55 protein-coding genes, 5 tRNA genes, 1 other RNA gene and 3 pseudogenes (2 of these 64 cut by a window edge) are annotated in these 57,671 nt (G+C 31.2%); 43 read left to right on the top strand and 21 right to left on the bottom strand.

Going from position 1 to position 57,671, the window contains the following annotated elements:
* Nucleotides 1-939, bottom strand: partial view of a TonB-dependent receptor domain-containing protein gene (locus tag AC0L3M_RS08040; protein ID WP_473432442.1) — the 5' end (the start) only. Its footprint begins 1,728 nt before the window's first position; 939 of the gene's 2,667 nt are visible here — the first part of the coding sequence; it begins with the start codon at nt 937-939; the stop codon falls past the left edge of the window.
* Nucleotides 940-1,056: 117 nt separating this feature from the next.
* On the opposite strand from AC0L3M_RS08040, the gene AC0L3M_RS08035 reads away from it, so the two are divergent.
* Nucleotides 1,057-2,079, top strand: a complete 1,023-nt coding sequence (locus AC0L3M_RS08035) for a LacI family DNA-binding transcriptional regulator (protein WP_473432441.1) — start codon at nt 1,057-1,059, stop codon at nt 2,077-2,079.
* Between the two features lie 36 nt (nt 2,080-2,115).
* Here the strand turns inward: AC0L3M_RS08035 and ssrA are convergent.
* Nucleotides 2,116-2,510: a transfer-messenger RNA gene (gene ssrA, locus AC0L3M_RS08030) on the bottom strand.
* A gap of 135 nt (nt 2,511-2,645) precedes the next feature.
* Here ssrA and AC0L3M_RS08025 point away from each other — a divergent pair.
* The 3 genes from AC0L3M_RS08025 (at nt 2,646) to AC0L3M_RS08015 (ending at nt 6,603) form a co-directional block, all read left to right on the top strand.
* Nucleotides 2,646-2,855, top strand: coding sequence for a hypervirulence associated TUDOR domain-containing protein (locus tag AC0L3M_RS08025; RefSeq protein WP_473432440.1), 210 nt, complete (start codon nt 2,646-2,648; stop codon nt 2,853-2,855).
* Nucleotides 2,856-2,915: 60 nt separating this feature from the next.
* Nucleotides 2,916-4,121: an NAD(P)-dependent oxidoreductase gene (locus tag AC0L3M_RS08020; RefSeq protein WP_473432439.1), complete on the top strand. Its 1,206-nt coding sequence runs from the start codon at nt 2,916-2,918 to the stop codon at nt 4,119-4,121.
* Between the two features lie 64 nt (nt 4,122-4,185).
* Nucleotides 4,186-6,603 (top strand): peptidase associated/transthyretin-like domain-containing protein, encoded by a 2,418-nt coding sequence (locus AC0L3M_RS08015; protein ID WP_473432438.1) that lies wholly within the window; start codon nt 4,186-4,188, stop codon nt 6,601-6,603.
* Between the two features lie 37 nt (nt 6,604-6,640).
* On the opposite strand, the gene AC0L3M_RS08010 is transcribed toward AC0L3M_RS08015, so the two are convergent.
* Genes AC0L3M_RS08010 through AC0L3M_RS07980 form a run of 7 tightly spaced genes read right to left on the bottom strand, consistent with a single transcriptional unit; the run spans nt 6,641 to nt 10,235 of the window.
* Entirely contained in the window at nt 6,641-7,315 is a 675-nt protein-coding gene (locus AC0L3M_RS08010) for a DUF1361 domain-containing protein (protein ID WP_473432437.1), read from the bottom strand.
* Nucleotides 7,302-7,685, bottom strand: a complete 384-nt coding sequence (locus AC0L3M_RS08005; protein WP_473432436.1) for a ribosomal maturation YjgA family protein — start codon at nt 7,683-7,685, stop codon at nt 7,302-7,304. The genes AC0L3M_RS08010 and AC0L3M_RS08005 overlap by 14 nt, the downstream gene beginning before the upstream one ends.
* Nucleotides 7,685-8,314: a SanA/YdcF family protein gene (locus AC0L3M_RS08000; protein ID WP_473432435.1), complete on the bottom strand. Its 630-nt coding sequence runs from the start codon at nt 8,312-8,314 to the stop codon at nt 7,685-7,687. Before AC0L3M_RS08000 ends, AC0L3M_RS08005 begins: the two co-directional genes overlap by 1 nt.
* Nucleotide 8,315: 1 nt before the next feature.
* The gene (locus tag AC0L3M_RS07995) at nt 8,316-8,789 is read right to left on the bottom strand and encodes a Coq4 family protein (RefSeq protein ID WP_292949833.1); all 474 of its coding nucleotides are present in this window, start codon (nt 8,787-8,789) and stop codon (nt 8,316-8,318) included.
* Nucleotides 8,790-8,835: 46 nt separating this feature from the next.
* A complete protein-coding gene (locus AC0L3M_RS07990) occupies nt 8,836-9,129 on the bottom strand; it encodes a winged helix-turn-helix domain-containing protein (protein ID WP_473432434.1) in 294 nt (97 codons plus the stop codon).
* Between the two features lie 33 nt (nt 9,130-9,162).
* The gene (locus AC0L3M_RS07985; RefSeq protein WP_473432433.1) at nt 9,163-9,630 is read right to left on the bottom strand and encodes a hypothetical protein; all 468 of its coding nucleotides are present in this window, start codon (nt 9,628-9,630) and stop codon (nt 9,163-9,165) included.
* Complete coding sequence (locus AC0L3M_RS07980) at nt 9,627-10,235, bottom strand: hypothetical protein (protein WP_473432432.1); 609 nt, start codon at nt 10,233-10,235, stop codon at nt 9,627-9,629. Before AC0L3M_RS07980 ends, AC0L3M_RS07985 begins: the two co-directional genes overlap by 4 nt.
* Before the next feature lie 145 nt (nt 10,236-10,380).
* Here AC0L3M_RS07980 and AC0L3M_RS07975 point away from each other — a divergent pair, with 145 nt between their 5' ends.
* Nucleotides 10,381-10,755, top strand: coding sequence for a hypothetical protein (locus tag AC0L3M_RS07975; RefSeq protein ID WP_473432431.1), 375 nt, complete (start codon nt 10,381-10,383; stop codon nt 10,753-10,755).
* Between the two features lie 6 nt (nt 10,756-10,761).
* On the top strand, nt 10,762-11,109 hold the full coding sequence (locus tag AC0L3M_RS07970) for a DUF1801 domain-containing protein (protein WP_292949824.1): 348 nt from the start codon (nt 10,762-10,764) through the stop codon (nt 11,107-11,109).
* Nucleotide 11,110: 1 nt separating this feature from the next.
* Here the strand turns inward: AC0L3M_RS07970 and AC0L3M_RS07965 are convergent, their stop codons facing one another.
* The 5 genes and pseudogenes from AC0L3M_RS07965 to AC0L3M_RS07945 all read right to left on the bottom strand — a co-directional run bounded on the left by AC0L3M_RS07965 (nt 11,111) and on the right by AC0L3M_RS07945 (nt 16,426).
* Nucleotides 11,111-11,971: a hypothetical protein gene (locus AC0L3M_RS07965; protein ID WP_473432430.1), complete on the bottom strand. Its 861-nt coding sequence runs from the start codon at nt 11,969-11,971 to the stop codon at nt 11,111-11,113.
* A 22-nt stretch (nt 11,972-11,993) separates the two neighbouring features.
* Nucleotides 11,994-12,810, bottom strand: a pseudogene (gene kdsA, locus AC0L3M_RS07960) (3-deoxy-8-phosphooctulonate synthase).
* Nucleotides 12,811-12,840: 30 nt separating this feature from the next.
* Nucleotides 12,841-14,034 carry an FtsX-like permease family protein gene (locus tag AC0L3M_RS07955; RefSeq protein WP_473432429.1) on the bottom strand — a complete coding sequence of 398 codons (1,194 nt, stop codon included), beginning with the start codon at nt 14,032-14,034 and terminating at the stop codon, nt 12,841-12,843.
* Entirely contained in the window at nt 14,031-14,663 is a 633-nt protein-coding gene (locus AC0L3M_RS07950) for an ATP-binding cassette domain-containing protein (protein WP_473432428.1), read from the bottom strand. Before AC0L3M_RS07950 ends, AC0L3M_RS07955 begins: the two co-directional genes overlap by 4 nt.
* 5 nt (nt 14,664-14,668) lie before the next feature.
* Nucleotides 14,669-16,426, bottom strand: coding sequence for a hypothetical protein (locus tag AC0L3M_RS07945; protein WP_473432427.1), 1,758 nt, complete (start codon nt 16,424-16,426; stop codon nt 14,669-14,671).
* A 239-nt stretch (nt 16,427-16,665) separates the two neighbouring features.
* Between AC0L3M_RS07945 and typA the strand changes: the two genes are divergently transcribed.
* The 4 genes from typA (at nt 16,666) to AC0L3M_RS07925 (ending at nt 22,132) form a co-directional block, all read left to right on the top strand.
* On the top strand, nt 16,666-18,465 hold the full coding sequence (typA, locus tag AC0L3M_RS07940; RefSeq protein WP_292949814.1) for a translational GTPase TypA: 1,800 nt from the start codon (nt 16,666-16,668) through the stop codon (nt 18,463-18,465).
* A 384-nt stretch (nt 18,466-18,849) separates the two neighbouring features.
* On the top strand, nt 18,850-19,725 hold the full coding sequence (locus AC0L3M_RS07935; RefSeq protein WP_473432426.1) for a GNAT family N-acetyltransferase: 876 nt from the start codon (nt 18,850-18,852) through the stop codon (nt 19,723-19,725).
* Nucleotides 19,722-20,753 carry a DegT/DnrJ/EryC1/StrS family aminotransferase gene (locus AC0L3M_RS07930; RefSeq protein ID WP_473432425.1) on the top strand — a complete coding sequence of 344 codons (1,032 nt, stop codon included), beginning with the start codon at nt 19,722-19,724 and terminating at the stop codon, nt 20,751-20,753. Before AC0L3M_RS07935 ends, AC0L3M_RS07930 begins: the two co-directional genes overlap by 4 nt.
* A gap of 71 nt (nt 20,754-20,824) precedes the next feature.
* Nucleotides 20,825-22,132 carry an O-antigen translocase gene (locus AC0L3M_RS07925; RefSeq protein WP_341588136.1) on the top strand — a complete coding sequence of 436 codons (1,308 nt, stop codon included), beginning with the start codon at nt 20,825-20,827 and terminating at the stop codon, nt 22,130-22,132.
* Here AC0L3M_RS07925 and AC0L3M_RS07920 read toward each other — a convergent pair whose 3' ends face one another.
* Nucleotides 22,133-23,275, bottom strand: a complete 1,143-nt coding sequence (locus AC0L3M_RS07920; RefSeq protein ID WP_473432424.1) for a glycosyltransferase — start codon at nt 23,273-23,275, stop codon at nt 22,133-22,135. It lies immediately after the preceding gene.
* Nucleotides 23,276-23,312: 37 nt separating this feature from the next.
* Here AC0L3M_RS07920 and AC0L3M_RS07915 point away from each other — a divergent pair, with 37 nt between their 5' ends.
* A complete protein-coding gene (locus AC0L3M_RS07915) occupies nt 23,313-24,152 on the top strand; it encodes a glycosyltransferase family A protein (protein WP_473432423.1) in 840 nt (279 codons plus the stop codon).
* Nucleotide 24,153: 1 nt separating this feature from the next.
* On the top strand, nt 24,154-24,576 hold the full coding sequence (locus AC0L3M_RS07910; RefSeq protein ID WP_145002616.1) for a sugar 3,4-ketoisomerase: 423 nt from the start codon (nt 24,154-24,156) through the stop codon (nt 24,574-24,576).
* Here AC0L3M_RS07910 and AC0L3M_RS07905 read toward each other — a convergent pair.
* Nucleotides 24,562-25,497, bottom strand: coding sequence for a glycosyltransferase family 2 protein (locus AC0L3M_RS07905; protein WP_473432422.1), 936 nt, complete (start codon nt 25,495-25,497; stop codon nt 24,562-24,564). The two genes, AC0L3M_RS07910 and AC0L3M_RS07905, sit on opposite strands and share 15 nt — an antisense overlap.
* A 157-nt stretch (nt 25,498-25,654) precedes the next feature.
* On the opposite strand from AC0L3M_RS07905, the gene AC0L3M_RS07900 reads away from it, so the two are divergent.
* Nucleotides 25,655-26,569: a hypothetical protein gene (locus AC0L3M_RS07900; RefSeq protein ID WP_473432421.1), complete on the top strand. Its 915-nt coding sequence runs from the start codon at nt 25,655-25,657 to the stop codon at nt 26,567-26,569.
* On the opposite strand, the gene AC0L3M_RS07895 is transcribed toward AC0L3M_RS07900, so the two are convergent.
* A complete protein-coding gene (locus AC0L3M_RS07895; RefSeq protein ID WP_473432420.1) occupies nt 26,559-27,248 on the bottom strand; it encodes a cell division ATP-binding protein FtsE in 690 nt (229 codons plus the stop codon). The genes AC0L3M_RS07900 and AC0L3M_RS07895 overlap by 11 nt on opposite strands.
* 390 nt (nt 27,249-27,638) lie before the next feature.
* Here AC0L3M_RS07895 and AC0L3M_RS07890 point away from each other — a divergent pair.
* From AC0L3M_RS07890 to AC0L3M_RS07875, 4 genes and pseudogenes are all read left to right on the top strand, one after another.
* Nucleotides 27,639-30,658: pseudogene (locus AC0L3M_RS07890) on the top strand (tetratricopeptide repeat protein).
* A gap of 40 nt (nt 30,659-30,698) precedes the next feature.
* Nucleotides 30,699-32,429: a TonB-dependent receptor gene (locus tag AC0L3M_RS07885; RefSeq protein WP_473432419.1), complete on the top strand. Its 1,731-nt coding sequence runs from the start codon at nt 30,699-30,701 to the stop codon at nt 32,427-32,429.
* Nucleotides 32,430-32,532: 103 nt separating this feature from the next.
* Complete coding sequence (locus AC0L3M_RS07880; RefSeq protein ID WP_473432418.1) at nt 32,533-34,155, top strand: amidohydrolase; 1,623 nt, start codon at nt 32,533-32,535, stop codon at nt 34,153-34,155.
* 33 nt (nt 34,156-34,188) lie between these two features.
* Entirely contained in the window at nt 34,189-34,716 is a 528-nt protein-coding gene (locus tag AC0L3M_RS07875; protein ID WP_473432417.1) for a DUF2059 domain-containing protein, read from the top strand.
* On the opposite strand, the gene AC0L3M_RS07870 is transcribed toward AC0L3M_RS07875, so the two are convergent.
* Nucleotides 34,713-35,411 carry a class I SAM-dependent methyltransferase gene (locus AC0L3M_RS07870; protein ID WP_473432416.1) on the bottom strand — a complete coding sequence of 233 codons (699 nt, stop codon included), beginning with the start codon at nt 35,409-35,411 and terminating at the stop codon, nt 34,713-34,715. The genes AC0L3M_RS07875 and AC0L3M_RS07870 overlap by 4 nt on opposite strands.
* A gap of 21 nt (nt 35,412-35,432) precedes the next feature.
* Between AC0L3M_RS07870 and AC0L3M_RS07865 the strand changes: the two genes are divergently transcribed.
* Together AC0L3M_RS07865 and AC0L3M_RS07860 are read left to right on the top strand one after the other, a co-directional pair.
* Entirely contained in the window at nt 35,433-35,927 is a 495-nt protein-coding gene (locus AC0L3M_RS07865) for a YkgJ family cysteine cluster protein (RefSeq protein WP_191100435.1), read from the top strand.
* A gap of 308 nt (nt 35,928-36,235) precedes the next feature.
* A complete protein-coding gene (locus AC0L3M_RS07860; protein ID WP_473432415.1) occupies nt 36,236-37,216 on the top strand; it encodes a hypothetical protein in 981 nt (326 codons plus the stop codon).
* 3 nt (nt 37,217-37,219) lie between these two features.
* Here the strand turns inward: AC0L3M_RS07860 and AC0L3M_RS07855 are convergent, their stop codons facing one another.
* Nucleotides 37,220-38,491, bottom strand: a complete 1,272-nt coding sequence (locus AC0L3M_RS07855) for an exo-beta-N-acetylmuramidase NamZ family protein (RefSeq protein WP_473432414.1) — start codon at nt 38,489-38,491, stop codon at nt 37,220-37,222.
* Nucleotides 38,492-38,499: 8 nt separating this feature from the next.
* On the opposite strand from AC0L3M_RS07855, the gene AC0L3M_RS07850 reads away from it, so the two are divergent.
* The 3 genes from AC0L3M_RS07850 (at nt 38,500) to AC0L3M_RS07840 (ending at nt 41,792) form a co-directional block, all read left to right on the top strand.
* Nucleotides 38,500-39,735, top strand: coding sequence for an ABC transporter permease (locus tag AC0L3M_RS07850; RefSeq protein WP_473432413.1), 1,236 nt, complete (start codon nt 38,500-38,502; stop codon nt 39,733-39,735).
* A 276-nt stretch (nt 39,736-40,011) separates the two neighbouring features.
* Nucleotides 40,012-40,992: a PLP-dependent cysteine synthase family protein gene (locus tag AC0L3M_RS07845; RefSeq protein ID WP_145002575.1), complete on the top strand. Its 981-nt coding sequence runs from the start codon at nt 40,012-40,014 to the stop codon at nt 40,990-40,992.
* A 371-nt stretch (nt 40,993-41,363) separates the two neighbouring features.
* The gene (locus AC0L3M_RS07840; RefSeq protein ID WP_028283634.1) at nt 41,364-41,792 is read left to right on the top strand and encodes an FKBP-type peptidyl-prolyl cis-trans isomerase; all 429 of its coding nucleotides are present in this window, start codon (nt 41,364-41,366) and stop codon (nt 41,790-41,792) included.
* A 95-nt stretch (nt 41,793-41,887) separates the two neighbouring features.
* On the opposite strand, the gene AC0L3M_RS07835 is transcribed toward AC0L3M_RS07840, so the two are convergent.
* Nucleotides 41,888-43,072, bottom strand: a complete 1,185-nt coding sequence (locus AC0L3M_RS07835) for an MFS transporter (RefSeq protein WP_473432412.1) — start codon at nt 43,070-43,072, stop codon at nt 41,888-41,890.
* Between the two features lie 194 nt (nt 43,073-43,266).
* Entirely contained in the window at nt 43,267-43,983 is a 717-nt protein-coding gene (locus AC0L3M_RS07830) for a DUF6090 family protein (protein WP_473432411.1), read from the bottom strand.
* A 155-nt stretch (nt 43,984-44,138) separates the two neighbouring features.
* Between AC0L3M_RS07830 and AC0L3M_RS07825 the strand changes: the two genes are divergently transcribed.
* The 21 genes and pseudogenes from AC0L3M_RS07825 to rplJ all read left to right on the top strand — a co-directional run.
* A complete protein-coding gene (locus tag AC0L3M_RS07825; protein WP_473432410.1) occupies nt 44,139-45,413 on the top strand; it encodes a DUF2851 family protein in 1,275 nt (424 codons plus the stop codon).
* 12 nt (nt 45,414-45,425) lie between these two features.
* Nucleotides 45,426-45,653 (top strand): PspC domain-containing protein, encoded by a 228-nt coding sequence (locus AC0L3M_RS07820; protein ID WP_292949775.1) that lies wholly within the window; start codon nt 45,426-45,428, stop codon nt 45,651-45,653.
* 3 nt (nt 45,654-45,656) lie between these two features.
* Nucleotides 45,657-46,681, top strand: a pseudogene (locus tag AC0L3M_RS07815) (potassium channel family protein).
* Between the two features lie 92 nt (nt 46,682-46,773).
* Nucleotides 46,774-48,390, top strand: coding sequence for an alanine/glycine:cation symporter family protein (locus tag AC0L3M_RS07810; protein WP_292949773.1), 1,617 nt, complete (start codon nt 46,774-46,776; stop codon nt 48,388-48,390).
* Nucleotides 48,391-48,408: 18 nt separating this feature from the next.
* On the top strand, nt 48,409-49,296 hold the full coding sequence (locus tag AC0L3M_RS07805) for a ComEA family DNA-binding protein (RefSeq protein WP_473432409.1): 888 nt from the start codon (nt 48,409-48,411) through the stop codon (nt 49,294-49,296).
* A gap of 24 nt (nt 49,297-49,320) precedes the next feature.
* Nucleotides 49,321-50,490 carry an acyl-CoA dehydrogenase family protein gene (locus AC0L3M_RS07800; protein ID WP_292949769.1) on the top strand — a complete coding sequence of 390 codons (1,170 nt, stop codon included), beginning with the start codon at nt 49,321-49,323 and terminating at the stop codon, nt 50,488-50,490.
* 103 nt (nt 50,491-50,593) lie between these two features.
* Complete coding sequence (locus AC0L3M_RS07795) at nt 50,594-52,021, top strand: carboxypeptidase-like regulatory domain-containing protein (protein ID WP_473432408.1); 1,428 nt, start codon at nt 50,594-50,596, stop codon at nt 52,019-52,021.
* A gap of 82 nt (nt 52,022-52,103) precedes the next feature.
* Nucleotides 52,104-52,298, top strand: a complete 195-nt coding sequence (gene rpsU / locus AC0L3M_RS07790) for a 30S ribosomal protein S21 (protein ID WP_145002548.1) — start codon at nt 52,104-52,106, stop codon at nt 52,296-52,298.
* 201 nt (nt 52,299-52,499) lie between these two features.
* Nucleotides 52,500-53,297 (top strand): tyrosine-type recombinase/integrase, encoded by a 798-nt coding sequence (locus tag AC0L3M_RS07785; protein WP_473432407.1) that lies wholly within the window; start codon nt 52,500-52,502, stop codon nt 53,295-53,297.
* 25 nt (nt 53,298-53,322) lie between these two features.
* Nucleotides 53,323-53,637 carry a ribosome hibernation-promoting factor, HPF/YfiA family gene (hpf, locus tag AC0L3M_RS07780; RefSeq protein WP_292949763.1) on the top strand — a complete coding sequence of 105 codons (315 nt, stop codon included), beginning with the start codon at nt 53,323-53,325 and terminating at the stop codon, nt 53,635-53,637.
* Nucleotides 53,638-53,725: 88 nt separating this feature from the next.
* A tRNA-Thr gene (locus AC0L3M_RS07775) sits at nt 53,726-53,799 on the top strand.
* 76 nt (nt 53,800-53,875) lie between these two features.
* A tRNA-Tyr gene (locus AC0L3M_RS07770) sits at nt 53,876-53,957 on the top strand.
* 46 nt (nt 53,958-54,003) lie between these two features.
* A tRNA-Gly gene (locus AC0L3M_RS07765) sits at nt 54,004-54,076 on the top strand.
* Nucleotides 54,077-54,087: 11 nt separating this feature from the next.
* Nucleotides 54,088-54,159, top strand: a tRNA-Thr gene (locus AC0L3M_RS07760).
* Between the two features lie 67 nt (nt 54,160-54,226).
* Nucleotides 54,227-55,414, top strand: a complete 1,188-nt coding sequence (gene tuf / locus AC0L3M_RS07755; RefSeq protein ID WP_028283621.1) for an elongation factor Tu — start codon at nt 54,227-54,229, stop codon at nt 55,412-55,414.
* A 61-nt stretch (nt 55,415-55,475) separates the two neighbouring features.
* A tRNA-Trp gene (locus AC0L3M_RS07750) sits at nt 55,476-55,548 on the top strand.
* Nucleotides 55,549-55,628: 80 nt separating this feature from the next.
* Nucleotides 55,629-55,823: a preprotein translocase subunit SecE gene (secE, locus tag AC0L3M_RS07745; protein WP_028283620.1), complete on the top strand. Its 195-nt coding sequence runs from the start codon at nt 55,629-55,631 to the stop codon at nt 55,821-55,823.
* A gap of 68 nt (nt 55,824-55,891) precedes the next feature.
* Nucleotides 55,892-56,383, top strand: a complete 492-nt coding sequence (gene nusG / locus AC0L3M_RS07740) for a transcription termination/antitermination protein NusG (RefSeq protein ID WP_473432490.1) — start codon at nt 55,892-55,894, stop codon at nt 56,381-56,383.
* 71 nt (nt 56,384-56,454) lie between these two features.
* Nucleotides 56,455-56,895, top strand: a complete 441-nt coding sequence (rplK, locus tag AC0L3M_RS07735) for a 50S ribosomal protein L11 (protein ID WP_028283618.1) — start codon at nt 56,455-56,457, stop codon at nt 56,893-56,895.
* Nucleotides 56,896-56,912: 17 nt separating this feature from the next.
* Nucleotides 56,913-57,602: a 50S ribosomal protein L1 gene (rplA, locus tag AC0L3M_RS07730; protein WP_145002539.1), complete on the top strand. Its 690-nt coding sequence runs from the start codon at nt 56,913-56,915 to the stop codon at nt 57,600-57,602.
* A gap of 20 nt (nt 57,603-57,622) precedes the next feature.
* On the top strand, nt 57,623-57,671 hold the 5' end (the start) of the coding sequence (gene rplJ / locus AC0L3M_RS07725; RefSeq protein ID WP_473432406.1) for a 50S ribosomal protein L10. 473 nt of this gene lie beyond the right edge of the window; the window shows 49 of its 522 coding nt (coding positions 1-49); its start codon is at nt 57,623-57,625; its stop codon lies beyond the right edge, outside the window.

Below are 57,671 nucleotides of genomic sequence, written 5' to 3'. Positions count from 1 at the left end.
CACTGTAAAGGATCCGTTTTCAAATTTTTGTTTGATATTACCTCTGAACTGCACTCCTTTTGTAGTTAAACCAGTTTCAATTGGACCATCATCTTTTCTAACAAAACCTGTAAAAGCGTAGTAAGTGTTAGAATCTTCGCTGCCTAATTGTCCACCAGTATAAAAGTCTGTTTTTAATCTACCGTCATTTCCCCATTCTACATTAATTAAATTTTCGTCATTAGAATCTCCAGTTTTACTTGTATAGTTAATTATACCAGCAACCGATCCAGCACCATAAAGTACAGCAGATCCACCTCTAACAAATTCGACACCTTTAAAACCAACATCAGGTCTAGCGTAAACATCATGTGCAGATGAGTTTAATCCAAACGTGCTCATAAGTGGCATACCATCGTATTGTAAAGGGTTAAAGACATATTGTCCACCAGAAGGTAAACCTCTAACAAAAAGGTTGGTTGCAGTTTCTCCACCACCACCTTCAGCAGTAATACCAGGTACATCTCTTAAAATATCTGCTTGACTGTTAGCCGATAGTCTAGTAATTTCTTTAATGCCTTTACTACTAATGGATAAAGGCGCTTGTTTTTGTGATCTAAAAGTAGAAGAAGCGGTAAGAACAATTTCATCTAAATTATTACCTTCTTGTAAGATAATATTAAGTGTCAATGGAGTACCGTTTAAATCTACTTTTTTAATCAAAGTAGTGTAGCCAATGTAAGATACTTGTAACTCCTTAGACCCTGTAAGTTCAGGTACCGTAAAACTAAAATTTCCGTCAAAATCTGTAGATGCTCCAACTTTTGAGTTAATAATTAAAATGTTAGCGTTTGGAATTGGTAATCCAGCTTTGTCTTTTACAGTTCCGGATATTTCTGTTTGTGCAAACATTGAAAAACAACAAAATAATAATAATAGTGTGGTGGTTAGTTTTTTCATTTTATTAAGAATTAGTTAATGTTAGGCTAATATAATTACGAATTAAGCATTGTTGTGTACTAAAAAGTACGATATTTGTATGCAAACGTTTGCGAAAACGTTTGAAATTTTATTTTTATGAAAAAAGAAGTTACCACTTTAAAAAAATTAGCTCAGACTTTAGAATTATCGATATCAACAGTTTCTAGAGCATTAAATGATCATCCAGACATTAGCTTGCAAACTAAAGAGAAGGTAAAGGCATTAGCGTTAAAATTAAATTATGTCCCTAACATTTTTGCCAAAGGTTTTAGAAATCATAGGTCTAATATTATTGGTGTTATCGTACCCAATATAACACATTACTTTACTACGACCATTGTTAGAGGTATTCTGGAAGAGGCCGAAAGTAAAGGGTTTAGGGTAATTATATCAGAATCTAATAATGATGTAGAAAAGCAAAAAGAGATGTTTAATACCATGATGCAATTTGGTGTGGATGGCATATTAGCCTCACTAACCAAACGTACAAGAGAAGTTGATCACATATTAGCAACGTTAAATACAATTCCAATTGTTTTATTTGATAAGGTTTCAAATAAAATTCCATGCACCCAAATTACAATTAACGATGAGGAAGCAGCCTATAATATAGTTGAACATTTAATTAATATTGGAAAAAAGCGAATAGCTATAATTAAGGAAGGTGAATATTCTTATAATTCGGAAAAACGGTATTCGGGTTATTTAAAAGCTTTGAAGGATAATAACCTTGAGCTAGATCCCAAAATGGTTATTAGTGTTGAGGATATATCAATGAAAGAGGGAAAAAGAATGACCAATATATTATTGAGTTCAAAAGTACGACCTGATGCTATTTTCGCGATTACAGATGGTGCAGCAATAGGCGTAATACAAACACTAAATAAGTTTAATGTAAAAATACCTGAAGAAATTGCAGTTGTTGGATTTAGTAATTCTGTTAACTCTATTATAATAGAACCCAAATTAACCACAGTAGATCAACCTGGAGAAAAAATAGGACGTACAGCAGTACAATATCTTATAAATGAAATTAATGTACCTGAAGATAATATTACTAGTAAGTTAGTTGAAATTAAAAGTAATATAGTAATTAGGGATTCTTCTTTTAGGTCATAAAAAAAACGCCCTGAAATCTATGCTTCAGAGCGTTTAAAGTGGAGTCGGAGAGAATCGAACTCTCGTCCAAACAAGTAACCAAAAGGCTTTCTACACGTTTATTCTTTTCTTAGGTTTTCGATTAAAAGCTGGTTAAAGACAACCCACTTTTAACTTATCTTTTTTAGTTTCAACAAAGCATCAAAGCGCTACTAAGTCTATATTGACATTTTCGATGCCTCAAATGGAACGCTGTCAATCAAAGCTTTCCGGAGACATAAAGCTCGTACACCTTGTGTACCGAGGCTTAATCCTACTATAATTCGGATTAGGCAGCTAAAGCGTAGTTATTCTCGCCGATTAAAAAGTTGATCAAGTGTTTAACGAGTACAAAATCATTACTCGACGTGCTTACAATTTAATTAATCTCGCTGTCAAAACCAGTCGACCCCATTTTAATAAATTGTGTTATTTATTGGATTGCAAAATTACTAAAAATTATAATGCAAAGGTTGTACCATTTAAGATTTATAATAAACTTAAGATAATATTAAGTCATATTTTTTAAATTGAAATAAAAAGTAGAGATGATAAAAACAGGAACAGAAGTACAATGGGATTGGGGAGATGGAACTGCTAAAGGAAAAGTAGAAGAAACCTACACTAAAAAAATAACAAAAACTATTAAAGGTACCAAAGTGACCAGAGATGGGACTTCTGGTAACAAAGCGCTTTTTATAAAGCAAACGGATGGTGACTACGTTTTAAAAAGCGAAAACGAAGTAAAGCGTGTATAGTAAATTTGATTTGCTAAACCCTAATATTAAAGGTAATTTAGCAAGAATAAATTTAGATATATGAAATTTGCAATTATAAAAGAACGTAAAAATCCACCAGATAGACGTGTCGTGTTTTCTCCTAATGACTTAAAAGATTTAAAAACTTCCTTTCCACAAGCAGAAGTAATGATTGAGGCATCGGACATTCGTGTGTTTAATGATGCCGAATATGAAAAAAATGGCTTTCAGATTTTTGATGACGTTTCAGATGCAGATGTTATGTTTGGTGTAAAAGAAGTGCCAATAGAAGCGCTTATTCCTAATAAAAAATATTTTTTCTTCAGTCATACAATAAAAAAACAGCCCTATAATAGAGCGCTTTTAAAAGCTATCCTTGATAAGAATATTGAAATGTATGATCACGAAACAATTGTTAGACAAAATGGCGCAAGACTAATTGGTTTTGGACGTTATGCTGGTTTGGTAGGTGCTTACAATGGTTTTAGAGCCTTAGGACTTCGTGATAATTTATTTACACTACCTAAAGTAGAGCACTTAAAAGATTTAGATGAAGTAAAAAGCGAACTGGATAAAATTAAATTACCCAACATAAAAATTGTGCTTTCTGGTGCTGGTAAAGTAGCTAAAGGCGCACAAGAAATTTTAGATCATCTTAAAATTAAGCAAGTCAGTGATGCTTTATACTTAACCTCTAATTTTACTGAGCCTGTTTATTGCTTAATTGATGTTATGGAATATAGTAAGCGTAAGGATGGTAAAGTTGGTAATAAAGGACAGTTTTATAAAGATCCTTCAGGTTACGAAAGTAATTTTATGCCTTATGCTAAACAAACAGACTTTTTTATAGCAGGTCACTTTTATGGTGATGGAGCTCCTTATTTATTTACAAGAGAAGATGCAAGGCATCCAGATTTTAAAATTAACTTAATAGCCGATATTTCTTGCGATATTGATGGACCTGTAGCATCAACAATCCGTCCATCTACTATTGCTGACCCTTTTTATGGTTATAATGCTAAAACTGAAAAAGAAGTAGCTTATAATGATAAAGATGCAATAACTGTAATGGCAGTAGATAATTTACCTTGCGAATTACCAAAAGATGCAAGTGAAGGTTTTGGAGAGATGTTTTTAAAACATGTTATTCCTGCGTTTTTTAATAATGATGCAGATGGTGTTTTAAAAAGAGCTAAAATTACCGAAAATGGTAAATTGACTAAAAGATTTAGTTATTTACAAAACTACGTAGACGGTAAAGAGTAATATCAAGTTAGGACTTTTTGGCCTTAATCTGTTATATTAATATAACCATTACAAAACTTAAAAGATGAAAAAACTAAAGTTTATAGTATCATTATTTGTTGTTTTATTAATTTTTTCTTGCGAAAAAGACAATAATATTCCGTTAAATCAACAACAAGTAGATGGTCAAGCTGGCAATCCTTTTTTAGAAAATTTTGGAGCATCTATGGATGCAAGATTTATAGGAAGGGTTATAAATGAAGAAGGTGACCCAATTATTGGAGCTAGTATTAACGTCGGTAATATGATGACTGTAACAGATGCAAACGGAGTGTTTTCTGTGGAGTCTGCAACGGTTTATGAAAAATTCGCCTATATAAAAGCGTCTAAAGTTGGTTTTATTAATGGTTCTAGATCCTTAGTACCTACAAGTGGTGTCAACCAAGTAGACATTATGTTATTGGATGCCGATCCAAATGCTACAATTGGAGCAGGTCAACCTTTTAATATTGGCTTGCCAAACGGAACTTCTGTTAATTTTTCAGGTGATTTTGAAACTGAAAATGGTTTTGAGTATTTAGGAAATGTTCAGGTTGTTTTAAGACATTTAAATCCGGATAATGAGGTTATGGCTTTGCAAATGCCAGGAGCTTTAATAGCAGAAAATACGAGTGGTAATTTACAAGCTTTAGAAACTTATGGTATGATAGCTGTTAAGTTAATCGGAGAAAATGGTGAGGTTTTAAATATAGCAGAAGGTACCACTGCAGAATTATCTGTTCCTGTGCCAACTAATGCTACTAATCCTCCGGAAACAATACCATTATGGTATTTTGACGAAACATATGGATATTGGAAGGAAGAGGGTACAGCTGTTTTACAGGGCAATAAATACGTTGGAGAGGTATCCCATTTTAGTTTTTGGAACTGTGACATTGCTTTTGATACCGTTCAACTATGTATTACTGTAGTGGATGATAATAACAATCCTTTGCCTAATACCATTGTACAATTGCAACGCGAATCGGTATCTTGGACATCTGCAACCACAGGGTACACTAATGCAAATGGTGAAGTTTGTGGTATTATTCCTGCTAACGAAACATTAACAGTAACCATTCCGGATTTTGGTTGTATTGATAATGATTATACTGAGAGTGTTGGACCGTTTGATATGGACACTAATCTGACCATAACAGTATCAGACAGTAATGCACAAACGACTAATGTAACTGGTGTTTTTAACGATTGTTCTGGCACTCCAGCTACAAATGGTTATGTCTTTTTAAATTATAATAATTCTGTTTCTATTATTCCAATAACCGACGGAATCTTAGATTTATCTATTGATTATTGTTTGACAGATACCGAGTATACCATGCAGTTTTTTGATATAACAAACAATCAATCTACAACTTTTGTAACAGGTAATTTTACAGTTCCTATAACAGATTTAGGTACGCAAATGTCTTGTACAACACTTTTGGATGCAGATGCAGATGGTGTGTTAGATTTTAATGAAGACCTAAATGCTAATGGCGATTATACTGATGATGATACAGATCAAGATGGTATACCTGACTATTTAGATGCTGATGATGATGGTGATGGTGTTGATACTATTGATGAGGATTATGATAGTGATGGAGATCCAATGAATGACGATAGTGATGGTGACACGATACCAGATTATTTAGATAATTTAGATGTCTTAATTTACGCAACAGAGGTTTCAGGGACAGGTTGTATCCCATCATTAATTTTCGATTTTGATAATATTGTTTCAGAGGTTTATTTTGAATTAATTAATAATACATATACTTTTTACTTAACTGAAGCTGATGCATTATCTGATGTTAATCCATTGGCTAGTCCTTTTATTGATGATGGTACCACTCAAATTATTTATGTAAAAGCGGTTAATACAATAACAAATCAATTTGATATTGCAGAAGTATACTTGTATCAGGAATATTTAGACACAGATGGTGATGGATTAACAGATTGCGAAGAGTTATCAGGTATTGATAGTGACCTTTCTATTTGTAATCCAAACGGTAATATAACAGATCCTAATGCAGCAGATAGTGATGGAGATGGTTTTGATGATTGTATTGAAGCTGGTAATGGTACTGATCCAAATGATGCCACTAGTGTACCAACTAGCCCAAGTATAATTGTAAATGATCAAACGGTAACAGAAGGAGATATTGTGGAATATGCTTTTACTTTATCTAGTCCAGCAATCGATGATATTATTATTAATTTTGAAATTGTTTCTGATATTGTAGATTTTGATGATTATGAAATTGAAGGTATTTATGGTAATAACAATATTAATTTTACCATTGAAGCAGGTAGCTCAAGTGGTGTATTTGCAATTGTAATTACAGATGATACAGAAGTTGAAGGGACTGAAGATTTTACTGTCATAGGAACATTATTAAGTGGATCTGCAAGTGCGATAGGAGAAGCGACGATTTCAATTATAGATAATGATTAAAATTAATTTCATATTTAATTAGTATAAAAAAAGCTTCCTAATGGGAAGCTTTTTTGTTTGTAAAGTAATTTGTTTTTATGGCGTAATAACAGACCCATAAAAACAATCCAAATACAATTGTAAATAGCCACGCTGTGTAATTTAAATTTGGGTTAAGTATTATAAATACTGTTGTTTCTAATATAGTCCATGGTTTATTTAATACTTCCCAAGAATTAAATCTTAAAAAGCGACCTAAGTAAACTCCAAAACCAACTAATATAAATAACAACGGAATACTGAATGCAACAATATGTTTTTCGACGTAAGTCTTAAAAATAATTTCCATGGTCCAAACAGATTTAAAAAACAAAATTAATCCGGTAATAGCAAACATGATGATAATTAACGTGTCTATCCAGAGTAAATGGTGACTACTATATTTTAAATGAAATAAGTCCGTAACTATATAAGGTGCGTTTGGTAAAAATAGTAACCATAGTATACTGTTAGTAATTAGAGTTGATGATTTTATGTGTTTAAGAGTTGCCAAATAACTACTTATTAAATAGGGTAGTCCTGCTAAAAATAAATTCCAAATTAAAAATAAATAGTAGTAATTATTAGTTAATTTAATTCTTATTAGTAATAAAGTTAAACTAAAAAAAGTTAGTAATATTATAGATAATATGGTTTGATATTCTGCCTGGATGATTTGTTTAATTGTTTTCATTAGTGATGTAATTTAGATCTATAAAATAGATAGTGATAATACCTAATGTATATGCGACTAAGTCTGCTACACTAAAGTGACTGCCAAGCATGATTGAGGCTATTTTGTTATGTTTTAAATGTAATGTTTCAAGTAGATTTGTAAGTTGGGCAAACTCAATACAAAAAGAAATGGCTAATGCCCAAATTGAAGCCTGAATACAATGTATTTTAAAAATGCTTTTTAGGCCACAATAGACTAATATAGAAGCCAGAAAATCGCCAACTGTAAATCGTATAAAACCATTTTTTAAGTAGTATGCAATTGCAATTTCTGTTAATAGTATAATTAGTGTTAGCGCTAAAAATTTAGTGTCAATTTTTATTGTCATTATAAGCTTATTTTTGGACCCAAAAACTTAGGTTGTGTATTAATAATAACATCTATAATTGCTTTGGTACGTGCTAAGTACTCTCTTGCTTTGGTGCGTAAACCGTATCGCCTTTTTACATCTTTAGCGTTAAAGGCAATAACGTTTAAATTATAGTGTTGTGCTAAATATATGGCACGTTGGTTATGAAATTTTTGTGAGATTATTGTAAAACTATCCAAACCAAATATTTTGTTGGCTCTAATAACAGAATCTAATGTTCTAAATCCAGCATAGTCTAATATTATCTTATCTTCAGGAATACCAAGATTGATAAGGTCTTGTTTAAATGTTGAAGGTTCGTCATAATAACTAGTACTGTTATCTCCACTAATTAAAATACGTTCAACTTTTTTATTTTTGTAAAGTAAATAAGCAGCGTCCAAGCGGTATTTGTAATATATGTTTATAGTGTTATTACTAGTGTATTTGCTGGTGCATAGTAATAAACCTACCTGGTTTTTAGGCATTGCGTTTACGTCATTATAAAGTTTGTCTTTAGCGGTATAATTAATATAAAAGTGCGCCATAAATATGGCGATTACCATTATAGTTATGGCAATAATTATAAGTTTGATATAGGTTTTCATTTTAATTATTTAGATTAATAAATATAGAGCTTCTTAAAGTGCTAACTGAGGTGTTTAGTAATCCTTTATAATTTAGATTGTAAAAGACATTTGCATTTTTGCCTATGCGATAGGATTTTATATAATACTTCCAATATTCTGGTAATATTATGGAGCCTATAGTAATCACGCCAAACAAGTATATGCTGCGTTTACCATTACCAAAGCAAAGGTATTGTAAGGCTATTTCGTCTTTCTCAGTGGTATTATAGCCAGTCATTACGTGGTAGGCGTCGTGACGTTCTACTTTTGGAATTAACTCAAACCCATTGTGTTGTAAAAACAGACCTAAATGATAACCAAAGGTGTCTTTTGGAAATTGTAGTAATTGTTGTTTTTTTATATGCCAAGGTTTGTTTTTTTTGAAGTATTTGGTGTAAATATGTTGTGTTATTTTAAATAACCATGCGATTAATTGTTTACGTTGTGTTTTCATATTTCAAAGTGCTTTGTTTTTCAAAGTAAATAGATAAAAAAATAGATTACTGTTTTTTGATTAATTTTTCAAGTGCATTAATGTGTTTTTTAAATTCGACTTGACCTAACTTAGTAACACTATAGCGTGTGTTTGGTTTTCGATCTATAAATTGTTTTTCTACAGTGATATAATCTGCTTTTTCTAATGCTTTAGTGTGACTTGCTAAATTACCATCTGTCGCATCTAATAACGCTTTTAGGGTTTTAAAATCTGCGTACTCATTTACCATTAAAACAGACATAATTCCTAGCCTAATCCTATGGTCAAATACTTTATTTATGTTGGTTATTATACTCATTTTATATTATGCGAAAATAGGAATCTTTGCTAATTAATCTGTTATCATAAACTTTTTAACTTTTGCTACCACATTGTTTTTAAAAGTGATTTGTAAACTATGAAATTGAACACCAAAGCCTGCACTAGATATTCCTAAATCATAAACCCACTGATTATCACTAGTACTATTAGAAGGATTTCCTAGAAGCGTAACAACTTCAGACTTGTTTTTTAGTTTTAAAATTTGATTATTAATTATGTCATCTCTCATTTTATATCTTGATGTTGTTTCTGTACGCCATTTTTGTTTATTAAATGTAGACTCTGGTATATACTCTATATAACTTATCAATAATAATATTAAACCATAATACGCTAAAGGAGTACTAATGATACTTATAACTATAGCTGTAATTTTGGCTTTTTTTAAATTTTTATTGTACTTTTTTACAGCCCAGAAAGTCGTGTAAAATATTACTATAGCTATGATTGTTAATATAATGGGAACTTCGATACTCATTTTTTATCGTATTTAAAATGCATATAAGTACCATAAATAATGTGCATAAAGCCAAAACCAATAACCCAAATCCAAAAGCCATAACCAGGATAAAGTGTTGCTGTAAGTCCCAAAATAATTTCGGTATAGCCCAAATATTTTATGTTTCCAATACTATATTTAGAGGCATTTATTAATGCCAAACCATAAAATATTAGCATTAAACCACCTGTTTGACCATAGCGACCTTGGCTAAGTATTATTAAAATATATAAACCACCAACGACTAACGGAATTAGAAAATTAAATATTAATCGTCTTGATGAGGTGTCCCAAATTTTTTCGCCATTTGCTTTTGCTTTTTTTGTAGTTAAATAAATACCAGTAACAATACTTAAAAAAGCAACCATAAATAGTATAAATAATATGGTTTTAAAAACCCATCCATCCAATAATAATGTACCATAACTATAAGTGGTTACGTAATAATAGGTCATTGCAGCTCCTACAAGTGCATAGATACCAGCTAAAATCCCAGATAAACCACTTAGCGAAATAAATCTAGAGGACTTATTCATAAGGTTTTTAATCTCGCTGATATCTTTTAAATAATCTTTGTCGCTCATAATTAAAGTACTTTGAATTACAAAGTAAGTCTAATTAATTAGAATATAAAAGTTAAAGGTTTATTAATTTTCATTTTAACATTTGCCCAAGACATGGTTTATTTTTGCTAAATTTATAATCTAACCAATTTAAACAAAATAAATCATGGCATTAACAGGATTACTATTAGACATTGCAAACATTTCAGGAGGCTTATTATTAGGATTAGCAACCTTAGACAAATGGGATGGCGAAGCTAATTTTTTTAATAAAATAGCAGGTGTTTTGGCACCTTTTCAAACCGTAATTGGTGGAGCACTAGTTGTATTACCAATTTTAATTATACTTGGAGGAGGGTTTGGTATTTTTAGTATTGTAAGTATTATTGGAGGTATATTATTGTTAACTCACGTATTTGGAAAAGTACCTGCTTTAGAAGAGACATTAAGAAAAATATCAGACAAGTTAATGCCTTTTAAAGCTATTATAGGTGTAGCATTATTAGCTATTGGTGTGCTTAGCTTACTACATATATTATAGAAAAAAGTGAATCCTGCAGCGCATTATATTTTAAAACAACCAGAACCCTATCGTTCTATATTATTGCATTTGCAGGTTATTATTGAGCATACAATACATAACTTTGAATTAAAGTACAAATGGAGCATTCCGTTTTATTATGTAAACGGAATGCCATTTTGTTATTTAAATGCCAGTCATAAAAAACAATTTGTTGATTTGGTTTTTGTTAAAGGCAATCAATTAACTGTTTTTAAGACACATCATGTTATTGAAAACAGGAAAAAAATGATATCATTAAGATATAAGTCTTTGGACAAAATAGATGATACCGTAATTAATGCTGTTTTGCAAGAAGCTTTAACGTTGCAATAGACTATAGTCTAAAGCGTCCACCAATTGAAAAAACACGTTGTAAAAACCAAAAATGTTGCGACGCACTCTCATTAGCATTACTTGTTGTTCTAATATCTGGCATATTAATAAAGCCACCTCTTAAATCTGTTTGAATAAAAAAGTATTTAAAAAAGGTAAGGTTTAAACCTACAGTTGCAGAAAATCCATATCCAGATAAATGAAACTCGTCATAAGTATCTTTACCTAATAATGTCGTATTAGATTTAGGGTATAACACTCCAGCACCAAGACCTTCAGTAATATTTAATTGAAATTTATCAGTGTTGTTAATTTTAAAGATAGAAGAAATATCATCAAATCTATTTAACTCTAAATACACGTAGTTTAACCCATTGGTATGTTCAAATTTTAAAAAATCTTCTGAAACGACATACTCACTTCCATCAAATTCTTGGTTAAATACGCTACCTTCTTCATCTGCAGGAAGGTTAACATAACCTGTAACATTCTGGCTACGATTTCTGTTCATTACATATTTCATATGATCTACACCAAGTGAAATATTGTATTTGTCAGAAATAAAATAACCAGCTTTAAAATTAGTTTGTGGTATGGTCATTCTAGTTGGATTAATATAATCTATATGCCAACCTTTAGGTTTATCTTCGGCAGTAGCGTTGTCAATAGTAAAGTCGTAACCATCACCTTTAAACCTAATGTCAGATTCAGAAAATGTTTCTCGGTTTCCACCCCAACTAATATAAAATTTTCCTTTATTGTTGGCAGTGTATTTTTGTAAGTCAGTATTATCCTGAGCAAATGTTAGTGTTGACAATAGGGTAAGACACACTAAGGCTATTTGCCTTAATAAATGTTTCATTTGTTATTATGTTTAAGGGATGTTATAGGCTATTAATAGTCTTTCTAATAGCAGTTAAGTTAGTTAATAACGCTTCCAAGTTATCTAGGTGTAACATGTTGGCACCATCACTTTTTGCATTTGCAGGATCAAAATGTGTTTCGATAAATAAACCATCAACATTATTTACAATTCCAGCACGAGCAATAGTTTCAATCATATCAGGTCTTCCACCAGTGACACCAGCACTTTGATTGGGTTGTTGTAAAGAGTGTGTTACATCCAATACAGTTGGTGCATATTGACGCATTGTAGGGATGCCTCTAAAGTCCACAATCATATCTTGGTAACCAAACATCGTCCCACGATCTGTAATCCAAGCTTTGTCGCTTCCTGCATCTTTTACTTTTTGTACAGCATGCTTCATTGCTTCAGGACTCATAAATTGTCCCTTTTTAAGGTTAACAACCTTACCTGTTTTTGCAGCAGCAACGACAAGATCTGTTTGACGTACCAAAAATGCAGGTATTTGTAAAACATCTACATATTGTGCAGCCTTTGCAGCATCACTAACTTCGTGAATATCTGTAACCGTTGGAATGTCAAATTTTTCAGACACTTTAGCTAAAATCTCTAAAGCTTTTTCGTCACCAATACCTGTAAAACTATCAATCCTACTTCTGTTAGCTTTTTTAAAACTACCTTTAAATACGTAAGGTATTTCTAACTTATTAGTAATAGTAACAACTTTTTCGGCAATTCTATAAGCCATCTCTTCGCCTTCAATAGCGCAAGGACCACAAAGTAAAAAAGTTGTTGCTAGCTGTATGTTTAATTTTAGGGATATCTTGAAGTGTCATAATCGTAATAATTTATCTTGCAAAGATAAGTTAATTTTCAGAAGATAGTAGACTTGTATTAGGTCTTAACATTTGTTTGATTTTACTATTAGTATGTTTACGATAATACATGGCTAAGCTAATAAAAATCAATACGCTTAATATTACAGAATAAATTATAGAAGTTATATTTGGTTGTACTTGTAAAACACTTAAATATGGCGAAAATATATACTTACAAATAATACTTAGGGTTAGTGCTATAATAATTGAAACAGCTAAAATTTTAAAAGCAATAGCATGATATACTTTTGCTATTTGTGCTTTAGAGTATCCTAAAAAATGAAGTTGTGTTATGGTTTGCTTATTTTTTAGAATAAGTAAATTAATGTTGGTAATAACAAGATAAATAGACAGGATGGTAATTAATAGGCCAATACCTAATACAATACTAAGTATTAGTTTTAAAACATAGCTAAGTTTAGAGTTTTGAATGTCGTTGGATAAGTAATTGTATTTTTTTGAAGCTAAAAATTCTAATAATTTAGGGTCAGATGGATTAATAACATCAAGTATAATACGTGATATTTTATTTGCCTTTAAAGGACTTAATTTTTTGTTGGTATAGTTTAAAAAGGATTCTGGAACTAAAATAGAATTTATTTTTTCTGAAGCATCTAAAATATACGCACGATAATTTTCTGTTTTATGTGTTCCGGATAACGTCAAGTCTATAGGGACTTGTCTAATTATTTTCTCGTTAACTTGTGGTAATCCAGAGCTAGTTGCGTATCCAAAATTATATAAATTAATATAGTTTTTAGGAATAATAATTGGCACTTCTTTATCTCCTGGTTGCCATTTCCAATCTTCATTGGTAATGTCAATAAACTCATCTGATACAGCCTCTAAAAACATTTCGGTTGATATTCCTGCATGATTAGGAAAAGTAACACTTGCCAAAACACGATAAGTACCATGTGTAAAACCACCTGTTTTATTAATAAAAGGTTGTGCGTTTAACTCAGTAATTTCATCAGATGTAAAAGCATTATCACGTCCTAAGTCCTTATATATTATTAAATTTTGGTTGCCTAATAAGTCGTTTTTAGAATTAAAGATGGATTGTGTGTCAACTAATAATTGAACTACAATTAATAAAATACCTAATCCTAAACTAGAGCTTATCGCAAAAAATAATAGCTGTGATTTATGAACCTGTTTTTTTAAAAGTTGATTAATCATAATAATATTGTTTTAGTGTAGTCAATATTATATGTGTCTCCTAAACTAGCAATTATTAGGGTTGCTTGGTTAGCAGCAACTTCTTTATTTACAAGCGTGATGGCATTTGTAATTTGAGCTTTATCAATATGGCTAAAGGGTTCGTCAAGTAGTAACAATTTAAAAGGTTGGCATAATGCTCTGATAATAGCAATACGTTGTTGTTGACCGTAAGACAGGGTTTCAGCTTTTTTATGTGCTAATTGGTCGACCTCTAATTGTGACATCATCTCCAAGATTTCAGTCTCAGTTTTATGATTTGTAAGGGTGTTTTTTAACTGAATATTTTCTAAAGCAGTCAGTTCTGGAAACAATTTTAATCCCTGAAAAACAATAGCGATTTGTTGCTTTCTAATAGTTGTCCAATCAGTATCTGTGAATGACGAAATAGAGGTGTCGTTAAATAAAATAGAGCCAGAGTATCTATTATTTAAACCGTACATAAAATTAAATAGCGAGCTTTTTCCGCTTCCTGACACAGCTTTAACTAAGTATTTAGAATTAGGTTGAAACTCAAAATTTTTACTCCAGACTTCTGACGAAGCTGGAGTAAAATAATCTGGTACTATGGATTGTATATTGACTTGCACTTAGTCTAGTTTGATTCTGTAGATTCGATAACGGTTTCTTCAATTTCTATTTCATCCTCATCCTCATCTTTATTACTGTTTTCATATATAGTACTCATAGTTTTTGCTACTTCGTCACCATATAAAATGGTCTGTATTAATGAGTTTTTGTTTCCTTTAGTATAAGTAAAAGATTCGCCTCCATCTGTGTCAATAAAATAATGGTTTTCTCCATAATATTTTGTATAAATCTCACTGCTTTTTTCTGAAATTTCATCCATAGCTGTATCGTTTCCATATCTATTATAACTACTATAAGGATTGTACATATTGCCTAAACTTTTTGTAAAGTCATTGCTAAGTTGTGCAATGTTTCCTTTTGTGTAAAGGTAAACGCTGTGTGATAATTTATCTTTATGTTTAAAGTCGCTTAAATTGTTGGCAAGTTTTCCGTTACTACTTATTTCATCAGCTTTACTTTGGTCGTTTGTAAAAAAGATGTAATCTTCTGTAATAACCATAAAAGTACTACCGTCTATTTTAAAATAATTGGAGTTTAAGGTTTCTATTTGTGCACCTTTCTTTTTTACAATATTAAAAAATTGGTCAAATTTATTTTTATCTTTTAGGGCTACCGTACCATACATGTTGGGTGTTTTTTTATCTACAACTGTATAGGTTTCTTCGTCAGTAAAATAATTGTAATCGTATAGCGTGTCTTTTACTGTTTTACCCTCAGTCATAGCAAACATTAGCGAGCCATCAAATATTTTAGAAAAAGATGTAACGTCCATACCTAGTTCTTTTTCTGTTTCACTGTTGGATTTTTTTATGTTTTTTCTTAACTCCTCTCTAGCTTGGATAGGTAAAGTTTTGTTGTCTTGTAGACTTAAAATATGCTCGTATAAGTTTTCAGGATCAATAGATAATTTTGCAAATAACAATGGGTTATCAGGTAATGCATTAAGCATAGACTTATCGTAGGACGTAGACATCCATTTTTTATAACCAATTAATGATTTAAAATCATCATTTAATTTTAAATTGGTTTTAGTGTATATGTGGTCTTGCTCAAAGCTACCATAATAAGATAGGTTGTTGTTTTCTAGATTAACATCTAAACCAGCAAAAGTATTTAATATTCCATCAAAAGCATCACCTAATGGTGTTGAGGTAATATGTAGTCCCATGTCTTGTTTAGTGTCAAAAAAGGCATCAAAATAGTTGGTTGCTAATATGCAATCTTCTCTTTTTAATGTGGTAAGGTCTTTTAATTCTGCAGCAGCATAATTATTTGCACCAATAATTAATGCAGTTTTACCATTCCATCCAATTGCAATTTCTTTATTTGCGTAAATAGTAAATTCTTGATCTTTACCAACATTAGTTTCTTTTTCTAAATTAGGAACTTCATCAATCATTGGTTGTATAAAGGCTTCAAAAGACGCTGCATCCTTAATAGGTAATATTAATCCACCAACACCAGATAGTCTTTTAAACGTACCAAAGCCTAAAATATATTCTTTTCTAAAGGTTTTATCTAAATTATCTTTTGATAGTAACTCTTGCACAAAACGCTTAATCTCTTTGGGTGCTTTATCTTCAATAAGCGTATTAATGTTTAATTGATTAAAGTCTAAATCTTTACTTTTTTCTGAAAGCGATTTTAAATTAACATACATAACACCAATAGCGTCTTTTGGTACAAAGTATGATTCTTCAATTTTTTTACTACAACTAGCAAATAATAATACGATAAGTAATATAGAGATGATTTTTTTCATGATGTGGTGATAATGGTTTTTAAGTCGTTGATTAATAAGAATACAAAACTAATGATATATTGTTTTTGAAGAAATTTATTGGTTTAAATTACAATTGTTTTCTTTAAATAGGCCTAACTATCTGTGTCTGTTAAGTTCAAAAAGTTACAATTTTTTAAAATGAATTTGTCAAATATAAATTAAAACGCTTTTTTATATAAAAAATGAGTACCTTTGCACGCTTAAAATAAGGCACAATTATGGCTAATATTAAAAACATTGCAATTATTGCACACGTTGACCACGGAAAAACGACGTTGGTTGATAAAATCATGTACCATTGTCAACTGTTTCGTGAAAACGAAAACACAGGAGACTTAATTTTAGATAATAACGATTTAGAACGTGAACGTGGAATTACGATTACATCTAAAAACGTATCAGTTATTTATAAGGATACTAAAATTAACATTATTGATACACCTGGTCACGCCGATTTTGGAGGAGAAGTAGAGCGTGTATTAAACATGGCAGATGGTGTTGTGTTATTAGTTGATGCTTTTGAAGGTCCTATGCCTCAAACGCGTTTTGTATTGCAAAAAGCGATTGACTTAGGGTTAAAGCCTTGTGTGGTTGTAAATAAAGTTGATAAAGAAAACTGTACTCCAGATGAAGTACATGAAAAAGTTTTTGATTTAATGTTCGAGTTAGGAGCAGAAGAGTGGCAATTGGATTTTCCAACAGTTTACGGTTCGGCTAAAAATAACTGGATGAGTGATGATTGGAGAAAAGAAACAACTAACGTTGAGCCTTTATTAGACATGGTTGTGGAGCATGTACCTACACCAGTTTTTCCAGAAGGAACGACACAAATGTTAATTACATCTTTAGATTTTTCTTCATTTACAGGTCGTATCGCGATTGGTAGATTACAAAGAGGAGAATTAAAAGAAGGTCAACAAATATCTTTAGTTAAAAGAGATGGTTCTACAACTAAAAGTAGAGTAAAAGAACTTTTTATATTTGAAGGTTTAGGACGTAAACGTGTTGATAGCGTACAAACAGGAGATATTTGTGCTGTTGTTGGTATTGAAGGTTTTGAAATTGGAGATACTATTGCAGATATCGAAAATCCAGAAGGTTTAAAATCAATTGCTATTGATGAGCCTACAATGAGTATGTTATTTACAATTAACGATTCGCCATTTTTTGGTAAAGACGGTAAATACGTAACATCTAGACACATTAAAGATCGTTTAGAAAAAGAATTAGAAAAAAACTTAGCACTTAGATTAGGTGAAACTGGTAGTGCAGATAAATTTATGGTTTTTGGACGTGGTGTATTACACTTATCAGTTTTAATTGAAACTATGCGTCGTGAAGGTTATGAATTACAAATTGGACAACCACAAGTTATCATTAAAGAAATTGATGGTGTTAAATGTGAGCCAGTTGAAGAGTTAACTATTGACCTTCCTGAAAGTGTATCAGGTAAAGCTGTAGAGTTTGTAACTTTACGTAAAGGTGAATTGTTAAGTATGGAAACAAAAGGAGATCGTATGATTTGCGAATTCTTAATTCCTTCTCGTGGTATTATTGGTTTACGTAACCAATTATTAACTGCAACTGCAGGTGAAGCTATTATGGCACACCGTTTTAAAGAATACCAACCATTAAGAGGTGCTATTCCTGGACGTATTTCAGGATCTTTAATCTCTATGGAAAATGGTAAAGCAATACCTTATTCTATCGATAAATTACAAGATAGAGGTAAGTTTTTTGTTGAGCCAGGAGAAGATATTTACGAAGGTCAAGTAATTGGTGAGAACTCTCGTCAAGATGATATGGCTGTAAACATTACTAAAGCTAAAAAGCAAAGTAACGTACGTAGTTCTGGAGCAGATGATAAAGCTAAGATTGTACCAGCTATCAAATTCTCGTTAGAAGAAGCTTTAGAATATATCCAAAAAGATGAGTATGTAGAGGTTACACCAAACCATATTCGTTTACGTAAGATCTATTTAACAGAAAACGATCGTAAGAGAAATAAGATTGCTTAATATTAGATTAGTTGTAAATACAACGGTCTAAATTATATAATATTAAAAGAGGTTTCTAGTTTATAAACCTCTTTTTTTGTTTACTACTAAACCTATCTTTATGCTTTAAGAAAGATCTAAAATTGGTTAATCAAAGTACTTGCAGTTTCATACTTTTAAATTTAGGTTTACTGCGGTACATACTGTGTCTACCCTTATATTTATTCAGCAATTGGCTATAACTTATTTTTATAGTAAATTCTTCAATAAAAATTAGTACTTTCATTGCTTAAATAAAAGTGCGCTATTTTTTCTTTAACCATATATTCCGCTAAACATAAAAAGCTTTGGAACAGTTTTATTACTGAATCCAACAATGCAACATTTTTATTAAATCGAAATTTTATGGAATACCATAAAGAACGATTTGATGATTTTTCAGTGCTTATTTTTAAAGGTGAAAAACTAATTGCGATTTTACCAGCAAATAAGGTTGGTGACACACTACATTCTCATCAAGGATTAACGTATGGTGGATTGGTAACACATAAGGCTCTAAAATTTAATGAAGTCTTAGAGGTCTTTAAATTGCTTTTACAGTTTTTAGAAGATCACAATATATTGTATTTAAATATTAAGAGTTTACCTTCAATTTATGCTTCAGGACCAGACAGTCAGTTAGCCTATTTAATGTTTTTACTAAAAGCTAGTGTAGTAAGGCGTGATGCATTATCTGTAATTGATTATAACTTTATGCCAGAATCTATTTCTAGTAACAGAAAAAGAGGGTTTAAAAAAGGGCAAGCCCATAATTTAGTAGTAAAGGAGGAAAGCAGTTTAGAAAATTTTTGGAATGCTATTTTAATTCCTAATCTAAAAGCACAACATAATGTCAAACCAGTGCATACCTTAGAAGAAATGACATTGCTGCAATCCCATTTTCCAAATAATATACGACAGTTTAATGTATATAAAGGCGATACCATTGTAGCTGGAACAACTATTTTTGAAACTAAAAATGTCGCACATGCGCAGTACATTTCGGCTAATAGTGATAAGCAAGAACTTGGTAGTTTAGATGTATTGTTTCAGTATTTAATACATACCGTTTTTAAGGATAAATTATTTTTTGATTTTGGTACATCAAATGTAAATAATGGACTAAATATTAACAAAGGACTATTGTATTGGAAAGAAAGTTTTGGAGCAAGAATGATTGTGCAAGACTTTTACAGCGTTAGCACAAAAAATCACGAATTATTAAATTCAGTGTTTATATGATCAAATTTTTAGACCTACCAAAAATAAACGCAAGATTTGAGACTCAATTTAAAAACCAATTTGATTCGTTTTTAAGTACAGGTCAATACATATTAGGCGATGGTGTTAATACCTTTGAAACTAACTATGCAGCCTTTTGCGGAACTAAACATTGTATTGGTGTTAGTAACGGTTTTGACGCCTTAGTATTAATTTTTAAAGGATATATGGAACTTGGTATATTAAATAAAGGAGACCAAGTTATTGTGCCAGCTAATACATTTATTGCTTCCATTTTGGCTTTGTTAGAAGTTGGGTTGGAACCAATATTGGTGGAGCCTAATCCAATGACCTTTAATATTGAAGCTAAAGACATACAAAAAAGTTTATCCCATAAAACTAAAGCTATTTTAGTAGTGCATTTATATGGTCTACTTAGTGATATGGAAGCTATAAATAGTTTAGCAAATCAAAAACATTTATTAGTTATTGAGGATGCAGCACAAGCACATGGAGCTTTACATAAAAGTTTAAATACAAAAGCAGGAAATTTAGGAGATGCTGCAGCGTTTAGTTTTTATCCAAGTAAAAACTTAGGGGCTTTAGGAGATGCAGGTGCAATTACCACCAATAATAGCCAATTAGCTGACATGATTTTTAAATTAAGAAATTATGGTACTAGTACTAAATATGAAAATGAAGTACTTGGTGTTAATAACAGAATGGACGAAATACAAGCTTTGTTTTTGGATATAAAGCTTAAAGCGTTAGAAAATGATAACAGCCATAGGCAATCAATAGCTAAACAATATATATCCAAAATCAACAATACTAAAATAAAACTGCCTTTTTATGATGGTACTAAAAATCATGTATTTCATTTATTTGTGATTTTAGTGGATAATAGACAACAGTTTTTAGACTATTTAAAAGTAAATAATATAGAAGCAGCAGTACATTATCCTATTCCGCCACATAAACAAGTTGCGCTTCAACGATTTAACCATTTAAAATTTCCAATAACAGAAAAATTCACGAAACTTGTGTAAGCTTACCTATTAGTCCAATAATGACTAGTTTAGAGGTAGATACAGTGATTGAAAAATTGAATAATTACTAATTGAAAAAAGTTCTAGACTACATAAATAATAATGTCCTAGTTAAGGTAGCTTCCCTTAATTCTGTATCTGTAATTGTAAAAATTATAGCTGGATTTTTAACATCCAAATTTATAGCATTATTTGTGGGTTCAGAGGGTATGGCATTGGTTGGTAACTTACGTAACTTTGTAGGTTCTGTGCAATCCTTATCCATTTTAGGACTTTACAAAGGTGTTGTAAAGTATATCGCTCAGTTTAAAGATGATGCTTTTCAATTAAGTAAAACAATTTCTACCGTATTTTACATGGGATTTTGTTCTACATTATTAATGTCTATTCTAGTTTATTTTAAAGCAGAATTTATTAATGATTTAATTTTTAAAGACTACAACAATTACGCGTACGTTATTAGGATATTTTCTATGGCACTTCCGTTTTACGCGTTAAATATGTTTGCTTTTTCCATAATGAATGGCTTTGCAAAATATAAATACTTGATTGTATTTAATATTTTTGGTCAAATTTTAGGTGCTGTTATTACCATTTTACTGATTTGGCAAGAAAAAATTGATGGTGCATTAATCGCAGTTGTGATAGCAGAGTCCATTATTTTTTTAATAACACTTGTAGGTATTGCAAACCGAAAAAACTTTATTCCATTAATTAAAGCCAGTAATTTTAGTTTAAACTTTGCTAAAAAGCTTGGGTCATACTCAGGAATGGCGTTGTTTTCTGCAATTATTTTACCCTTAGTTGCAATATTAATTAGAAGTTATATTATTGATAATATAGGTTTAGAACAAGCTGGTTTTTGGGAAGCAATGAATCGGATTTCTAAATATTACTTATTATTTGTAAGTACATTATTAACCATGTATATTTTACCTAGATTCTCTGAAATTGACAATATAAAGGATTTTAGAAAAGAGGTGTTTAGTTTTTATAAAACAATAATTCCAATATTTGCTTTAGGTTTAATCGTCGTCTATTTTTTAAGAGGTTTTATTGTTAGTTTAGTTTTTACTGAAGAATTTAGACCAGTTGAAGACTTGTTTTTATGGCAATTATTAGGCGATTTTATCAAAGTACTTTCAATTGTTATAGCTTACCAATTTTTAGCGAAACGTATGTTTTGGCATTATATAATTACCGAAGCTTTTTCAGTTACAACATTGTACTTTACTAGCAAGTATTTTATAGACGAGTTTGGTTTAGTTGGAGCTAATATGGCACATTTTGCAACTTATGTTATGTACTACGCTATTATCTTACTAATTTTCTATTCGTCATTATTTGGTGTAATTCCGGATAAATTAGAAGAGGATTAACTAGTTTTTATTCCAAGTATCTAAATAACGTTGTGCTATTGAAATGTAATCATGATGTTGCTTTACAAATGCGCTGGCATGACTTCCTATAATTTGTATTTGATTTGGGTTATTAATTAACCATTCAAGTTTTTCAACTAAATAATCAGCATTAGGTAAGGCGTTAATAGCGACGCTATTTTCTTTTAAGTTATAATATTGTATCCATTCTTTTTCTGCTCCTGTAAATAGCACTTTACCTTTATACATGGCTTCTAATGCATTGTATCCTTGGTCATATGAATAGACTTGATCTAATATTATATGTGCTTGATCGTAACTTTGTATGTACTTAGTATAGGGTAGGTCAGTAGTGCTAGATATGCTAACTTTTTCAGGATATTTATTAGCAATAATTTGCAACGCTTCAGAAAAATAATTGGCACCTTTTTTTAAACCTGATGTCGAGTTAATACCATGGAAAATATGAATTCTACCCTCTGTTTTTAATGGTTTAAACTCTAATAAATCTGTATTAATTGGATTTGGGATTAACCCTAAATATTTAGAATGGTGTATATAAGCTCTGTGGTAATCTATATCAGAACAGATTACACCATTAATGTTTTTGTTTATAAACTCATGTAAGTTTTTATAAGCATCTGTTGTGTATTTTAACGAAAAATTAAAAGTGTTTTTTAAAGCAGTATTGTTTAAATAAGGTGTTAAAACAGAATAGCCATTTGCTGGATTTAAAAAATAATTTATGGTTACATGATCTTCTCCACAAGCCAATAAATAGATAGACTTATTTTGCTTAAAAAGCTGTGAGTATAATTTTATAGACTGTTTTGGTGTTACGCCAAGTGCATCTTCATTTATTAATTGGACAACATCAAAATTTTTAAATTGTGGTAATAATTTATTAAACTGCTGGTAGTATTCATTTTGAATCAAATTAACACCAAAAAGTCTAATTAATCCAGAGTTTAATAGTCTTAAAAAGCGATTATTTTTGATTTTTGAAGTTAACAGATAATCAGATTCAAATTGTTTTAAGCCATCACCAGAACTAACTAAAGTCACCTGATGTCCTAAAGCAATCAAACCTTCTTTTAAAGAATTGTGTAGTCTGCTATATTCGCCAATTAATAATATCTTCATTTATATTTTATACATTTGTTTTCAAAGATAGAAGTTAATGGGCAATGCCAAAAAGAAAGATGTAAAATTAGAGTTGTTAGTAGCAACAATGTTTCAGACATCCATGGATTTTCTATCAAATATGTTTCCAAATAGTTCTTTTAAAAACTATAACATCCTGATAATTAATCAAACAGATCAATCTCACATTTTGGAGTCGACTGTGGATAATATTAGAGTGATAAATAGTTTTGAAAAAGGTTTGGCTAAAAGCCGAAACATGGCAATAAAAAATACGATTGGTCAGTTATGTTTAATTGTAGATGATGATGTTAAATTTAAGCCAGATTTTGATAAAATTATTTTAGAAGCATATAATAGTAACCCTAATGTAGCTATTATAACTTTTAAAATGGAAGATTTTGAAGGTAATTTATTTAAAAATTATCCTCAAGTTAAGTGTCATGATTTAGAGTCCATTAAAGAAGTTAACTCTGTAGTGATTACGTTTAATACTAAATTAGTAAAGCAAAACAGTCTACTTTTTAATGTCAATTTTGGATTAGGGTCCACTTTTGAAACCGCAGACGAATATATTTTTATGCGAGAGGCTTTAAAATTAAAAATGCAGACTATATTTGAGCCCAAGGTAATATTGTCGCATCCGTTTTTTAGTTCAGGCAAAGACTCTGGAAATGACAAATTAGTATATGCCAGAAGTGCCTTATATTACAAATATTCTGGTGTATTGGGATATTTAAAATTATGTAAATATTTATACATTGTACATAAGCAAGGTGCAATAAAAACAAATCAAATTATTAAAAAATTTAAAGTAGGTTTAAAAGGAATTTCAACTTATAAAAATCTAGTTAAATTAGGAATTGAAAAGTCTTAAAATGAAATTAAAATCAACGACTGTAAACGCAGTATCTATTATAGAAATACCTAAAATCACTGATGAAGAAGGACGTGGTAATTTGTCAGTTATAGAAAAAGATTGCGTTCCATTTGATATCAAACGCGTGTATTATTTATACGATGTACCTAGTGATGCTTATAGAGGAGGTCATGCTCATAAAGCTTTATTTCAGTTTTTAATACCCTTAAGTGGTAGTTTTGATGTGATTTTAAAAGATGGTAAAAACACTAAAACAGTCAGTTTAAATAAGCCTAATAAAGGGTTAATGATTGTACCAGGTATTTGGAGGGAACTTGAAAATTTTTCTTCAGGAGCAGTTTGCTTAGTCTTAGCTTCTGAGGTTTACAATGAAGAGGATTATGTTAGAGATTATAGCGAATTTGAATTACTTAAAAGCTGATAAGTAAATGTTATTTTTTATTAAAAAACTATGAAGCTTTTTTAATCCAATTAAAATAGAGGAAGGACAATTTACAAGGACTTTTTGTTTATAGTTTAAATTTTTAAAATCGATGTCTTGCTTTACTTTTTTAGCGTCAATAGGTTGGTCTAATAATTTATAACGAATGACTAATGCATATCTATTTATGTCTAAATACTTTTTTAATGATGCGTTGTTTTGTGCTTCATTTTTATAATTATTAATTAGTAAATATCTGTCCTCATTATAATCACGATTTGATAAACTAGATTGATCAAAGAAGTTATAGAGCATTGTTATTTTGGGATTAAAAGCGATTTTGCCAATTAAACCAAATTTAATCCACAAATCAATATCCTGTCCTGTTCTTAATTTAGTATTATATCCATTAACTTTTAAAAAGTCCTGTTTCTTAAAAGCAACGGAAGATGAAGTAGGAATAAAATTAATAATGTTAGCTTTAAAAAAGTCGTTAATTATCAAGCAACTATTGTCATATTCAAAATTAAATTTAGATTTAGTTATAAACCCATCATGACGCTTAATATTATAATTGGTACAAAATAGTACAGCTTCAGGACAAGTGTCTATGCATCTTTTTAGTTCTAATAGATGATTTTTATCCCAAATATCGTCAGCGTCCAATGTAGCAATAAAGCTTCCGTTTGAGGCTGCAATAGCAGTATTTCTTGCTATGGATGCGCCTTGATTTTCTTGTTGGATGACTGTTATTTTGTCATTATTTAGACTCTTAACTAGTGCTAAGCTTCTATCCGTACTGCCATCATCGACTATTACAATATCAAAATTTTGAAAACTTTGTTGTAAAACAGATGTAATAGTTTTTAAAACATATTTTTCCTTGTTATAAAGCGGTATAATTACAGAAAAAAAAGACATTATATTTATTTAATTTTGGTTATTTGGTTTGTTATGGACCTACAGTTTTAATATGCTGTTGCAGTTTTTCAAATCTAAGCATTAATATAGATTTATAAATAGACAAGTGGATAATTTTCAAAGTGATATATTTACAAATGATATTATTATTTAATTAATGAATTCCTTTTTTAAAAACGCATTACTTTTTGCCATTCCATTACTCTTAGTTTTCGTTGCTATAGAATGTTTTTATAGGTATGTTCCAAATAATTATTCATATAAAAACAAGCAAATACAAACGCAATATGGTAATATAGAAACACTTGTTTTTGGCGATTCTCATGCTTTTTATGGAATAGATCCCAAAGGTTTTGACAGACCAACCTTTAATATTTCTAATGTTAGCCAATCTATATATTTTGATAAGTTATTGTTTGAAAAACATGTGGATAGTTTTCCTAAACTAAAAAACATTATTTTAACTGTAGCTTATACAACGCTAAGTGAGGTAGATGATAAGTTAGACTTAAAATGGCGAAAGTATTTTTATAAAAACCAAATGGGATTAAACATTCCTTTGATCTCTAAATATGATTTAAAACAACATAGTCTTGCATTAGTACACAAACTATCCAAAACCATTAAATATGTCAGAGATTATTTTAAAGACGGTACTTTAGTAACTAGTGATACTCATGGATTTATTACAACTAATTTAGTTAAAAATAGCACTAAAGATTTAGATGGTTTTGCCAAACGGGTTACTATAAACCATGAAGATGGATTGTTAGATTTTACTGAAAACACCAAAAGGATCCAAGAAATTATCAAGCAATGTCAGTCTAGAGATATTAACGTGTATTTAGTAAGTTTACCAGTTAATTATAGATATGTAAATTTAGTAAATTCTAAAAAAGTAGCTAAAATTTACGATACAGCAAATGCTTTAGCATTAGGCAATAGTAATACAACGTATATCAACTTGTTTGAAGATAACCGATTTGATGATTCAGATTTTTTTGATGCTAATCACCTTAATGTTAAAGGTGCTAAAAAATGTACAGTAATTTTAAACCAAATTATACAGTAGTCTTACGCTGTACCACTTCAAAAATTCTGTTATCGTCACATTTTAATGTTTTACTTGGATATTTTAAAAGTAAAGCATAATCATGAGTAGCCATTAATATTGTGTTACCATTTTTATTAATGTCTTGTAATACTTCCATGACCTCAATACTAGTTTGTGGGTCAAGATTACCAGTAGGCTCATCTGCTAAAATTAATTCAGGATCATTTAACAACGCACGTGCAATTGCAATACGTTGTTGCTCTCCTCCAGACAATTCATGCGGAAATTTAAAACCTTTAGTTTTCATGTCAACTTTGTCCAAAACAGAAGCGACACGCTCATTCATTTTAGTTTTATCCTTCCAACCTGTTGCTTTTAGTACAAATAGTAAATTGTCATTAATGGTACGGTCAGTCAATAATTTAAAATCTTGGAAAACAATACCTAGTTTTCTTCGTAAAAACGGAATATTTTTTTCCTTTAAAGTCGGTAAGTCAAACTCAACAATATGTCCTTCACCTTGTGATAATTTTAAATCACCATATAAGGTTTTCATAAAACTACTTTTACCAGAACCTGTTTTACCAATTAGATAAACAAACTCTCCTTTTTTAACTTCTAAATTAACTTCAGAAAGGATTAGACTTTCACCCTGAAAAATAGAGGCGTTTTTTAATTCTAAGACAGTGTTTGACATAAAAAGGTTTATTTTTTTGAAGTAATAACGTCTTTGTAAGACCAAATATTATTGATGACAAAGTAAACAATTAATGGGAAAAATGGAAAACAAAATCTACTATTGTTTCCATAGGCAATTAATGATTAAAAAACAGACTTTATATTTGTGTTGAATTGGTCTTTGATAAAGAATAACTATTAACTAATAATCCTGCATGATTAGTTATTAAATGTTGTAATTTATTCTTAATAGACATTTATGGGATTGTTTTAAATAAGACTGTAAATATAGAATAATTAATTCTACCTTTTTTTGATAATATATAAGTCGGTTTATAATTATTAGTTAAATCTATCGTTAGAGATATAGATTAATTTATCTTTGATTTTGAATTTAAAAATAGTATCAATGTTAGTAAAAAAACAGCTTACATTTTTCATTACCATAGTCTTTTGTTTCCAGTTACTTGGACAAGAAACTGCAGTTTATACCAATAGTCTAGGCGATTATCAAAAAGCGTTACAGCTTTATAACAGTCAGCAATATTTAGCCTCTCAAAATTTGTTTAGTCAGATTAAAAAAGAGACCAATGACCAAAACGTAAAAAGTAATTGCGCGTTTTATATTGCAAATGCAGCCATAAGATTAAATCAGCAAAATGCAGACGTTTTAATGGAGCGTTTTGTAGAAGATTATCCAACTAGTACAAAAAAAATACAGCATTTTTAGATGTAGCAGAATATTATTTTGCTAATGGTAAATACGCCTATGCTCAAAAGTGGTATGCAAAAGTAGACGAGAATGGACTGTCCAAAGCAGATAAGGAATCTTATAACTTTAATAATGGTTATGCTTCATTTACAACTAAAAACTATAAAGATGCTAAAAAGTATTTAACACGTGTAGAGACCTCTCAAAAGTACGGTTCTCAGGCTAAATATTATTTAGGTTTTATGTCCTATGAAGGTGATGATTATGATGGAGCTAATAAGTATTTTGAACAAGTTGGTCAAGAAGAAAAATATAAAGAAAAACTAAGTTACTATCAGGCTGATTTAAACTTCAAATTAGGGAAATTTGATAAAGCAATAGAGCTAGCTAAATCTAAACTAGAGACTAGTGATAGAGACGAAGTTTCAGAATTAAATAAAATTATAGGTGAAAGTTATTTCAACTTAAAAAAATATGACGAAGCTATTCCATACCTAACCCAATATAAAGGTAAAAAAGGAAAATGGAGTAATACAGATTATTACCAATTAGGTTACGCTTACTACAAGCAAAAAGATTATGATAAAGCCATTTCAGAATTTAACAAAATTGTAAGTGCAGATAATAGTGTAGCTCAAAATGCTTACTATCATTTAGGAGAAAGCTATGTTAATGTAGGCAAAAAACAAGAAGCGTTAAATGCTTTTAGAAACGCCTCTCAAATGGATTACGATTTAAAAATCCAAGAAGACGCTTGGTTAAACTACGCTAAAATTAGTTACGAAATTGGTAACGCTTATCAATCGGTACCTCAAATACTAACAGGTTATTTAGATAAATATCCAGATACACAATACAAAGATGAGGTTGAGGTATTACTAATAGACTCGTACATTACCTCTAAAAACTACAAGGAAGCTTTAGAGTTATTGAAAAATAAAAATAGTTTTGAGAGTAAAGTTGCGTTACAAAAAGTAGCGTTTTACAGAGGGTTAGAATTGTATAACGAAAGTAAATTCCAAGAGGCAGAAACCCTTTTTGATAAATCTTTGAAAGAACAACAAAATCAAAAATTTACTGCAAGAGCAACATTTTGGAAAGCCGAAACAGATTATAACCTAACTAACTACGAAGATGCCTTAATTGGATTTAAACAATTTAAACAACAAGGTGAAGCTTCGTCAACAAAGGAATTTGAAAACTTAGATTACAATATAGCTTACACTTATTTTAAGCAAAAAAACTACGATCAATCAACAGTGTTTTTTAATCAATTTATTCAAAAAAATCAAACCGATAAAGTTAGGTTAAACGATGCCTATTTACGTTTGGCAGATGGATATTTTGTGTCTAGTAGATATAATGAAGCTATAGCTGCTTATGACAAAGCGATGCAAGTAGGTAAAATTGAAAATGACTATGCGTATTTTCAAAAAGCGATGAGCTACGGTTACATTGGTAAAGAAGGTGATCAAACAAATCAATTAGAACAATTTATTGCAAAATACCCAACATCAAAATTACGTGATGATGCTATGTATGCTTTAGGTAATAGCTACGTAAAAGCAGGTAAAGATGCTAAAGCAATTGCTATTTACAGTCAGATAAAAAAAGAATATAGTACAAGTCCATTTACAAGCAAGGCTCAATTACGTCAAGGTTTAGTCTATTATAACGCGAGTCAAAACCAACAAGCATTAACAACCTTTAAGGCTGTTGCCAAGGACTATCCAAGTACACCAGAAGCTAATCAAGCAGTAGCAACAGCAAGACTAATTTATATAGATTTAGGTAAAGTGGATGAGTATGCATCTTGGGTTAGAACTTTAGATTTTGTAGAGGTTACAGACGCAGATTTAGACAACGCAACGTATCAAGCAGCAGAAAAACAATATTTAGACGAAAACGTAAATGATGCCATAAAGCAATTTAATGGGTATTTAAATCAGTTTTCTAATGGATTACATGCCACTCAAGCTCATTTTTACTTAGCACAATTGTACTTTAAAAAAGATTTAAAATCTAATGCAGAGCCTCATTATGCTTATGTAGTCGGTAAATCTCAAAGCGAATTTTCAGAAGAAGCCTTATTGCGCTTATCTCAAATTCAGTTAGATAAAAAAGATTGGAATGCAGCAATACCAACCTTAAAACGTTTAGAGGCAGAAGCAAACTTTCCGCAAAACAGTTTATTTGCTCAGTCTAATTTAATGCAATCTAATTATCAATTAAATTACTATAATCAAGCGGTCGCTTACGCGGAAAAAGTGCTAGGTAATGGTAATTTAGATAACAAAATTAGAAGTGATGCGCATGTTATTATTGCACGTTCGGCAATTAAAACTAACGATGCTGCTAAAGCAAGAGCAGCTTATGCACAAGTCGAAACGTTTGCAACAGGTGAAACTGCAGCAGAAGCACTATACTATAATGCATATTTTAAAAATAAAGATGGTTTATACGCAGAGTCTAACCAAGTGACACAACGTTTAGCTAAAGATTATTCCGGTTATAAATATTATGGAGCTAAAGGTTTAGTCGTAATGGCTAAGAATTTTTATGCCTTAGGTGACGCGTTTCAAGCGACATACATTCTAGAAAGTGTTATCAAAAATTTCAGCAATTTTGAAGATGTAAAAACAGAAGCACAAACCGAATTGAATAAAATTAAAACAGAAGAAGCTAAAACAAACTCTTCAGTAATATCTGAAGACTAATAACAGCAATCTACACAATCGTAATTCATAAATATAAATTATGTTTAGTACAAAAAAGCAAATCATTTTAACGATAGCATCACTATTAATCACTGTCTTCGCTTTTGCACAAGAAAGAGAAGGTGATACCATTAAAACAGGAGTAATAGATGTTGTTAAACCTTATACGCCTAGTATTTCTGACGCTTTTAAAGTTAAAGAAACACCAACATTAGACGATACTGAGACTGCAACTAAAAAAGAAGTAAAGTATAACATTTTTTCATTTCCTGTAGCTTCTACTTTTACGCCTGCAAAAGGAAAAGCAGCAGTTGTAGATAAAGCAAAAAAAGTTAAGTTGTACGATAACTATGCAACTTTAGGTGTTGGTACGTATACCACAATAGTTGGAGAAGCGTATCTTAATCATGCCATAGGTCGAGATCAGATTTTTAGTGCATATGTAGGACATCACTCGTCACAAGGTGATATAGAAAACGTATTGACAGATAGTGGATTTTCAGATTCAAAGCTTAATTTAACATATACTAAAAAAGATCGTGATTATAGCTGGACTGCTTTAGGTGGTTTTCAATACCAAACGTATAATTGGTATGGTTTACAACAACCATTATTTAATCAAGCAACAGCAGATAGCTTAGATGTTGGTCATAGTTTTATTAATGGCTATGTTGGAGGAGATATTACTTTTGAAGATGCTATTGTATCTTCAGGAAGTGTTTTATATAGACGCTTCGGAGATAACTTTGGATCAGGAGAAAATAGATTTAAAGCTAATGCAATTGGTACAATTAATATTCAGGATAATGACATAGATATTGAAGTGTTTACAGATTACATTGGTGGTAGTTTTGATAAGGCTTATGCAGATCCTAATCAGATTAACTATGGTAACTTTCAGATTGGTTTAGCACCAACTTTTCAATTAAAACAAGACGACTTAACTGTAGACTTAGGTGTTAAAGCTGTGTATTTAAATGATACTGAAGCAAGTAAAAGTAAGTTTTTTATCTATCCAAATATAGCAGCAAGTTACAGGTTGGTGGATGAGGTTTTAATTGCTTTTGGAGGAGTAACAGGAGGATTAAATCAAAATTCGTATTATGATTTTGCTCAAGAAAATCCATTTGTCTCACCAAATCTTTTTATAGCACCAACAGATCAACAGTATAAGGCATTTGCAGGAATAAAAGGTAAGCTATCTAATACAATGAGTTACTCGGTTAGTGGAAATTATTATTCAGAAAAAAATAAAGCACTTTACACAAACAATGATATTACCACAACCTCAGAGCCATATACATTTGGCAACTCGTTTAGTTTAGTTTATGACGATGTGACTACTTTTAGTTTTGCTGGAGAATTAAATGTAGACATAAACCGTAACTTTACTTTAGGTATTAAAGGTGAGTATTTTTCGTATGATGTTACTAACCAAATGGAAGCTTGGAATTTACCAGATTTAACAGCATCTGTCTTTTTAGATTATCAAATAACCGATCAATGGTTTGCAGGAGCTAATTTGTTTTTTGTAGGTGAGCGTAAGGATCAATTTAATATTCCTAACTTGATTAGTCCAAACTCAGGTATTGTAACCTTAGATAGTTATTTTGATGCTAATGCACATGTTGGTTATCATATAAATGACCGTTTTTCAGTATTTGCTAAAGCTAATAATATTGTAGGAGAGGAGTATACTAAATGGCAAAACACACCTGTTCAAGGTATACAGTTTCTAGCAGGAGCAACGTATAAATTTGATTTTCAGTAAAATTAAATAATTCATTTATAGGTTTTAAACTACCTAATATTTTAAATTAAAAGCCTCTATTTGAGGCTTTTTTTTATGTTTATATTTACAAAAAATATTAAAAATGAGAATCACCAAAGTTTTATTATTATTCTTAATTATAGTATCCTGTGCTTCAGATAAAATTGAAGTCGATACTATCATTACCAACGGAACAGTTTATACTGTTGATGCAGATTTTAACAATGCTGAAGCTTTTGCCATTAAAGATGGTAAATTTGTAGCAGTTGGTACAACTAATGATATTAATAAAAAATATAAAGCTATAAATACAATTGATGCTAAAGGGCAAACCATTTTGCCTGGTTTTATCGATGCACATTGTCACTTTTACGGTTTAGGTTTAAACCAATTACAAGTAAATCTTAGAGATACTAAAAGTTTTGATGATGTTATGAAACGTGTTATCGATTTTCATAATAACCGACCATCCAATTTTATTATTGGTAGAGGTTGGGATCAAAACGATTGGGACGACAAAACTTACCCAAATAAAGCATTATTGGATAAATTATATCCAGATACACCTGTGGCTCTAACTAGAATAGACGGTCATGCTATGTTATGTAATCAAGCAGCTTTAGATTTAGCTAAAATAGATGTTAATACAACAATTGAAGGAGGCGAAATTTTAAAGAAAGATGGCCAACTTACAGGAGTATTAATTGATAATCCAATGGAATTGGTTGAGGCTATTTTTCCGGAACCTACAAAACAACAACAAATTGATGCTTTGCTTGAAGCACATAAAATATGTACAGATTTAGGTTTAACAACCGTGTCTGATGCTGGTTTGGACAAACAAGTCATTCAATTAATTGATAGTCTACAACAAGCAGGAACATTAGACATGCGCATGTATGCTATGATTAGCAATAAAAAAGAAAACTTAGAGTATTACCTATCAAAAGGAAAAATTAAGACAGACAGATTAAATGTGCAATCTGTAAAAGTGTATGCAGATGGAGCTTTAGGTTCTAGAGGAGCAGCTTTAAAACAAGAATATTCAGACCAACATGATCATTTTGGTGCATTAGTTATTGGTACTGATGCTTTTATTAATTTAGCTGAGAAAATAGCAAAAGCAGGATACCAAATGAATACACATGCTATTGGAGACTCAGCTAACAGATTTGTTTTACAGACTTATCAAAAAACCTTAAAAGATCTAACTAACAGACGTTGGAGAGTAGAGCATGCTCAAATTATCACAGATAATGATTTTGACTATTTTAAAAACGAAAACATCATACCTTCCATACAACCAACACATGCAACAAGTGATATGTATTGGGCAGAAGACCGTTTAGGAAAAGACCGTATTAAAGGTGCTTATGCCTATAAAACCTTACTAGAAAAAAGCGGAAGATTAGCCTTAGGGACAGACTTTCCGGTAGAGCAAGTAAGTCCGTTTTTAACCTTTTACGCAGCAGTATCTCGTCAAGATGTAAACCAATTTCCAGCAGGCGGTTTTAATAAAGACAATGGATTAACAAGGGAGGAGACCTTAAAAGGGATGACTATTTGGGCTGCTTATGCTAATTTTGAAGAAGAAGAAAAAGGAAGTATTGAAGCTGGTAAATTTGCGGATTTTATTATCTTAGATAATAATATAATGACTATCGAAGAGAAAGAAATCCCTAATATCAAAGTAAATCAAACGTACATTAATGGAGTGGCACAGTAGTTGCTATTTTATAATAACTTAAACAATTTTAAAATGAAAAAAATTATCGCATTAGTGTGCTTTTTAGCAATAGGTACAGTAAGTATTGCTCAAAATGATCAGTATAGTAAAGATGTTAAAGCGTGCATACAAAGCAACGGAACAATGACTTATTATGAAGGGGTTATTGACCAAATGTTTACAATGTTAGAGCAGCAGTTTGAATCGCAGGATGTGCCAGCTTCGGTTTGGAAAGATCTAAAAAAAGTTAAACCTGATGCAATGGATGATTTAGCTGTAATGATAGTATCTGCTTACAAAGCTCATTTTACACATGATGATGTAAAAAATATGAATGCGCTATATAAAACAAAAGCAGGTAAAAATATGTTTAAGCCTGAAGCCTTAACAGAAGGTGATAAAATAATTTTAAAAGAATTTTATCAAAGCGATACAGGACAAAAAATTGTAAGCTCTCAAGACTCCATGAACGCCTCAATGAGTGATATTTCTGTAATGTGGAGTGGTGATTTATACAAAAATATGATAGCCAAATTATCAGAAAAAGGATACGATATCTAAATAAATAGCTTTGCTAAATAGTCATAATGCTCGCCTTCAGCGAGCATTTCGCATTTTAAACCAGAAGTTTCGCATGCTTGTTGTAGCAACTTAAAATCTAAATATAACCACTTCATTGGTAATTCAGCTTCTCCTTTATAACTTAAAAAATAATCTAATTCGCCATAATAATTAGCATTCATATCCTGCCAAAATCCACCATCTTCATCTAAATACATATATTTTATGTCACTAGAGTCTATTAAAACTTGACCACCTGTATTTAATAATGTTTTTAAATGCGATAAATACATTGCTACCTGATTTAAGGTTTCAAAAATACCAGTACCATTCATTAATAATAGAATTGTATCAAAAGTTTCAGTTTCATCTAAAAGCGCAAGGTGTGCAACCTGTTTTACGCCTCTAGCGTGACTTACTTCAACAGCACCTTTAGAGATGTCAATAGCTTTGACGTTTAGTCCTTGGTCTTGTAAGTATAAACTATGACTTCCTGAGCCACAACCTACATCTAATGTCAGTCCTTTAGATAGTTGCAATGCTTTTTGTTCTAATTTTGGCATGTCTTGATAATCCCTGAAAAGATAAGGTAGTGGTAACTCATCTTCGTCAGATATGTTAGTAGACGTTATTAAGTCTTCTGTATAATTACCATTATGGTAATCTAATAATGCTATTCCGAAAAGGTCTTTCATTTAAAATACTATTTTTGCACTATGGAACAATTTTTAAATGGTCTTCCAAAGCTTGCCAAAGATAAGCATAAGGAAAATAAAACCTTTTTTACTAAGCTAAAAAAGAAAGCACCAAAGCAATTAGATTACTTAATGCAAGAGTTGCATGATAACGAGTTTAAAAAAACTGATTGTTTAACGTGTGCTAATTGTTGTAAAACTACTGGACCATTATTTACAGATAAAGACATCCAACGTATTGCTAAACATTTTAAGCAAAAACCACAGCAATTTATAGATAACTATTTACGTCTGGATGAAGAGAATGACTATGTATTACAATCTGTACCTTGTACCTTTTTAGGAGCAGATAACTACTGTTCAATATACGATGTGCGTCCAAAAGCCTGTTCAGAGTTTCCGCATACTGACCGTAAAAAGTTTCAGCAAATATCTAATTTGACTTTAAAAAACGTGGCTATTTGTCCTGCTGCTTTTAATATAGTGGAAGAGATGAAAAAACGAATTAAATATTAATACGAGTATTTTTTTTATTTAATCAAGTCATAATCGATTTGTGTTTTTTGAGAAGTTTATTGACTTTGTTTTAAAAAAATAGTAAAAACTTACAATCTTGGTATATTTATTGAATATCTCATAATTAATTAGCGGTTAAAGCTTTAAATCATTGATAATCAGATAAATTAACTATTCGTCGACTATTTTATGTAGTTCGGCTAATTATAGATAAATTATGTTCAGATTTGTATGTAATATCCCAATTTCATAATACATTTGGTCTCCCTTATAACTGATTTTTAGCGTAACTATATAAAATTTATATTATGATTAGGCAAAAAATAACATTACTACTATTCTTAATGTTAATGCTAAGTACTTCGGTATTTTCGCAAGTTAAAACAACTATAGTTGAAAATGTAAATGCAACCAAAGCAGGACTTGTTCATGTACTAAACAGAACAGGAGATACTATTATACTTAAAAGTAGCTCATCTATCTATAGATTTAGTTTCTTATATCATTCTCAAAAAGAGTCTGTTTTAATGGATCTAGATAGTAAGGAAGCAAAAATTCCATTACACCATTTTGAAGTAGGACAATATACCGTTGTTGCCTATCGTGAAGATGCTGTGTATCCAATTTCTTTAAACAGAGTTGGTGCTATTACTAAGCCAATAGATGCTATTGCAGATTTAGAAGAAGATGTTTTAAGAGCCAGTTTGTCTAATGACGAGCAGCGTAAAAGAAACATTAAGCCTAGACACAATGCAAGTAGTGACACACGTTTAGCTAGTGTTGCAAATAAAAGCAAAGAAGCTGCTGAAGCTAAAGAAAGAGAACAAAGAGCGTTGATAAAAAGAGCAGCAGAAGATACAGCTAGAAAAAATCAGGCTTTAGCTGAAGCGAAACAAAAAGAGCAAGAGCAAAGAGAATTAATCAAAAAAGAAGCTGAAGCTAGATCTAAACAAGAACACGCTTTAGCGGAAGCTAATAGAGCAAAAGCTGAAAGAGAGAAAGCAGACAGACAATTAGCACAAATTGAAGCTAATAAACAAGCTATAAAAGAAAGAGCATTAGCAGAAAAAAGAAGAGAAGAGTTAAGAGCTATTGCTGAAGCAGAAAGAAAAGAAGCAGATGCACGTATTGCAAATGTTCAAACTGTAGTGACAGAAGACAATAAGCTTGAGAAAAAAGAAGTGAAATATAACATCTCTGTTATACAAGATGGATCTGTAGAAAAGCAAACCAGAGAAGAATACAGAAAAGAAAACTTAAGACCTAACGGTCTACCTTACGAAGATTAATCTTTATTGATATAATAAATAAGGTTTACGTTTAACCATAAAATCATTTAAGCCACTTGTCCAAGTGGCTTTTATTTTGTCCTCACTCCAACCTGCTTCAATTTGTTGTTGCAGTTTTTTAGTACCAGCAAGTTTTGTAAAAAAACCATTAGTAATAAAAAAATCAGATTTCGTAGATGTGGTATTATAAGCATTAATTAAGTAGCTTAAGTTTAAACCACTTTGTTGTTTAATATTACTTAAATTATAACCATGACAGACTTTGTTTTCATGCTTTGGGTATTTAGCACCTTCGTTAGATTTAGGCGTAAAAGCATAATCTGTATTTGGTAAAAAAGGCGAACCATATATCTGGAACTGCAAATCCGTACCACGACCAGCACTTACATTAGTACCTTCAAAAAAGCATAAACTAGGGTATAAGTTTATAGCCTGAGCATTAGGTAAGTTTGGAGACGGTTTAATAGGTAAGTCATAAGCCATTTGTCTATTGTAATTTTTTATAGTAATTACTTTTAAATTACACTTTACACCATTGTTTAGCCAATTTTCACCATTAATCATTTGTGCATATTCGCCAATAGTCAAACCATGCACCACAGGTACAGGATGCATACCAACAAAGCTAGTATATTCTTTTTCTAAAACTGGACCATCAATATAATGTCCATTTGGATTTGGTCTATCTAAAACAATCAAGGTTTTATTTTGTTCAGCGCAAGCTTCCATGACATAATGTAAAGACGATATATAGGTGTAAAAACGTGCACCAACATCTTGAATATCAAAAATAACTACATCAATATCTTGTAATTGTGCAACGGTAGGTTTTTTATTATTTCCGTATAATGATATTATAGGTAAACCCGTTTTTGTGTCAATACCATCTTTAACCACTTCGCCAGCATCTGCAGTACCTCTAAAACCATGTTCTGGAGCAAATACTTTTTTAACAGTAACACGTAGGTCTAGTAAAGTATCAACAATATGGGTATTACTATCATAGGTTGGTGTTTTACTAATGGAAGTATTTTTAAAGATTACGCTAGTTTGATTAGCAACTATACCAACACGTTTCCCTTTTAATAAAGGTAAATACGCTTCGGTTTGGTTGGCACCAACAATAATAGGCTTAGTTGTGCTGTTATCTAAAGTAGTTTCTGTTTTAGCCAAAACAGTATTAATTTCATTTATATTATTTTTCGTTTTAGAAGCGCAAGAAATTAGTATTAAAACAAATAATAAAGCTGTATTTTTGAAAACATTAAATCGCATAATCTAGTTTGAATTTCGAGTTTTTTATAGCTAAACGCATAATTGATAGTAAAGCGTATAAAAGTAGCATATCGGCACCAATAATAAAAATTGGTATCGTAGCAATTGCATTAGGTATTATTGTAATGATGATTGCTATTGCAACAGGTATTGGTTTACAACAAAAAATCAGAGAAAAAGTAATCGCTTTTAATGGTCATAGTATTATTCAAAATTACGATAATAACAACTCGCAAGAAAGCATAAGACCAATCTCTACCAATCAAGACTTTTATCCAACATTTAAAAATGTACCAGAAGTAACGCATATACAAGGTACTGCAACTAAATCCGGAATTATTAGATTAGAAAACGATTTTGAATATGTTGTTATAAAAGGTGTAGGTGCAGACTACGACTGGCAATATTTTAAAACATTTTTAACAGACGGTCGCTTACCTGACTACACAAAGGATATCAGTACAGATGTTTTAATATCGCAATACCTAGCTAATAGATTACAATTAAAATTAAACGATCGTATAAACACCTATTTTTTAAGAGAGGACACCACCAAACCTCCACGTGTAATTACCTATAATATTGTGGGTGTTTACAATTCAGGTTTGCAAGAGATGGACCAACTATATATGATTGGTGACATCAAACAAATCCAACGATTAAACAAATGGGAGGAGGACCAAGTAGGACGTTTCGAGGTTTTTATTGACGATTATAATACCTTAGAAGCCACAGGAGACGCCATTTTTAAAGAGGTACCTTCTACATTAAATGCTAAAACGGTTGATAAAGAATATCCCTTTATATTCGAGTGGATTAAAATCTTTGACAATAACATTTACGCCATCATCGGGATTATGATATTAGTAGCAGGTATTAACATGATCACAGCTTTGCTAGTCTTAATTTTAGAACGTACCCAAATGATAGGTATCCTAAAAGCCTTAGGAAGTGCTAACAATAGCATTCGTAAAATATTTTTATACAACGCAGCTTATTTAATATTAAAAGGACTATTTTGGGGTAATGTAATAGGATTAAGTTTACTATTATTACAAAAATATTTCGGTTTATTCCCATTAGACCCAAAAACCTATCACGTCTCTGCAGTGCCAGTTTACATTAATATAGGTTACATAATAGCATTAAACATTGGTACCTTTATTTTGTGCTTGTTAATGCTGTTAGTCCCATCATATATTATTTCAAAAATTTCGCCAGTAAAAGCCATACGTTTTGATTAAATAATTTGGGCGTTACCACAAGGGTCGCGTCATCCACTATATCTTTTTTGCGCATAAGCGCGCACAAAAAAGGATGTCGTTTCTACCGCTAACGCAATCAACCCTAAGGACAGTTTTAAAATAAATTAATGTAGTTTTAACTTTCAATTTTAGACAATTAACGTACTTTTGCAAAATCAAAATTAGAAACAAGTACGTCTTAATTTCAAGCGTTAGCTTAAAGGATTAATCATAAATTAGACGCTTTTTTCTTCAATAAAAAAATAAAATACCTTAATGAAATACGCAAATAACATTTTAGAAACCATCGGTAATACACCATTAGTAAAACTAAACAAACTAACAGCAGAGTTACCATGTTTAGTATTGTCTAAATACGAAACCTTTAACCCAGGAAACTCCGTTAAAGACCGTATGGCACTACAAATGATAGAAGATGCAGAAGCAGATGGACGTCTTAAACCAGGAGGAACAATTATAGAAGGGACTTCAGGTAATACAGGAATGGGATTAGCATTAGCAGCAATTATAAAAGGATACAAATGTATTTTTGTAATGGCAGATAAACAAAGTAAAGAAAAGGTAGATATCTTAAAAGCAGTAGGCGCAGAGGTAGTGGTTTGCCCAACAGCAGTTGAGCCTGAGGATCCAAGATCATACTACTCGGTATCAAAAAGATTAAGCACAGAAATAGAAAACAGTTGGTACGTAAACCAATACGATAATCCAAGTAATGCCAAAGCACATTACCAAAGTACTGGACCAGAAATCTGGGAACAAACAGATGGTAAAATCACGCACTTTGTTGTTGGTGTAGGTACAGGAGGAACAATCTCTGGAGTTGGTAAATACTTAAAAGAACAAAATCCAAATATCAAAATTTGGGGAATAGATACTTACGGTTCGGTATTTAAAAAGTACCACGAAACAGGGATTTTTGACGAAAACGAAATCTATCCATACGTAACAGAAGGTATTGGAGAAGATATCCTTCCAAAAAACGTAGACTTTAGTATTATCGATGGTTTTACTAAAGTAACAGATAAAGATGCTGCAGTATATACACAAAGACTATCAAAAGAAGAAGGTATGTTTTTAGGTAATAGTGCAGGAGCAGCAATTAAAGGTGTGTTACAATTAAAAGAGCACTTTACTAAAGACGATGTTGTTGTGGTATTATTCCATGATCATGGAAGTCGCTATGTTGGTAAAATGTTTAACGACGACTGGATGCGTAAAATGGGTTACATAGACTAATCCTAATTAACATAATAATTTAAAAAGCTAACAAAGTAACTTGTGGGCTTTTTTTATGACCTACAATTTAGTAAAATATTACATGGGTATTTTGCAGTTTTGACACCTTAATTTTTTGTTATTTACATAAACATGACAGAGTTGCTGATTTGGGTAAATAAGTATTTTCTAAATACTTAAAACAGCTACAGTACTATTATCAAAGGAATGGGAGACGTTTAGTAAACCGCAATTTAATCTAAAATAAGTTTGTTGACCTTAAATCTAGGGTTTGGCTTGGTTTTAGCGTTTAACCTGTCAGTACGTTTAAACTATAATAATTACAGCATAAAAATTATGCAAAACGTACGTTTTAAAATTTATAATGTAGTATGAATCAAGTAAAAGAAAACAACACGGTTAAAGTAAATTACACAGGTAAATTATCTGATGGACAAATTTTTGATACGTCTGAAGGAAGAGAGCCTTTAGAGTTTACTTTAGGTCAAGGACAATTAATTCCTGGTTTTGAAAAAGGAGTTATTGATATGAAATTAAACGAAAAAAAGACCATCACAATTGCTAAAGAAGAAGCTTATGGTGATGTTAATCCAGCTTTAATTCAAGAAGTAAGTAAAGCAGATTTACCTCAGGATATGACGCCAGAAGTAGGTATGGGATTAGTGTCTAAAACGCAAGATGGTCGCGAGACTAACTTAATGGTAGTAGAAGTTAAAGAAGAAACTATCGTTTTAGATGCAAACCATCCATTAGCTGGTAAAGATCTTGTTTTTGATTTAGAAGTGGTAGATATCAAATAATACAAGTTATCAAATAAAATAAGACTCTTATTTTATAAGTATCCCAACACTAATTGTGTGTAGTAATACAGCAATTAGTATTGGGATTTTTTTGTTTATTGGCTAATAGTAGGTTTCTTTTTACCACTTAAAGCAAGTAAACCCAAAATTGGACCTAAAGCTAAAATCACATAAATTCCGTTGGAAGTAGTCGATTCAATTAAAGCAGTTAATAATTGTATACTTATTATAGAGATTGCAAAACCAATACAATTTACAATAGTAAGTGAGGTGCCTTTAAGCTGTGGTGTTGCACTTTCAGCAATTAAAGTCGATAATAAAGGTGAATCAGCAACGACGACCATTCCCCAAAACATTAAAAAACCAACAAATATATTTGTTGAGGTTACTGTAAATAGTAAAGACGAAAGTAAACAGCAAATACAAGATAATAGCAATGCTATAAAAGCAGTCTTTTTAGTCCCAATATGTTGTGCAACATAGCCACTTATAATACAGGCAACACCTCCTAATCCAATAATTAAAAAAGATAATAACGGAATATTCAAATCTGCAATATTATGGTTAATACTATATTGTTTAAGTATTATAGGTGTAAAAACCCAAAACGCATATAATTCCCACATGTGACCAAAATAACCAAAAGCAGCATGTCTAAAGTTGTGTTTTTTAAAGATTGTAAAACACGCTTTAAAATTAGTGTGTAAACTAGGTTTACGATAAGGACCATCTGGTACTAAAAATAAAATTAACAAACCTCCAATTACAGCAAGTGTGGATGTTGTAATTAATACAGACTTCCATGGGTAGCTACTTGTAAAATCTTTTAATAAATGCGGAAAAGCAGTACCAAGCACTAAAGCGCCAACCAAAAAACCAAGCGATTTACCCAAACCTGTATTAAAGTAGTCCGTTGCTATTTTCATACCAATTGGGTAGATACCAGCTAAACAAAAACCTGTTAAAAACCGAAGCAGTAATAAGCTTGTTAAAGTATGTCCATTCCAGATAATAGCTAAGTTAAAGGTTGCTCCAAACAAGGCGCTTATAAAAAACACTTTGGATGGCGAAAAGCGATCTGCAATAGTTAAAATAGCAAATACTAGTGTACCAATAATAAATCCAAATTGTACAGCAGAAGTTAGATGCCCTAAAGCACTAAGCTTTAAATTAAAATTTAGGACCATGTCATTAATCACACCATTACCTGCAAACCAAAGTGAGGTACAGCAAAACTGAGCGATGACAATTATGGGTAGTATTAATTTATTGGGTTTCAATGCTAGTATATGACTATGTTTTGGTCTGTCAAGCGAAGTTAAAGGTTTTTAATTGATTTACTAAGTGTGTTTGTGTAGGTTTAGTAGTGTGATTTAGTAATCAAGTTGGCAATATATTACAAATGGAATGTTCATTGGGAATATTTGTAAGTAAAATAAAATTAGCTTTTTATAATACCTATTTTGTGTTGTCGTTATTTGTCTATTCGTTCTAAAATAGCTGCTCTGATATTTTTCAATTCAACTATTCCAAATTCCAAATTTGGAAGATAAGCATTGTATAATTTCTGGTAACTACTTATAACATAACGTCTATATTCTTGACTATTTACAAAATAATCTTGCAGCTCTTCACTGCTATTATCTTTTGTTATTCTTTTGCTTATCCATTCGGGATACCACCTGTAATTATCTCTAAATATATTTACAACTTGGTAGCTTTCGTCAGAAATTTTTTTCTCTATAGTGTTAAGGGTTGTTGAAGTATCATATAATTCAATTAAGTACAACGATAGACTATCTTTTGAAGCGATTGATTTTAAGCGTTCAATACCACCTTTATTCATATTAATTATTGGACCTCCAGCCATTATTCTAGATAATCCATCGTCTAATAAGTCTACTGTTCTAGTATCTAAAATGACAGCATCATAAATGGGTTTAATAGAATCGTAATATTTGATAACACTTGAAAACTCGCTAATGTCATTATCTAAATCAAGTGCAATCTGATTGTAAATATCTATAATTTCAGATTGTTGCTTTCGGTTCTCATTCCAATTGTTAATCTGTAATGCAATTAAAATTCCAATAACTACAAGTATTATTTCTCCGATTGCGTATTTGATGTACTTTCCCAGTTTTCCTTCTGAAAGTAAATTTTGTCTAATTTTTCTAAAGAATTTTATCATTGGTTAGCGGTTTGTGTTAATGATGCGCAACATATACATAAGACAAGTTTTTAATTTGCTTTATCGAAGGTTCAGTCAAGTTAATAGTTTTAAGTTTAGAAATCAATACGTATAACTACGTATTTTTCTTACATAAAAAAGTGTAACTTTAAGCCATGCAAGAAGATTTTTTACACTATCTCTGGAAACTTAAAAAATTTGAAACCTTAAATCTCCAGACCACAAAAGGAGAGCAAGTTGTTATCCAAAATGTAGGCACACATAATTATCATACTGGTCCAGATTTTTTTAATGCGCAACTTATAATTGCTGGTCAATTATGGGCTGGCAATGTCGAGATCCATATTAAATCTAGCGATTGGTACGTGCATAATCATGAAGTTGATCCTAATTACGATAATGTAATTTTACATGTTGTTTGGGAGCATGACACACCTGTTTTTAGAAAAGACAACTCAGAAATACCAACCATCCAGCTTAAAAATTATGTGTCTCAAGTGGCTTTAAATAATTATGCTAAGCTATTTAATAGTAAACAAACTTGGATTAATTGCGAAAACACGATTGCTAATGTTACTCCTTTTGTTGTCACAAATTGGTTAGAGCGTTTGTTTTTTGAACGTTTAGAAAGTAAAGCAAAAGCTATTGAAGCTATTTTAAAAGCTTCTAATAATAACTGGGAAGCTGTTTTGTTTAAATTACTTGCTAAAAATTTTGGTCTTAAAGTTAATGGAGACGCTTTTTTTAGTTTGGCTAACAGCTTTGATTTTTCAGTAGTTAGAAAACAGCAAAGTAATTTACAAAGTTTAGAAGCTTTGTTTTTTGGTCAAGCAGGTTTATTGGATCAGGATATTCAGGAGGCGTATTATATTGCACTACAAAAAGATTATACGTTTTTAAAACAAAAATTTAAAATTGATAATGCTAGTGTTAGTCCGTTTCAGTTTTTTAGACTGCGTCCACCAAATTTTCCTACGATTAGGTTGTCACAATTAGCCAGTGTATACCATTTGCACCAAAACGTGTTCTCAAAAGTTATTGCTTCGGATAGTGTTGCGGATATTTATAAATTGTTTTCGGTGTCAACCTCTCCATTTTGGGAGTCGCATTATACGTTTGACAAAGTATCTTCAGCCAGAAAAAAGCAAATTACAAAGTCTTTTGTGGATCTGTTATTAATAAACACAATCATTCCGCTTAAATTTTGTTATGCAAAACAACAAGGTAAATCTATTGAGGAAGAGATTGTTAGTTTAATGCAACAACTAAAACCAGAAAAAAACGGAATAGTAGATAAGTTTGCTAGCTTAAAAGTGGTTTCGGGATCAGCGTTGGATAGTCAAGCAGTCATTCAGCTTAAAAATTTATATTGCGATACAAACCGTTGCTTAAAATGTGCAATTGGTAATACTATACTTGCACAAAATTAATTATCTTGCAGTATGCAATTTTTATATAAACAGCTACACTATTTTCAAAAACGAGGCTATCACGTCTGTCAGCGTATAGCAGATCGTTTGGGTATTAGAGCCAAAGTAGTGCGCACCTCGTTTATGTATTTAACCTTTGCAACACTAGGTTTTGGTTTTGCGTTGTACTTATTTTTAGCATTTTGGATGCGCATAAAAGATATTGTATACACTAAACGCTCATCGGTGTTTGACCTTTAAATTATGACTAACCCACTAATTACACTTTACAGATCTAAAATATATACTGCAATTGCATTATTAATTATACTATTAGTTATTGGTGTTATTGGCTTTAGGTTTATGTCCCACTACACTTGGGTGGACGCTTTTTATATGACAGTAATAACCATAACTACTGTTGGCTTTGGAGAAGTGCAACCTTTAGACGATAAGTCTAAAATTTTCACCATCTTTTTAATTTTAAACAGTGTTGTTATTGTAGGTTATGCTTTAACTATTATTACCGAATTTATTTTAAGTAAAAATAATATTGAAGAACTAAAACAAAAGAAAATGCAGAAAAAATTGATGCACTAAATAACCATATTATTATATGTGGTTTTGGTCGAAACGGTAAACAAGCTGCAACCAAATTATTGGCGCATAAGCAACCTTTTGTAATTATAGAGCGAAACAAAGAGATTATTGAAAAATTTGAAGACGAAAACACACCTTTTGTTTTGGGTAATGCTAATGAAGATGAAATTTTATTGCAAGCAGGAATCACTAGAGCAAGTACCTTAATTTCGGCCTTACCAAATGATGCAGATAATTTATTTGTTGTATTATCTGCAAGACAAATGAAAAATGATTTACGCATTATAAGTCGCGCTTCTCAAGAAACTTCTTACGAAAAATTAAAGCTAGCTGGTGCCAATAACGTGATTTTACCAGATCGTATTGGTGGTGACCATATGGCTTCCTTAGTGGTTGTACCAGATTTAATAGAGTTTATTGATAATCTAGCTATAGTAGGAGAAAGTAATATTAATATTGAAGAAGTACAAGTAGAAAAACTTTACGATCCTAAAACAGGAATCAAGACTATTAAAGACTTAGACTTACGTCATAAAACAGGATGTACTGTCATTGGTTTTAAGGATGGTAATGGTGAGTATATTGTAAATCCTGAAGCCGAATTAAAATTAGTGCCTAACTCTAAAGTTATTGTCCTTGGACGACCAGAACAAATCCAAAAACTAAACACTGTTTTTAGTTTAGACTAATTAATGTATTTAACAAGAATTCTTTTAAAAATTCAGCATTTTTTTGCATCTTGCTAATCTTAACTTAAAATTAACTAACAAATAAATAAATTATGAAGAAATATCTTCTCTCGATGTTTACATTAATATTACCATTGCTAACCTTTGCTCAAGATAGTACAGCAGATAGTATAGACGCTATCTTTAAAAAATATACAGGTTGGTTTGTTGAAGGTATTTTCTCTGAAATTCCTTTTACCGATACTATAAAAATTCCGTGGGTATTAATTGTTCTTATTGGAGGTGCTTTATTTTTTACAATTTATTTCAAGTTTATCAATATTACTGGATTTAGAACTGCAATTAAAGTAGTACAAGGTAAATATGAGGATATTGAAAAACATGGTGTAGACTCATTATATGGAGATCAAACACCAGGTGGAGATATCATTGAAACAATGAAAGCTGAAGGTGCAGATGGAGAAGTGTCTCACTTCCAAGCGTTAACAGCAGCATTATCTGCTACAGTAGGTTTAGGTAATATTGCAGGTGTTGCAGTAGCGCTATCAATTGGTGGTCCAGGTGCAACATTTTGGATGATTATTGCAGGACTTTTAGGTATGGCATCTAAGTTTGCCGAGTGTACTTTAGGTGTAAAATATAGAGATGTAGGTGAAGACGGAACAGTATATGGTGGACCAATGTACTACCTAACTAAAGGATTAAAAGAAAAAGGAGCTGGCGGAATTGGTAAAGTTTTAGCTGTGCTTTTTGCAATATTTGTAGTTGGTGGATCTTTTGGAGGTGGTAACATGTTCCAAGCCAATCAAGCAGCAGCTCAGTTTACAAAATTATTTAATCTTACAGGAGAAAATGCAGGAATGTACTTTGGGATTGTAATGGCTGTATTAGTAGCTATTGTAATTATTGGAGGTATTAAGCGTATTGCATCAGTAACAGAAAAAGTAGTGCCATTTATGGCTGGTATTTATGTATTAGCAGCATTAATTATTTTGTTTGCTAACTTTACGTTAATTGATGATGCGTTTATGGCTATATTTAATGGTGCATTTACACCATTAGCAGGATTAGGTGGTGTTATTGGAGTAATGATTCAGGGTGTACGTCGTGGAGCATTCTCTAATGAAGCTGGTGTAGGGTCTGCAGCAATTGCACACTCTGCAGTACGTACTAAATATCCAGCAAGTGAAGGTATTGTTGCGTTGTTAGAGCCTTTTGTAGATACAGTTGTAATTTGTACAATGACAGCTTTAGTAATTGTAATTACAAACTTTGATGGTGGTTTTATGGAATACGGTGTAGAAATTAAAGAAGGTGTAGAGATTACAGCTACAGCTTTTGATACGGTTATTCCTCACTTCTCAATCGTGTTAACAATAGCAGTTATTTTATTTGCTTTTAGTACAATGATTTCTTGGTCATATTATGGTATGCAAGGATGGGTTTTCTTATTCGGAAAAGGAAAAATTACAGATTTAATTTATAAAATTTTATTCTTATTATTTGTTGTTGTAGGAGCTTCGATTAGTTTAGGAGCTGTTATTGACTTCTCTGATGCTATGATTTTTGCAATGGTAGTGCCAAATATTATTGGTGTAGTTATGTTATCTCCAGTTATTAAAAAGGAGCTTACTAAGTATATGAATGCTATCAACAAAAAAGAAGATGCTATTGAAGATGGTGCAACAGATTTAGTTGATGAAATGTAAAATATAAAAAACATTATAATGACTTTTAAATCCCACTTTCAGTTTTCTAAAAAACAACGAAGTGGGATTTTTTTATTGCTATTAATTTTGATTGTAGTGCAAAGTTTTTATCACTTTTTATTACCAAAATTGATGGATACAAATCCTGACTTTGCTTCAAATGATTCAGAAGTTATTGCATTTGTTAAACAAATAGACTCGCTTAAAGCAATTCAATTAGAAAAACGTAAGCCAAAGATTTATCCCTTTAATCCAAATTTTATTACCGATTATAAAGGTTATACTTTAGGATTAAGCAATCAAGAGATTGATAGATTGTTAGCTTTTAGGAAGCAAGACAAATGGATTAATTCTGTAAAACAATTTCAAGACGTTACTAAGGTATCCGATTCGGTATTGAACAAAATTTCGCCTTTTTTCAAATTTCCTGATTGGGTAACAAATCCAAAGCCAAAGCAGACTAATTTTAAAACAGGTTATTCAAAAACAGCAAAAACTGAAGCGCAGAAGCTTGATTTAAATTCCGCTACAGCGATACAATTACAAAAAGTATATGGCATAGGACCTTCATACTCTGAACGTATCATTAAATTTAGGAATAAAATTAATGGGTTTCACTCGTTTATAGAGTTGCAACAAGTATACGGATTAACGCCAGAGGTTATAGATAATATTAAATCGGATTTTAGTATTAAAACACCAAGAGCAATTACTAAAATTGCATTAAATACAGCAACTAAAGAGCAGTTGGTGACTATTAAGTATATTGATTATGAGGTAGCACACAGTATAATTGAAGAACGCACCTTGCGTGATGGGTTTAAATCCATTGACGAATTAACAAAAGTTAACGGTTTTCCTGTTAATAAATTAGAGATAATTAAGTTATCTTTACGTCTAGATTAGAACTTAACAATAACACAACGTATTATGGAAAATATGTACTTCAGTGAAGAGCATAATTTATTTAGAGAAAGCTTACGCGAATTTTTAAAAAAAGAAGTCGTACCTCATATTGATAAATGGGAAAAAACAGGAAGTATAGAACGCTTTATTTGGAAAAAATTTGGCGATATGGGCTTTTTTGGTATTAGTTACCCAGAGCAATATGGCGGAATGGATTTAGATATTTTCTATATGGTTATTTTGCTAGAAGAATTACAAAAAATCAACTCAGCTGGTTTTGCAGCAGCAATGTGGGCACACGCTTATTTAGCAATGACGCATTTAAAAGCAGAAGGTAGTGATGCCATAAAAGAAAAATATCTAACAGCTAGTATTACTGGAGACATGATTGGATGTCTTTGTATCACAGAGCCTTTTGGAGGTAGTGATGTTGCAGGAATGCGATCTACAGCTGTTAAAAAAGGAGATACATATGTAATTAATGGATCAAAAACATTTATTACAAACGGAGTATACAGCGATTATTTAGTAGTTGCCGCAAAAACAAATCCAGAAATAGGTAATAAGGGTATTAGTATTTTCTTAATTGATAGAGATACGCCTGGTGTGTCTGCAACTAAATTAGATAAATTAGGTTGGAGAGCATCAGACACTGGAGAGATTGCATTTGATAATGTAACAATTCCAGCATCTAACTTAATGGGAGAAGAAAATAAAGGGTTTGCATACATCATGCAACATTTTGCGACAGAGCGTTTAATTATGGGTGTAAATGCACATGCTAGAGCAGAGTTTGCTTTGGATTACACGATGCAATACATGTCAGAGCGTACAGCTTTTGGTAAAACAATTGACCGTTTTCAGGCATTAAGACACCGTTTAGCAGACCATATTACAGAAGTAGAAATCTGTAAAACATTTAACTATACAATTGCAGATAGATTAGGAAAAGGTGAGTACGTAGTAAAAGAAGCTACGATGTCTAAATTAAAATCTACAAAAGTAGCAGACGAGGTTATTTACGATTGTCTTCAGTTTTTAGGTGGTTATGGTTACATGGAAGAATATCCATTAGCAAGACTATTAAGAGACAGTAGGCTTGGACCAATTGGTGGTGGTACTTCAGAAATCTTAAGAGAGATTATCGCTAAAATGGTAATAGATGGTAAAGATTATAAGCCTGCTACAAAATAATTTGATTAGCTTTTTAGCGAAAATAAATGTTTATTTTCGCTAAAATAGTAATCTTTAAAAAGATTATGTTTCTGCTAACAAATAATATTTAAAAGTATTTAAAATGAAATTGACTCAGATCAAATCCACAGTAATTATAATATTTTTACTCGTAGGAAGCTTTGCTGTGGCACAAACCGAATTAAAAAATAAAGTTGTAGACTTTATGAGTATGATGCCAATTGAAAACGCAAGTGTTTATATTCAAAACACAACAATTGGTACTATTACAAATGCAGATGGTAAGTTTGTGTTATTAGTGCCTAAAACGTATGAAAAGGATACCATTATCATTTCTTCAATTGGTTTTAAAAGCTACAAAACAACAATAGATCAGTTTGATAACGAGTTTGATATTTTATTAGAGGAAGATGTAGCATCCTTAGATGAAATCTTGATTATCGCAGAAAACAGACCCAAAACGGGAAACGATATTGTACTTAGAGCGCTAGAAAAATTAGAAAATAACCTTCCAGAATTACCATACTTACAAAAAGGTTTTATAAGACATAAAGAGCGAAATAAAAAAGAATTTAAATGGTTGGTTGAAAGTGCAATTACTTTGTATGACGATTCTAGTTATGTCACAGGAGGAAAAGATAATCTTAAAATAAACGTAGATCAGGTCAGAAAAAGTTACGATTTACGTGATGTAGATAGTTTATTTTCATATGCTACATATTTAAAATATAATGCCAATGTTAATTTAAAACCTAAAAATTTACGAAGAGATACTATCGCTAAATCATCACTAATAAAGTCTATTAAATGGAATGATACTAGAGTAAATGGTTTAGATAATTTGTTTAAAGGAAAACTTAATTTAGTACGTAATTCTAAAAGTCCAAAAGCATTGTTAGGTAAAGATGTGTTAGCAACACATCAATTTAAATTAGATACGATTTTAGTTGATAACGAAAGAAAAATTTATAAAATTAAGATAGATAAAAGTGAAGATTTTGTTGGTTTAGACACAGAAGGCATTTATAACGAAGGTTATATTGCAGAAGGTTGGATATACATTTATTGGGATAATTTTGCAATTAAAAAAATTGAATATCAATTAAAAGCAGGATCTAATGCGCAAAAAAGTAGAAGTAAAACCTTATTTGATACGCAAATAAACCATAAACTAGTTATATCCTACATGGAATATCAAGATAGAATGTATCCAAATTATATCTATTACGAAACTCCAAAACTTGTCAATGTTGGTTATAAACCCGTAGGTAAAATTGATAAAGAAGAGGAAGCACTTTTTAATAAGGAAGAACGGTTTTATTATACAGTACAAGAAATTTTGTTTACAGAAATAATTCAAGATCAAGAACAAGTACAAGCAGCTTTAAATCAAGACTGGGATTCAGATATTTTTTCTATAAAACCTTACGATAAAACATTTTGGGAAAACTATAATACATTGCTAGAAAGTGAAGAAGACGAAAAGTTAATTAAGGATTTAACTAAACGTTCCACACTTTTTAAACAATAAAAAGCACTTTTTTTATTGTAAAATATAAATAACTAATTATATTTGCGCCTCAAAATTTTAAAAGAGAGGAGGTTAAGACACTATGTTAATAATTCCAATAAAGGACGGAGAAAATATAGAACGAGCATTAAAACGCTACAAACGTAAGTTTGATAAAACGGGAACTAGAAGAGTTTTGCAAGGTCGTAAGCAATTTGTTAAACCGTCAATAGAAAATAGAGCTAAAATTCAAAAAGCTCAATATGTACAACATTTAAGAGATCAAGAAGCTTTATAAATAGTTTCAATTAATAAAAAAAGCCACTAATTAGTTAGTGGTTTTTTTATTTTTACACATACCCAAAACAAAAAAGGTATATTTATAAAACTTAAATACTATACGCTTAATGCTACTAAAAGCCTTTTTAGATTACCTGTTGCTTGAAAAAAATATTCCCAGCTAACTGTTAATGCTTATAAAAAAGATATAGAATCCTTTATGGCATTTATTTCTAGTGAAGAAGAAACAAATACTATTCAAGAAACAAATTATTCGCAAATTAGATCTTGGATTGTTAATTTAGTTCAAAAAGGAATAACCAACAGAAGTATAAATAGAAAGATCTCTGCATTAAATGGCTTCTTTAAATTCCTACTTAAAATTGAAGAAGTAAAGCTAAATCCACTTTCAAAACATAAGGCATTAAAAACAAGTAAAAAAGTTCAAATCCCCTTTTCAGAAAATGAAATTAATACAGTTCTAGATCAAATTAACCACAATCAAGATTTTGAAGGTGTTAGAAATAAATTAATAATAGAATTATTTTACTCGACAGGAATTAGACGTATAGAGTTGATAAACATTAAATTAAAAGATATTGATTTAGAAAATAAGACAATTAAAATTTTAGGTAAAAGAAATAAAGAACGTATTATTCCTTTATTAAACATGGTAATGGATAGTGTAGAGATTTATAAGTTAGAAAGAAATAAATTAGAAACTATTACAGATAATGAGTATTTGTTTTTAACAAAAAAAGGAGTTAAAGTATATGAAACTCTTGTCTACAGAATTATAAATGATTACTTTAGTAAAGCTTCAACTAAGGTGAAGAAAAGTCCACATATTCTTAGACATTCTTTCGCTACGCACTTATTAAATCAAGGTGCAGAGCTAAACGCAGTCAAAGAGCTATTAGGGCATTCTAGTTTAGCAGCTACTCAAGTTTATACTCACAATAGTATAGCTGAGTTAAAAAAAGTATACGCAAAAGCACACCCTAGAAGTAAAAAATAAATGTTTAACCACTAAATTTTAAAGTATGAAGGTAAACACACAGGCAGTAAACTTTAATGCCAATCCCCAATTATTGGAGTTCATCCAAAAACGAATGGATAAACTTGAAATGTACTATGACAAAGTAATTCAATCAGAAGTCTATCTTAAAGTAGAAAAGAGTAGTAATAAGCTTAATAAAATATTTGAAGCAAAAATAAATGTGCCAGGTGATTGCTTGGTTGTTAAAAAGCAATGTAAGACATTTGAAGAGGGAGCAGACATAGCTGTAGCCTCTTTGGAAAGGCAATTAAAAAAGCGAAAACAAAAATTAAGAGAAAATTTTAAAAATATTTCATAAAAATGTTTTGAATAATTAAATAAATATTTACATTTGCAGTCCGTTAGAAATAGCGGGCTTTTTTTAGAAGTAAAATTAGCAGAAAAAAGCCGATGTAGCTCAGCTGGCTAGAGCAGCTGATTTGTAATCAGCAGGTCGTGGGTTCGAGTCCCTCCATCGGCTCAAAATAAAGTTAAAGTAGATAATTATTTGTTTTAACTTTGCATAAGTTCTTTAATAGAGTGAAAAGTTTAAAATAGGGGAGATACTCAAGCGGCCAACGAGGGCAGACTGTAAATCTGCTGACTACGTCTTCGCAGGTTCGAATCCTGCTCTCCCCACTTTTTTTAAAAGATTATTTTAAACAACAAAGGATTTTAAATAATTGCGAGAGTAGCTCAGTTGGTAGAGCGTCAGCCTTCCAAGCTGAATGTCGCCGGTTCGAACCCGGTCTCTCGCTCTAATATTTAAGCCGGTGTAGCTCAGGGGTAGAGCGTTTCCTTGGTAAGGAAGAGGTCACGGGTTCAATTCCCGTCATTGGCTCAGAATAAAGAATACAAATTAAGAATACACTAATATTATTATATAACTAAGATTAAATTATTAAAACATGGCAAAGGCAACTTTCGATCGTTCAAAACCACACTTAAATATTGGTACAATTGGACACGTAGATCACGGTAAAACAACTTTAACTGCTGCTATTACTAAAGTATTAGCTGATGCAGGTTTATCAGAAGCAAGATCATTCGATCAAATTGATAACGCTCCTGAAGAAAAAGAAAGAGGTATCACAATTAATACATCACACGTAGAGTATTCTACAGCTAATCGTCACTATGCACACGTAGATTGTCCAGGTCACGCCGATTACGTAAAAAACATGGTAACTGGTGCTGCACAAATGGATGGAGCTATATTAGTTGTAGCTGCAACTGATGGTCCTATGCCACAAACACGTGAGCACATCTTATTAGGTCGTCAAGTTGGTATCCCAAGAATCGTTGTATTCTTAAATAAAGTGGATATGGTTGATGATGAAGAGCTTTTAGAGTTAGTAGACATGGAGGTTAGAGAATTATTATCTTTCTATGAGTATGATGGAGATAATGGACCTGTAGTTTCTGGTTCTGCATTAGGAGCTTTAAATGGTGAGCAAAAATGGGTGGATACAGTAATGGAATTAATGGCGCAAGTTGATGCGTGGATCGAAGAGCCATTACGTGAGGTTGATAAGCCTTTCTTAATGCCTATCGAGGATGTATTCTCTATTACAGGTCGTGGTACTGTTGCAACAGGACGTATCGAAACTGGTATTGCTAATACAGGAGATCCTGTAGAGATTATTGGTATGGGTGCTGAAAAATTAACATCTACAATTACAGGAATCGAAATGTTCCGTCAAATATTAGATAGAGGTGAAGCTGGAGATAACGCAGGTATTCTTTTAAGAGGTATTGAGAAATCTCAAATCTCAAGAGGAATGGTAATTGTTAAGCCAGGTTCAGTAACACCACACGCTAAATTTAAAGCTGAGGTTTATATCCTTAAAAAAGAAGAAGGTGGACGTCATACTCCATTCCATAATAACTACCGTCCTCAATTTTACGTTCGTACAACTGACGTAACTGGAAACATCGCGTTACCTGAAGGAGTTGAGATGGTTATGCCAGGAGATAACTTAACTATTCATGTTGAGTTAATCCAAAAGATCGCAATGAATGTTGGATTACGTTTCGCTATACGTGAAGGTGGTAGAACAGTAGGAGCAGGTCAGGTAACTGAAATTTTAGACTAATTAATAGTTTATAATATATATAATTAAGGCACTTTGTTATGAAGTGCCTTGATTTATATTTACGGGTTTAGCTCAGTTGGTAGAGCACTGGTCTCCAAAACCAGGTGTCGGGAGTTCGAGTCTCTCAACCCGTGCAACTAAAATCAAATGCAAAATTTGTTTTTAAATAGTATTAAAGGAGTCCGCTCCATTGGATGACATTAAATAAAATAACATGGCTGGAATTGTAAATTATATAAAAGAATCATTTGGAGAGTTAAAAAACAATGTTACTTGGACACCATGGTCTGAGGCACAAAGTTTAACTATTCTTGTGGCTGTTTTTTCTATTATTTTTTCTTTAGCTATTTGGGGTATTGATACTGTTTTTAGTAAAGTAATTAGTTTATACTTTAATTTAATAGGATAGATTGATATGGCGGAAGTTGGAGAAAAAAATGGTACGTAGTAAGAGCTGTAAGTGGTCAAGAAAATAAGATTAAGGCTTATATTGAAAATGAAATAGCTAGACTAGGCTTACAAGATTATGTTGAGCAAGTTTTAGTTCCTACTGAAAATGTTGTGCAAATCAGAAATGGTAAAAAGGTAAACAAAGAAAAAGTTTACTTTAGTGGTTACATAATGATTAAAGCAAATCTTACTGGAGAAATACCGCATATTATTAAATCTATTACAAATGTTATTGGTTTTTTAGGTGCTACTAAAGGTGGAGATCCGTTACCTCTAAGACAGTCTGAAGTAAATAGAATGTTAGGTAAAGTGGATGAGTTATCTGTAGATGCGGATGTAAATGTGGCTATACCTTTTACTAAAGGTGAAACCGTTAAAGTTATCGACGGTCCATTTAATGGATTTGATGGAACTATTGAGAATATAAATGAAGAAAAACGTAAGTTAGAGGTAATGGTTAAAATCTTTGGAAGAAAGACGCCATTAGAGTTAAGTTACATGCAAGTAGAAAAAATATAATAATTGTTACACTAATAATAATGCATTTTTAAGCTTCCACTTAATTAATGCATCAATTTAATTCATTCAAAATGGCAAAAGAACTAGGAAAAGTAGTTAAACTACAAGTTAGGGGAGGTGCAGCGAATCCTTCGCCACCGGTTGGACCCGCTCTAGGTGCTGCAGGAGTTAATATCATGGAGTTTTGTAAGCAGTTTAATGCTAGAACTCAAGATAAAGCTGGTAAAGTTTTACCAGTGGTGATTTCAGTTTACAAAGACAAATCATTTGACTTTGTAATCAAAACACCACCAGCTGCTGTACAGTTACTAGAAGCGGCCAAAGTGAAAAAAGGTTCGGGAGAACCACACGTTAAGAAAGTAGCAAAAGTTTCTTGGGATCAAATCAAAACTATTGCGGAAGACAAAATGGTAGATTTAAATGCATTTACTTTAGACTCTGCAATGAAGATGATTGCTGGTACTGCAAGATCTATGGGTATAACTGTTAAAGGTGGTGATGCACCAAATTAACCTAAAAAGATTTTAAAATGGCAAGATTAACAAGAAAACAAAAAGAAGCTGTAGCTAAAATTGAAAAGGATAAAGTTTATTCTATCAAGGAAGCTTCAGTATTAATAAAAGATATTACTAACACTAAATTCGACGCTTCTGTTGATTTAGCAATACGTTTAGGTGTAGATCCTCGTAAAGCTAATCAAATGGTTAGAGGTGTTGTCTCTCTTCCTCATGGAACTGGTAAAGATACTAAAGTATTAGCTTTAGTAACACCAGACAAAGAGGCTGAAGCTAAAGAAGCTGGTGCTGATTATGTTGGTTTAGACGAGTACCTTGATAAAATCAAGAGTGGTTGGACTGACGTTGACGTAATTATTACTATGCCTAGTGTTATGGGTAAATTAGGTCCTTTAGGACGTGTATTAGGTCCTCGTGGTTTAATGCCTAACCCTAAGACTGGAACGGTAACAATGGATGTTGCAAAAGCTGTAACAGAAGTGAAAGCTGGTAAAATTGATTTTAAAGTTGATAAAACTGGTATCGTTCATGCTTCAATTGGAAAAGCTTCATTTACTGCTGATAAGATTGAAGACAATGCAAACGAATTATTAACAACAATATTAAAACTTAAACCAACTGCTGCAAAGGGAGTTTATGTAAAGAGCATTTTTATGTCTTCTACCATGAGTCCTAGTATTGCTGTGGATACTAAAATAGGTTAAGGAGTTAAAAACTTTATATTATGACTAGAGAAGAAAAATCACAAGTAATTAAAGACTTAACTGTACAAT

The sequence above is a fragment of the Olleya sp. KJ81-1 genome (assembly GCF_055808135.1).
Note: the sequence above shows the minus strand (reverse complement) of the source record. Positions and strands in the feature narration are given on the sequence as shown.

Excerpts from the sequence above, each read along its gene's own strand:
- AC0L3M_RS08035 (WP_473432441.1), top strand. The coding sequence starts at position 1,057 with ATGAAAAAAGAAGTTACCACTTTAAAAAAATTAGCTCAGACTTTAGAA.
- AC0L3M_RS08025 (WP_473432440.1), top strand. The coding sequence starts at position 2,646 with ATGATAAAAACAGGAACAGAAGTACAATGGGATTGGGGAGATGGAACT.
- AC0L3M_RS08020 (WP_473432439.1), top strand. The coding sequence starts at position 2,916 with ATGAAATTTGCAATTATAAAAGAACGTAAAAATCCACCAGATAGACGT.
- AC0L3M_RS08015 (WP_473432438.1), top strand. The coding sequence starts at position 4,186 with ATGAAAAAACTAAAGTTTATAGTATCATTATTTGTTGTTTTATTAATT.
- AC0L3M_RS08010 (WP_473432437.1), bottom strand. The coding sequence starts at position 7,315 with ATGAAAACAATTAAACAAATCATCCAGGCAGAATATCAAACCATATTA.
- AC0L3M_RS08005 (WP_473432436.1), bottom strand. The coding sequence starts at position 7,685 with ATGACAATAAAAATTGACACTAAATTTTTAGCGCTAACACTAATTATA.
- AC0L3M_RS08000 (WP_473432435.1), bottom strand. The coding sequence starts at position 8,314 with ATGAAAACCTATATCAAACTTATAATTATTGCCATAACTATAATGGTA.
- AC0L3M_RS07995 (WP_292949833.1), bottom strand. The coding sequence starts at position 8,789 with ATGAAAACACAACGTAAACAATTAATCGCATGGTTATTTAAAATAACA.
- AC0L3M_RS07990 (WP_473432434.1), bottom strand. The coding sequence starts at position 9,129 with ATGAGTATAATAACCAACATAAATAAAGTATTTGACCATAGGATTAGG.
- AC0L3M_RS07985 (WP_473432433.1), bottom strand. The coding sequence starts at position 9,630 with ATGAGTATCGAAGTTCCCATTATATTAACAATCATAGCTATAGTAATA.
- AC0L3M_RS07980 (WP_473432432.1), bottom strand. The coding sequence starts at position 10,235 with ATGAGCGACAAAGATTATTTAAAAGATATCAGCGAGATTAAAAACCTT.
- AC0L3M_RS07975 (WP_473432431.1), top strand. The coding sequence starts at position 10,381 with ATGGCATTAACAGGATTACTATTAGACATTGCAAACATTTCAGGAGGC.
- AC0L3M_RS07965 (WP_473432430.1), bottom strand. The coding sequence starts at position 11,971 with ATGAAACATTTATTAAGGCAAATAGCCTTAGTGTGTCTTACCCTATTG.
- AC0L3M_RS07955 (WP_473432429.1), bottom strand. The coding sequence starts at position 14,034 with ATGATTAATCAACTTTTAAAAAAACAGGTTCATAAATCACAGCTATTA.
- AC0L3M_RS07945 (WP_473432427.1), bottom strand. The coding sequence starts at position 16,426 with ATGAAAAAAATCATCTCTATATTACTTATCGTATTATTATTTGCTAGT.
- typA (WP_292949814.1), top strand. The coding sequence starts at position 16,666 with ATGGCTAATATTAAAAACATTGCAATTATTGCACACGTTGACCACGGA.
- AC0L3M_RS07935 (WP_473432426.1), top strand. The coding sequence starts at position 18,850 with ATGGAATACCATAAAGAACGATTTGATGATTTTTCAGTGCTTATTTTT.
- AC0L3M_RS07930 (WP_473432425.1), top strand. The coding sequence starts at position 19,722 with ATGATCAAATTTTTAGACCTACCAAAAATAAACGCAAGATTTGAGACT.
- AC0L3M_RS07920 (WP_473432424.1), bottom strand. The coding sequence starts at position 23,275 with ATGAAGATATTATTAATTGGCGAATATAGCAGACTACACAATTCTTTA.
- AC0L3M_RS07915 (WP_473432423.1), top strand. The coding sequence starts at position 23,313 with ATGGGCAATGCCAAAAAGAAAGATGTAAAATTAGAGTTGTTAGTAGCA.
- AC0L3M_RS07910 (WP_145002616.1), top strand. The coding sequence starts at position 24,154 with ATGAAATTAAAATCAACGACTGTAAACGCAGTATCTATTATAGAAATA.
- AC0L3M_RS07905 (WP_473432422.1), bottom strand. The coding sequence starts at position 25,497 with ATGTCTTTTTTTTCTGTAATTATACCGCTTTATAACAAGGAAAAATAT.
- AC0L3M_RS07900 (WP_473432421.1), top strand. The coding sequence starts at position 25,655 with ATGAATTCCTTTTTTAAAAACGCATTACTTTTTGCCATTCCATTACTC.
- AC0L3M_RS07895 (WP_473432420.1), bottom strand. The coding sequence starts at position 27,248 with ATGTCAAACACTGTCTTAGAATTAAAAAACGCCTCTATTTTTCAGGGT.
- AC0L3M_RS07885 (WP_473432419.1), top strand. The coding sequence starts at position 30,699 with ATGTTTAGTACAAAAAAGCAAATCATTTTAACGATAGCATCACTATTA.
- AC0L3M_RS07880 (WP_473432418.1), top strand. The coding sequence starts at position 32,533 with ATGAGAATCACCAAAGTTTTATTATTATTCTTAATTATAGTATCCTGT.
- AC0L3M_RS07875 (WP_473432417.1), top strand. The coding sequence starts at position 34,189 with ATGAAAAAAATTATCGCATTAGTGTGCTTTTTAGCAATAGGTACAGTA.
- AC0L3M_RS07870 (WP_473432416.1), bottom strand. The coding sequence starts at position 35,411 with ATGAAAGACCTTTTCGGAATAGCATTATTAGATTACCATAATGGTAAT.
- AC0L3M_RS07865 (WP_191100435.1), top strand. The coding sequence starts at position 35,433 with ATGGAACAATTTTTAAATGGTCTTCCAAAGCTTGCCAAAGATAAGCAT.
- AC0L3M_RS07860 (WP_473432415.1), top strand. The coding sequence starts at position 36,236 with ATGATTAGGCAAAAAATAACATTACTACTATTCTTAATGTTAATGCTA.
- AC0L3M_RS07855 (WP_473432414.1), bottom strand. The coding sequence starts at position 38,491 with ATGCGATTTAATGTTTTCAAAAATACAGCTTTATTATTTGTTTTAATA.
- AC0L3M_RS07845 (WP_145002575.1), top strand. The coding sequence starts at position 40,012 with ATGAAATACGCAAATAACATTTTAGAAACCATCGGTAATACACCATTA.
- AC0L3M_RS07840 (WP_028283634.1), top strand. The coding sequence starts at position 41,364 with ATGAATCAAGTAAAAGAAAACAACACGGTTAAAGTAAATTACACAGGT.
- AC0L3M_RS07830 (WP_473432411.1), bottom strand. The coding sequence starts at position 43,983 with ATGATAAAATTCTTTAGAAAAATTAGACAAAATTTACTTTCAGAAGGA.
- AC0L3M_RS07825 (WP_473432410.1), top strand. The coding sequence starts at position 44,139 with ATGCAAGAAGATTTTTTACACTATCTCTGGAAACTTAAAAAATTTGAA.
- AC0L3M_RS07820 (WP_292949775.1), top strand. The coding sequence starts at position 45,426 with ATGCAATTTTTATATAAACAGCTACACTATTTTCAAAAACGAGGCTAT.
- AC0L3M_RS07810 (WP_292949773.1), top strand. The coding sequence starts at position 46,774 with ATGAAGAAATATCTTCTCTCGATGTTTACATTAATATTACCATTGCTA.
- AC0L3M_RS07805 (WP_473432409.1), top strand. The coding sequence starts at position 48,409 with ATGACTTTTAAATCCCACTTTCAGTTTTCTAAAAAACAACGAAGTGGG.
- AC0L3M_RS07800 (WP_292949769.1), top strand. The coding sequence starts at position 49,321 with ATGGAAAATATGTACTTCAGTGAAGAGCATAATTTATTTAGAGAAAGC.
- AC0L3M_RS07795 (WP_473432408.1), top strand. The coding sequence starts at position 50,594 with ATGAAATTGACTCAGATCAAATCCACAGTAATTATAATATTTTTACTC.
- rpsU (WP_145002548.1), top strand. The coding sequence starts at position 52,104 with ATGTTAATAATTCCAATAAAGGACGGAGAAAATATAGAACGAGCATTA.
- AC0L3M_RS07785 (WP_473432407.1), top strand. The coding sequence starts at position 52,500 with ATGGCATTTATTTCTAGTGAAGAAGAAACAAATACTATTCAAGAAACA.
- hpf (WP_292949763.1), top strand. The coding sequence starts at position 53,323 with ATGAAGGTAAACACACAGGCAGTAAACTTTAATGCCAATCCCCAATTA.
- tuf (WP_028283621.1), top strand. The coding sequence starts at position 54,227 with ATGGCAAAGGCAACTTTCGATCGTTCAAAACCACACTTAAATATTGGT.
- secE (WP_028283620.1), top strand. The coding sequence starts at position 55,629 with ATGGCTGGAATTGTAAATTATATAAAAGAATCATTTGGAGAGTTAAAA.
- rplK (WP_028283618.1), top strand. The coding sequence starts at position 56,455 with ATGGCAAAAGAACTAGGAAAAGTAGTTAAACTACAAGTTAGGGGAGGT.
- rplA (WP_145002539.1), top strand. The coding sequence starts at position 56,913 with ATGGCAAGATTAACAAGAAAACAAAAAGAAGCTGTAGCTAAAATTGAA.